Below are 55,703 nucleotides of genomic sequence, written 5' to 3' on the forward strand. Positions count from 1 at the left end.
TGCTGCGGAAGCTGAAGAAAGCCAATCGCAAGCTAAGCCGTGACGAACTCATTCAGCTTGTCGAAAACAACGATAAGAAGCGCTTCACTCAGTCCGAGGACGGCTTGTGGATCAGGGCAGCTCAAGGTCACTCAGTCAATGTGGACTTGGGCCTAGAACCGCGACGTCCACCTGACGAGCTATACCACGGCACAGCCAGCGCAAATCTGGATGCAATATTCTCAGACGGACTAAACCCTGGGCGTCGTCATCAAGTTCACCTCTCTTTGGATCCTGACACGGCTAAACGCGTCGGCCAAAGACACGGAAAACCTGTTGTTCTAATAGTCGAGGCGCAACGAATGTTTGAGGACGGGTTTCTGTTCTACTGCGCCGACAACGGCGTTTGGCTCACTGACAAAGTGCCAGCAGTCTACTTGGGATTCGGGAAAACTGCATAGAAACCAGAGCAGCTTGCAAATGGGCAGCTATGAACACTGTTTTTGTCTGAATTCTATCGAGAGTGCCTAAATCTGCGGTGCTCACAAAATTCGCGATGTGCAAAATCCACTGATCTGCGCTAAAAAGCGACAGACTCCTGTCGAAAGAGACAAACTTCGTGTCATCTTTCATTAAGATGAAAGTGGTGAGCCGTGAAGGATTCGAACCTTCGACCCACTGATTAAAAGTCTCTGGGCTCACTGTTTTCTTGGAATTTCACCGGGTTGCTTCAAGTATCACATAACCTTGTTATAAATGGATAAAGTGCATATCTTACTTGCATGGGTTTGCATGGGGTTTCAGTTTCCGTGGTAGCCTGGTGGTAGCCAAGATAGGGGAATGCCATGACTGACAAGGTGAAGCTAACCAAGCGGTCGGTGGACGCGCTCAAGCCCAGCGAAAAGCGCTTCGTGGCGTGGGATGCCGAGATTTCCGGCTTTGGTGTCCGTGTGGCTCCCTCTGGGCGGAAAACCTACGTTCTGAAATATCGTGTTGGCGGGGGCCGATCGGGCCGGGTGCGCTGGGCGGTGATCGGCGCTCATGGAACGCTAACACCGGATCAGGCACGGGAAACCGCGCGGCGCTGGGCATCAGACGTAGCAGCCGGGGGCGATCCGGCGGGTGCAAAGGCAGAATGGCGCAGCGCGCCCACCGTGAGCGATTTGCTTGACCTGTATCTGACTGACCATGTGGGAAAGAAGAACAAGGGCAGCACCGCCAAGAATGCTGCCTTGCTGGTGGACAATGTTATCCGCCCAGCGCTGGGGCGGTTTAAGGTCGCTGACGTGACTGTTGGTGATGTGGCACGGTTTCACAACGCGAACGCAAAGACACCGTATCAGGCCAATCGGGCGCTTGCCGCCTTATCCAAAGCCTTTGGGCTTGCTGAGGTCTGGGGAATGCGTCCGGATGGGTCGAACCCGTGTAAAAAGGTTGAACGCTTCAAGGAACAGTCACGCGAACGCTTTTTGTCTGGTGCTGAGTTTCAGCGGCTGGGTGAAGTCCTGGCACAGGCTGAGCGGGAACCGCTGCGCATTGCCGTTGCCGATGGCAAGGAACGCCTAACAAAGGTGAACCCTCAGGCAATCCGGGCTATCCGCCTGTTGATTTTCACGGGGGCACGAGTGGGTGAAATCCTTGGTCTTCGGTGGGAACACATCGACTCGGGCAATGGCCGCGCCAACCTGCCGGATTCCAAGACCGGCAAGAAGGCAATCCAACTTCCAGCCCCAGCGCTTGAGGTGTTGGCGGCGGCTGACCGCCCAGAAGATGGCAAAGGCTACGTAATCCGGGGTGGGGATGGATCTGACCCAGAGGTGCCGCTTGTGAACATCAAGGGGCCGTGGGGTGCAATCCGTCAGACTGCAGGGCTAGATGATGTGCGCCCGCATGATCTTCGTCACGCTTTTGCATCGATCGCGGTAGCAGGTGGTTTGTCCTTGCCCATGATTGGGGCGCTGCTGGGCCACCGCGAGACCCGCACAACGCAACGCTACGCGCATTTGTCGGATGATCCACAACGCGCGGCTGCTGACTTGATTGCTGGCCGGATTTCCGACGCGATGCGCGGGCCGGAAAGCGGCGCTGAGGTGGTTCCACTGCGAAAAGGTCGTTAGACGTGTTCTTGTGTGTGAGAACATCAAGAGGGCAGCATGAGAAAGCCAAATCCAAGGGAGCAAAAAGTGCTCCGAGGGTTTGCCGGAACCCCTGAGCCATGGGGGCTCTTTGTCGGTGCGGGCAAGGTTACTTTGGATAGCTTGCTTGCTGAAGGCTGGGTCAGGCCCAACACTGATCCGAATTATCCGGCTGATTACTATGAAATCACGCCAGAGGGCGAACAGGCAGCTTACCTTTAAGGTTGGATTCGCGATACAAAAGCCCACCATATCTTGTGCTTGGCGGGTGTCGCATCTGGCTTTTTGATACTCCTGTATACACCCAAAATTCCTGTAACTTTGTAACTTTGTTACGAATGCCCGTAACCGCCAGAAATTACTTGATAAATCAGGTAACAAAAACGGACGCTACAAGTAACAGCTTTTTGGTTTTGTTACGTTTTCCGATGCCTTTGTGTTTATCACGGCAACTGGGTGCAATCTGGCGTGGTTTAGGCTCTTTGTCGGTGCGCCACAAAAAACCACTAAAATCGCCCGTTGACGGCGGTATCGTCCAGAGTTGGCGGCACAAGATGTTGTGTTTCGTTGATTTTCGCCCAGCGCTGGGCGTATGTTACATCTGGGCGGCTAGGTTTAGCGGCTGAACAGTCGGATATCGCACCCGGCCCGCCGCCCGTTTTGCAATGTGCGAGCGCCTGGCGAGGGCAGCAAGATGCTGAAGTCTATAGACCGTGACCAATCGTTCCTATTAGGCGCAAATGCGCTATATTTGAATCGCTTCAATTTCTTGATCCAGTACGGTGCCACGCCTCCGGGTTGTCGCGGGCACCTGCGAGGCCTAGACTCAGATGATTTCCATAGTTTTGATAAATTGCGCTCATTCATTTGTTGGCCGGGTCTTATCGATGATCGGATAGAAGACCCATTTGAGCCATTCGCCAAATTCCCGCAGCACAATGAAGAACTCAAAGCCTTGATCAAGTCGGATGCAGACGTGGCGCGGGTGGCGCTTAAAGATCTGGCGTTCGATCGAAGTGAGTTGGAGCGCATAGAGCAAGCCAATAAAGATGGCATGGATCGTCTTGACTGGATGCGACCAATTTGCCGTTGGTCTCCATGTGAGGTAATTTGGACTGCTCGTCATATCGTGGTCGATTACCTCTCTGAGGGAGCAGGTGCTGACGCGGTTGATATCACCAACCTCAATGGCATATCCGAAGCGCCTGCCAAAGTGGATTGGATGCTGGCGGCAGAGTCTCTTAGCGAATGGAAACGGACACCTGCCAGAAATGGCCCAGCTATCAAGGAAGCTGTTCGCCGTGTCGTGGATGGCGATGAGGCAAACGCCCATGCCTCTGCGTTACGTCTTGTGCGAGAGTTGGGCTGGGGGCCTAGAGGATCTGCAAAAAAGGGGCAGATAGTTGCGGCATCCGAAAATGCGGCGAAAGATGCAATATACTTGCCTGCGAGCAAGATATTGAAATCTTTGGAAGACAACGGACTTTTTCAAAAGTAACCACATTTTTACTTACTAGTTTCCAAACCTTCCCAAATGACGCCCAGCGCTGGGCAAGCGCAGATTGCACTCACATTGAAACGAAATGGAGTGCAAGAATATGCAAGAAAATGATGCTGATAAGCTGCTGACGCGGGCCGAGGTCGAAGCTCGCTTTGGTTTGTCGCGGCGCTTTCTTGAGGTTGCTGCGGTTAAAGGGGACGGCCCAACAATGGTCCGCTTGGGGCGTGCTGTCCGCTATCGAGTGCAAGATGTGCGGGAATGGATCGAGGCGCGTCGTGTGGCCTCCACCTCTCAGGAGGTCGGCCAATGAAGCGCGAAGTTGAAGGCTGGGACGGGGTTCCGCTGCGCAAGCACGTCGAAAACGCCCAACAAACTGCGACTGATGCACAACAGGTGGCCAGTGATGCGCGAGACCTAGCGGAGGTATGCTGCGATGAGCAAGCCACCCTTTCGGCCCGGTTGGGAGAGATCGAGCGTCGCCTTGCCGCCTTTGAAGGGGGGAGCGAGGCATGAATGCGAACCGTAAACCTGCAGAGATTCTGAAGGCTCCAAACGGTTGCCTGACGTTTTCGCGGGCTGACCAAGCCCAGCACGCCCGTCTCGACCTGTCACGACATGACCTCGCCACTCTGGAAAAGGTGGGTTTTGCCGTTGATGCTTTGAACCGCTGGCATGCGTTCGTGCAATCTGTCGAGCAAGTTGAAAGCCTTATCAGCAGATATGAGCAAGCCACCCTTCCGGTTCTCGGGGGTGCGCAAGATGACTGAGGCAAGAAATGTGGTGCAGGCGCTGGGCGGCGAGTGGAAAGGCAACACCGGACTCGCACCCTGCCCGATATGCCAGTCAGAAGGGCGGCGGGATCAGCGTGGCTTGAGCGTGAAGGATTCGGGCGGGCGGACGCTGTTGACGTGTCATAAGTCAGGTTGCCCAGCGCCTGATATCTTCACGGAATTGCGCGGGCGCGGGATTGTGCAGGGCAATGGGCATAGCATCCAGCGTTCACCCGCTGATATCCAACGCGAAAAAGCGGAGCGCCGCAAAAAGCGAGAAAGGACGTGGGCCTATTGCTATGACTTGTTCTCACATGCAGTGCCCATAACGGGAACCCTGGCTGAGGTGTACCTAGAAGGGCGCGGAATTAAAGCGCAATGGCACAAGATGCGCCATACACTGCGCTATCACCCAGCACTGCCGCATACTGGAACAAAGCAAAAGCTGCCCGCCATGATCGCGCGTCTGCGCGGGCCAGATGGCCGCGCTACTGGTCTGCACCGCACGTATCTGAAGCCCGATGGATCGGGCAAAGCTGATCTGCCGGGCGGCGCTAAGCTTATGCTTGGAAGCTGCGGGGGTAGTGCAGTGCGCTTCGGGCCAGATCGCCCGGTGATCGCGCTTGCTGAGGGAATAGAGACCGCTCTGAGCATTGGTGTTGCGTCGCGGCTGACTGTTTGGGCCACATTAAGCACAAGCGGGATGAAAGGTTTGATCCTGCCCCCACCACCAGTTGCTGAGGTTGTGGTTATCGCGGCTGACCATGACTCGGCGGGGTTACTGGCGGCTGAAGAAACGGCCTTGAGGTTGGAAGCCGAGGGCCGTGCGGTCTCAATCATCACACCCCAAGCAGAAGGTATGGACTTCAATGATGTGCTCCGAGGTGGTGCACATGGGTAAGGAAGAAATCAAAAACGCGATCGATGGCGCAGTAGAGGACGCCAAGTCGAAGGCCAATTCGGGCGCTGGGCGGAACGGAAAGGCCCAGCGCAAAAAGACCAAACGGCCCTTTCCGTTCAAGGTGGACGAAAATGGCGTTTGGCGACGGGTTGAACGTGAAACCGATGATGGCAGCAAGCGCACAACTTGGCAGCGCTGGGGCAGTGAATTGCGCGTCATGGCACTCACCCGGAATGATGAGGGCGAAGACTGGGGGCGGCTACTTGAAGTCGTGGACCGTGACGGGGTACGCCACCTCTGGGCAATGCCAGCGGCGCTTCTGGCTGGATCTGGTGATCCCCTGAGAGGGGAATTGTTTCGCTTGGGTTTTGAGCTTGAGCCGCGCAGGGATGCCAAGGCATGGCTGTTGGAATATCTGATATCAGCAGACCCTGAAAAGCGCGCACGGTGTGTTTCCCGCGTTGGATGGCACGGCGAAACATTTGTGCTGCCAGATGGTCCTATAGGCGCAGCCGAGGGCGGTGAAGAGGTCATTCTGCAATCGGCAGAAAAGCCTGATCATGCCTTTAATGTCGCGGGCACCCTCGAAGAATGGAAAACACAGGTCGCAGCCCCGGCGCTGGGCAATTCGCGCTTGGTGCTGGCCATATCTGCGGCATTCGCCGCGCCGTTGTTGGCGCTACTGGGCGATGAGGGCGGCGGGTTTCATTTTCGGGGTGCATCATCCTCCGGCAAGTCAACGGCTCTGACGGTTGCTGGATCGGTCTGGGGCGGTGGCGGGACGCGCGGATTTGTCCGACAATGGCGGGCCACGGATAACGCGCTGGAAAGCGTAGCTGCGCTGTCATGTGACGCCCTTCTGTGCCTCGATGAGCTGTCACAGGTTGATGCCAAAGCCGCAGGGTCTGCTGCCTACATGCTTGCCAATGGCAAAGGTAAGGCCCGCGCTGGGCGCGAGGGTCAAGCTCGCAAAGTGCTGGAATGGCGTGTCCTGTTTCTGTCCAATGGCGAAATCGCCCTTGAGGACAAGATCAAAGAAGGTGGCGGGCGCATTGCGGCTGGAATGGAGGTAAGGGTTGTCGATCTACGGGCAGATGCAGGCGCAGGTATGGGGATCTTCGAAGACACCCATGAGGCCGCTGACCCAGCCAGTTTCGCCCAGCGCCTAAAGAAGGGTGCAAATAGCTTCTACGGGACGCCGGGGCGCGCTTTTTTGGCTGGGTTGGTCAATGACTTGGCGGGACACCGTGAAGGGCTGGCAGCGCTTCGTAAGTCCTTCATGGATACCTCTTTGCCACAGGGATCTGATGGGCAAGTGCGCCGCGTGGCGGATCGCTTCGCTCTGGTGGCTGCGGCGGGTGAGTTGGCAACAAATATCGGTTTGACGGGGTGGCCCGCTGGTGCTGCGCTCAGCGCCACCCAGCGCTGCTTTCAAGACTGGTTGTCCGAGCGTGGCGGGGTTGGGTCTAGCGAGGTGGCAGAAGCCAAGCGACGCATAGCTGAGGTGCTGCAGCTACATGGTGCCAGTCGGTTCCAGAAATGGGCGAAAAGCAGCTCTGATCGGATGGTGATCACCAATCGAATGGGGTTCGTGAAAATCGAAGGCGATCCAGATATTGAGGAAACAGAAAGCACCTACTTTTTCATGGTGCAGCCCCTCAAACAGGAATTGGCGGGCCTCGATTTTCGGACAGTGGTTTCGGAGCTAGTCGCCTCTGGCGTTATTGTCGATCAGGATGGCAAGCCAAACAAGGTGTTCCATGTGTCCAGTGGTGGTGGAAAGCACCGCCTATATCAGATCGATCGCGACAAGCTGAACGCAGAACTTGGAACGGACGATGCCTCGTAAGCCTGACTGGGACGCGCTGGGCAAGCTTTTCGCTCCGTCCCTTGATAGCCAGCCCGGCGCCTCAGAGGGTGACACTGTGAGGTATCTTGGTGAACCCATGCCGAAATGGCTTGCCCTAGATCTTATGCGAGAGCGGGCTGCTATCTATGAGTATGAGGCTGGCATGTCACGTGATGAGGCAGAGGCTAAAGCGCGGAAGGCGCTAGAAAAATAAAGCCCCGCAGGACTTGGTATCGTCTTAGCGGGGCTACCACTGGTGTGGTTTTGAGGCTCAACGCTGGGCGCGAGCTGACAAGGAACATATAGGGTAGAAAACCTATAACGTCAACTTAACGCAGCGCTATAGTGCGGAATATCAGGCGATCATGCAGTTCGATCCCACATGGTTGTGGGCCCGATCCTACTAAGGCAGGGCGTACAACCATTTCGCAGTAAGCGGTGCAAAACACCCTACTCACAAGGTCTTCCAGCTTCAAAATACCAAGCGTATATTGGCGGTACGCCAATTTGGAAGCGAATCTGGGCAGAATCGGCCCATTGCGGACGTTCGCACAGTTTTGGTCAGCTTCCCGAAAGCTGCCATTGCGATCACATGTGTCAAATACAACGTGAGGCGGGCTCTGTGGACAAACACTGATGGATCCTCCTAACAACTGGAGAGAAGTTGGGTTTTAGGTCATGAACTTTCCATTCAGTTCTCACTCACGCGTGGTAGACTGGAAGCCGACGTGGTTGACGGCAATATCTAATGTTATGATCGTTTGAGAGATATGAGCGAAACACCTGAAACATCTGAGAAATACGCTGAAGAAGTTGCGGACGGACGTAAGCTCGAAATCTCGATCCAAATGGACACACGGTCCGGTCGTTTTTTCGGGCGCCATGATGCAGTGGAGGATAATGAGCTTTCTCGAGACATCGCCGCGAATGTCTTCAAGTCCATCGGCTCCATTGGCCAAAACGAGGCACGGCTCGCCGAGGAGCTCCAAGCGAAATGCGACGCATACGATCACGAGGAAGCTGCCAGGCTTGCTTTATCGGACGAGGCGCATGTTGCCCTTATGTTTGCAGAAGGACGCAATCTATTCCACGCAGCTTTGAACGTCGACCACACCCGCGTTAGTGAAGAGCACCGAGAGGAGTTTCTGAAGTTCATCGTCGGTTTAGCATCCAAGGTTGGCATTTTTGCACCTGTATATCAGCAGACCAAAGAGTTGCTTGCATCGCTCGAAGATCACGACAACGACTTTAAGCATTCCCTAACCAACATGCTCGGGCTAGCTGAAGCAGAGCGTGGCGCACCAGAAGCTGCGCTTAGAATTTGGCAGAATTTGCTTTCGGAGCATGATGGTATCCGCCCGGGCGAGCGCGGCTGGATCTACCGTAACATGGGATTTGTCTACCTTCAGATCGATCATCCACGATCTCAAAAACGCGCAGTTGAATGCTTTCAGCAAGCGATAGATGCCTTTCTTGAAGCTGGCGATAAGAATGGCGCCATTGATACTTCAGAAAAGCTTGCCAAGCTTCTAGCGAAATCTAGCGCAGGCGAGGCTTTTGATCAGTTTGATCGAATGCTCGAGCTGTGCAGCAATCACGGGGCTCTAGACGAAGAAATTACAGCCACCGTTCATTATGCAAAAGCTAAACGATTGCTGGACGCCGGTCGGCACCACGAATGCCAATCCTCTGCGCTTGAAGCTGCGAGAATACGGCGCGGGCTGCATGGCGCAGAAGAGGGCTTGATTTCGAGTCTTCACCTTGCGGCTATCGCTGCAAACTTTTGCGGAGATGACGAAACGAAAGAAAAATGTGTCGATGAGGCGGCTGAACTGGAACGCATGACAGGCTCTCGACATTTCGCGTTTGGCAGACGGATAACGAGCTTGATGGAGAGTTTTGATAGATCAGAAGCCGACGCGCTGATTGGGGAAGCAAGAGAAAGCGGGGACACAGAACTGATAGCCGCCTCTGAGACCGCTGCGGTTCTTGGAGACTCCAAACTCAGCAATGTCGATAAACTTGCGCGTTTTGAAGCGCTTCATACTGAGTTGGAGAAGCTGAGAACAAAAACCGAGACACTCAAGCCAATAAGAATGGGTGTCGCCGTATGCTTCAAGGAATTGGACGATTTTGAGAATGCAGCGCGATGGTTTCGCAAAATATTAGATGACAATCCCTTAGATGTTCAAGCAGCAACATCACTTGTCGACGCTCTCTGGAAAGCCGATCAATGGGGTGACGCTGCAACCGAGTTAGCAGAGCAGATCGCTAGATTTGGGGAGCAACCAGGTTATGTGTTCGCTTATGGGCGTTCGCTGTTTGAAGCGGGTGATTTGAGCGGGGCGGTTCAGGCTCTGACCAAATCCATGAAACTTGCCTCGACAGAATCCGATATTCATCAAACAGCTACGGAGCTCCGTGAACGAGCGCTGCAACTCGGCGGCGTTATGCCGTCAAAGCCCATTGATTTGTCGCCACCCTCCCATGTCACTCTGGAACAGGTTGATGCCGCCTTGCGCGAGTTTGGCAATTTCGTTTCCTCTGCCAAACGTATGGAGTTTTGGCGACGAAAGAAAAAAGAAAAGGGTCACAACTGGGTTCAGAATCCTGAGCGCTTTGGTCAGACTTTGCTGCACACCTTCCTTAAAGCTCGCTTTCTCCACAGCGTGCAAATTTTCGAGGAGTTGAATGTTGGGGCAGGCAGACTGGATGTTCTAGCACAGTTCGCTGGTGGCTTGCGGGTGATAATTGAGCTCAAGATATGCGGTGGCGGATACTCCACGACATATGCGCAAAGTGGTGATCAGCAAATACAGCACTACATGGAGAACGAAGGCGTCCACATCGGGTTTCTGATGACGTTTGATGGTCGTATTCGAAAAAAAGGAGAGCTGCTAGTAGCAAACACCGGCTCTCACCACACGATTAGAGAAGTGCTGATCGATATGCGTTCAACGGTTAAATCGTGAACTGCTAGATCAATTGGTATCGGGGATCAGTAACTGTCCGTCATCAAGGTCTATGGGCCTTCGTGCTGCGTGATCTAGCGGGGCGATAGGCTCATCTATTTCATGAGCTAACGCAACGTGTAGTCGCGCCGGATGACCGCAATCCGCCCCGTTGAAAAACAACGTATTGCCACTAAAAGAACACCGCTCTGGTCTGAAGTGCTGCGATGTGTGAGGTCTCAGCACTCCCGGCCAAAGCTAAGTTGCACTGTTTGATGATTCGAACACTTGTCGCTCAGTCTTAGTAGGGCTGGACGGCAATGCTACTAAGAATACGGTGGCAATCATGCGCTATAGGCCCAGCGCTACTTTAATGCAGTCAAGAATTTTGGCAAACTCCACTTCGGAAATGCGGGGTGTCAAATACTTCCGCTTTCCGGTCTGGTCGCGATCGGTCCTGAATAAATCGAGGCGATCAAACCCAACGGTTGCAAGCATATCTGCCTTAACCCAGCAATTGGTTTCTGGGAAATGCGGCAATTCATATGGCAGTTCAATCTGACAGTGGTGTGGGGCAATCCGATCTGGTGGCGTCGTACTGAGAGGAACAACGGTTATCAACCCACTGCGATGGCGCAGCCGAGGCGATATTGCTATGACTGGTCGCCGCTTGACCATTTCAGGCGGTTTGAAGCCGCCCTTGCTATAGTCACACAACAAAACGGTGCGCTGATTTACGTCATACTTTATCGGCAAGTTAGGTGTCCGTCTGTTTGAGCGCTACACCCAGTCCGTTGGCAGTGTCACCGCTTTCGAGGAACTGAATTCCGTTTGCAACCAAAGCGCCGCGAATAGCCTCAATGGTGCCGTGTCTGCCGGAAAGCTTGCCTTGGGTGGAGTCCAAGCGCTGTACAGTCGGGTAACTGATTCCGCTTTCTGCCGCCAAATCATTTGCAGTCCAACCAAGCAATGAACGTGCCGCCCGTATCTGTTCACCTGTCATCCGCGGCCTCAATAGGTAATCTTGCTTTAATGATAGATTATCTATTGAAAGATAGCCCATCCTTTGTTATAGATATTCTATCAAAGAAGAAAGGGCAACCCGATGACACTGAACCGTTCCGAAATTATGAAAGCCGCTTGGAAGGCCACGCAGGAAAGAATGGACACCTTTGGATACGCGCGCCGCCAGCTGCGCAGCGTGTTTGCGTATTGCCTACGCCGCGCATGGGCAGAAGCAAAAGCCGCCGCAGCGCTATTGGCTCGATCTGCCGCAAGCCTTTGGGCTGAGTTGTTGGAATTGGAAAACCGGGACCGCCTTGGTTTTCGGGGTATCGAACGCTTGAGCCAGCTTCGCCGCGCCTATGAAGGTGCAAAGGCTCGAGAAGCTGAGGCCCAGGCTCAAGTTGACCACGATGAGAAGCGCGAGCTGATCCAATCAGCGGGTGGCCGCTTTGCCTCTGTGACGTTCATCAAGAAAGATGGCAGTACCTGCGTGATGCTTAATCAGCCTGCTAAGCTGAAATACCATGTCAAAGGCGATGAGGCTACGCCCAGCGCTCGCAAAGCGATTGAAACACGCAAGGCCCGCCATCCTCACTTGCTGTCTGTGTGGGATGCGGACAAAGCTGCGCCTCGCTCGGTCAATCTTTCGACGGTCACAGAAATCCGTCTGGATGGTTTGGCACACGTGTTTGAGGTGGCGGCATGACGAATACCATTGAGACGCCACAGATCGCGAACAAAGAGAGCTGCATGATTGAACGGACGCAAATTGATCAGTTGAGCGTAGCGGACGCTCGCCGCTTTTGCGAAGTTATCATTGAAGCACTCGATGCTGGTGTGTGCGATCAAGTGTCGGATTTACTTCTGCCGCTCATCTGGATGATTGAACAATCCTTGATGGAGCGCCCGGTGCAGGATCTTCAAACTCTTGCAACAAAGGTTTGGGTTGTCTGTCGCACTGTCTCAGAATCCGAACCGGATATGGTTGCGCTGTGGTCTGACGTTGAAGGAATACTCAGCGCCTCAGCCTGACCCTTCCATGATTCATGGACCATGTAAGCCCCGCGCACTCATGTGTGACGGGGCTTGCTCACACCCCGCGCCCCAGCATGGGTAGCACTTATGTCGCGCGGCGGTGTTGATCCCTAAAATGCGCGCGCAATGGCCACCAGAGACGCCATGAAAGGGCTGAGGCCCCGCAAATCTATGCTGGTAGGCTAAGTGGTGCGCAGTTTCTTTGGGCGCTTATACCTTAGCGCAGAGGCTTTGGCAGGCCGCAGGTCAAGCAAGGGGGGGGCGGTCAAAAGTTCATAACCACCCGATCCCTAGACCCGCATCCCCCTCAGTCGGAGATTTTTTTCCTGCAAGAGAAGAATTTCAAAATGGGCCAGTTTTTAGGTCTTGTGAGAGGCTATTTGTTGGCCTCTGAGCGACGGCTCAAAACTGGGTCTGACCTCGATGTTTTTGGGCAGATCAACGCAGTGTCGCCCAACTGCGGGCTTGCACAGATCGAGGCAGATAGAAGGGGAATAAGTGCCATTTGACGTGGTATTTTTTCCTGTTTGTGACCTTGGTCCAAAACGGTGCAAAACTACACAGAAAACAGCCTTTTCCAGATCCTCGAAGAACAGGCGTTCTCAATAAAATCAGTATCGTAGGCGTAACAGATCAAAATTTCTGTTACTTTCTTTGTTACCAAATAAAGAGGTAATAAGTAAGTAAAATCAATTAGTTATATATATAAGTAACAAAGTTACAAAGTTACAGGGGGTTTTGCAGCCTTGCGCCCAGCGCATGGCAACTTCGAAGGTTTTGCCCCAATCGCCTTCAGCATTCATGGAAAAGTGCGAAATCGCAAATTTTGCGCGACGGGTTCCCCGTCTGCACCCAATGGCGCGCCGAGGGTTGATTCTATAGCCCTATGCGCCCAGCGCCCGTCTGAACGTAAAGCGGCGTGAAATTCCAATTGGTGGTAGCCCGGTGGTAGCCACGCAAAAGGTGGCAATGGTTCAAAATCAGCTAAGTCATTGATTTCAGTGGTGAGCCGTGAAGGATTCGAACCTTCGACCCACTGATTAAAAGTCAGTTGCTCTACCAACTGAGCTAACGGCCCACTCTGTGAGCGCGGTGACTAAAGGGACTGGTGGGCGGGGTCAACCCCATTTTCGAATGAATCTGCACGATCTCTGGCAAAAGTTTTGCCAAGGGCTTATATCGCGCCTCATGGCAGATGCGCAGACACATATGGATGGCCTTGAGTTCATGAAATGGCATGGGGCGGGCAATGACTTCGTGATGATTGATTCACGGGCGCGCGATGCTGTGGTTCATCGCGAACTTGCCGCTGGGCTGGGCGATCGCAATCGCGGCGTTGGCTTTGATCAGCTGGCCGAGATTCGTAGCTCGGACGCGGCCGATATTGATCTGGATTTCTGGAACGCGGATGGCAGCCGGGCTGGGGCGTGTGGAAACGCAACCCGTTGCGTGGCGCAGTACATGATGGATCAGACGGGCCGGGATGCCCTGACAATCCGCACCTCGCGCGGAGTGCTTGAGGCGCGGGCCGATGGCGATCTGGTCGCGGTGAATATGGGTCAGCCTCAACTGACATGGGACACGGTTCCCCTGTCGCATGACGTTGATCTGCAACACCTGCCGCTGGACGGCGATCCGGTTGCGGTCGGCATGGGCAATCCCCATTGCGTGTTCTTTGTGGACGATGCTGACGCTGTGGATGTTGCCGGGATCGGACCGGGGTTCGAGACTAACCCGCTATTCCCCGAAGCCACTAATGTTGAATTTGCCGAAATCCGGTCGCGTGACGAGATCCGTATGCGCGTCTGGGAACGCGGCACCGGGATTACGCTGGCCTGCGGCTCGGGCGCTTGTGCCACTGCTGTCGCCGCCCATCAGCGCGGTCTGACCGATAAGAAGGTGCGGATGGAGCTGGATGGCGGCTGGCTGATGTTGGATTGGCGCGAAGATGGCGTCTGGATGACCGGCCCCACCGCCTTTGTATATAGTGGCCAGCTGACCCAAGCCTTCCTGAAAGGTCTGTAAGATGGGCGCGAACCCCCCAGTATTTGCGACGCTTGGCTGTCGCCTGAACGCCTATGAGACCGAGGCGATGAAACGCCTTGCCGATGGGGCCGGCGTCGAGGGCGCGGTGGTGGTGAATACCTGCGCCGTGACCGCCGAGGCTGTGCGCAAAGCGCGTCAGGAAATTCGAAAGCTGCGGCGCGAGAACCCGGACGCCAAGGTGATTGTCACCGGCTGCGCGGCGCAGACAGAACCCGAGACCTTCGCCAACATGGACGAGGTCGACGCTGTTATTGGCAATCATGAGAAGATGTCGCCCGAGACTTGGGCGGGTCTTGCCCCCGACTTGATCGGCCAGACCGAGCGCGTGCGGGTCAACGACATCATGTCCGTGACCGAAACCGCCAGCCACCTGATCGATGGGTTTGGCACGCGGTCCCGCGCCTATGTGCAGGTTCAGAACGGTTGCGATCACCGCTGCACGTTTTGCATTATCCCTTATGGCCGCGGGAACTCGCGTTCTGTCCCGGCTGGTGTCGTCGTCGATCAAATCAAGCGCCTTGTGGATCGTGGGTTTAACGAGGTCGTTTTGACCGGAGTGGACCTGACCAGCTGGGGCGCTGACCTGCCCGGAGAGCCGCGTTTGGGCGATCTGGTCATGCGGATCCTGCGTCTGGTGCCCGATCTGCCGCGTCTGCGCATCAGCTCGATCGATTCCATCGAGGCGGATGAGAATCTGATGCTGGCCATCGCGTCTGAACCGCGTTTGATGCCGCATCTTCACCTCAGCCTTCAGCACGGGGATGACCTGATTCTGAAGCGGATGAAGCGTCGCCATCTGCGCGACGATGCGATTGCCTTCTGCGATGAAGCTCGAAAACTGCGCCCCGGCATCACCTTCGGTGCCGACATCATTGCAGGCTTCCCGACCGAGACTGATGCGCATTTCGAGAACAGCCTGAAGCTGGTCGAGGACTGTGACCTGACATGGCTGCACGTCTTCCCGTATTCGAAGCGCGAAGGCACGCCTGCTGCGAAAATCCCCAGCAAGGTGGATGGCAATGTGATCAAGGCACGCGCGGCGCGTCTGCGGGCGGCAGGGGATGCGCAGGTGCTGCGGCATTTGCAGGCACAGGTGGGGCAGGAACATCAGATTCTGATGGAGAACCCCACGATGGGCCGCACCGCCCATTTCGCCGAGGTTCTGTTCGATACCCCTCAGGAAGAAGGGGCGCTGATCACCGCCACGCCCACGCGGATTGTGGACAAACAGCTGGTTGTCTGATCCTCTGCCCTCAGCACGTCCGAGGATCAGCCATGCACCCCAATCCAGTCTTTCGCGGCAGCCAGCGCGACCAGAACATCGCTTTCGCCCAGACGCGTGCCTTTGGCACGCTTTGCGTTGCAGGGGAAACGCCGCTTCTGTCTCATGTTCCGTTTCTGTTGTCCGATGACGGAGCGCAGGCCGAGCTTCATCTGGTGCGTTCGAACCCTATTGCGCGGGTTGGCGCTACGAATGCTGTGATCTCAGTCACCGGGCCCGACGGCTATGTTTCGCCCGATTGGTATGGTGCGGCGGATCAGGTGCCCACATGGAACTATGTGGCTGTGCATCTGCGTGGGCGGCTGGTGCCGCTGGAGCAGGATGCGCTGCACGACATTCTGGTCCGTCAGGCGGCTGCATACGAGGCACGGATTGCCGGTAAGGCCCCGTGGACATTCGACAAGATGACGCCCGATGTCATCACCAAGATGGAACGTATGATCGTTCCGATGCGGTTCGAGGTCGAGACGATCGACGGCACATGGAAGCTGGGTCAGAACAAGGACAATCCGGTGCGCGAAGCTGCGGCGGCGCAAATGCACACGGGTTTTGGGCAAGAGCTTGCTGAAATCGCGAAATTGATGGCTGATCCGCCCGCGTAAGTGGACATAAGCGTGCGGCCTTCCTACATTTATACGTAAGGAGGATCTTATGGCTTTACCGCTTGCCCCAATTGCTGTTGTTGCGCTGCGCTATGGCGCTGTCGCCCTGACCACCTATGCTATCGCGCGTTCGGTTGAACGTGGACGGCGGGATCAGCGCGTGGAAGACGCGTTTGATGAAATGCCCGAGGGGCTGACCGCCCATCGCGAAAAAGCTCAGGAACATGAACAGGTGAACGCCACAGCGCGGATGCGTCGCGTGATCCGTCTGGGTGAAAACGGTCCGGGGATCGAGGTTGACGCCGTCGGCCTGACCCGCATTCGATTTAAGAAAGTTTAGAATATGCAGCTGATTTCGTCCGTGACCTCGCCTTTCGTGCGCAAAGTGCGCGTGGTGTTGAAAGAGACTGATCAGGAAGGCGATGTGGAAGAGATCACAGTCGCCACGCTTCCCACCGCGCCCGATCCAAAGGTCAGCGCAGCCAATCCCCTGTCTAAAATCCCAGCGCTGATCCGGCCTGACGGCCCGGCGCTGTATGACAGCCGTGTCATAACTCGCTTTCTGGACGCCCGCAGTGGCGGGACGCTTTATCCCGACAATCAGATCTGGGATGTCCTGACACTGGAAGCGACAGCGGATGCGATGATGGATGCGGCCGTTCTGATGGCCTATGAACTCCGCCTGCGGCCCGAAGGAATGCGGTTCGAGGATTGGATCGAAGGCCAGTGGGGCAAGGTTGATGGTGCGCTGGACGCGCTGAACACCCGCTGGATGAGCCACCTGTCCGGCCCGTTGGACATGGGGCAAATCGCCGTCGGCTGCGCGCTGGGCTATCTGGATTTCCGCCACGATGATCGCGGCTGGCGCAAAGGCCGTGACGCGCTGGACGATTGGTTTGCTGTGTTTTGCGAGCGGGACAGCATGAGGGCGACGAAGCCAGTTTAGGCGTCGCGGTCCTTCCCGTCATCAGACCTGTCGATCGCAATCCATCGTTTACGCAGTAGTGCGCAGAATGCATCATCATATCCGCGCGGGAAAATATGCGTCTCGATGAACTCTTGATCGCGATGCATCAGGGCGGCTTGATTGTCCAATTCTCGGTCAACATCTGCCATGTCCAGAAAGTGGTTCTGCGCGGCAATCCACATATTGTATGGCACGTTCAGCTTGATGAAATAGATGCACATCTTCTTCACTTCGAAACTGCTAAGCCCTTCGAACAGATGGTTACCTGCTTCGATGGTCTGAAGATCCTGATCCCCTAGAACCGCAAGATTGTAGTCGCGCCAGTCATTTTGAATACCGCGTGTGATTTCGTTCTTCTCGGCCTTTTGTGTCCAGTGAAAGATTACATAGGTCAAAACGACTGTCGCCATCGCGCTGACCAAGCCGACAAGCAGAGTAAGCCAATCAATCAAAGGTGCGCCCAGTATGGTCATCAGATAAGCTCCGTCTTGGTTCGATGGGGGTATGATGGCCCAACGACTCAGCTTTTCAAAACACCGAATTCACGGCGGCGCAGCGACGTAGAAGTCATCGCTTTCAACATGTTCGCGCCAACATGTCAGAAATATGTGTTGATTCAGGGTATGACATTCTTGAAAACCGCACCCTGCGTCCCAATGACTTCTGGACTGGGCGCGTTTCCTTAGCTAAACAGCCGCGAAACGGACCGCTTTCGCAAGCGGTCTTCAGTCGTGTCGGTTGCCATATTGCAACCTAGCTAGGGAGATGCGCTCGTGTCACACGCCGACGACCACGAAGGGACCCGCCGGGATTTCCTTTATTATGCGACCGGTGGCGCCGCAGCCGTAACGGCTGGTGCTGCTGTATGGCCGCTCGTCAACCAAATGAACCCCTCTGCCGACGTTCGGGCGCTTAGCTCGATCCGCGTTGATATTGCTGACGTCGCCGTCGGCAGCCAGATCACCGTGAAATGGCTGGGTAAGCCGGTGTTCATTCGCCGCCGTACCGCAGAAGAAATTGAACAGGCCCGCGCGGACAACACCGCCGACAACCTGATCGATGGTTTCGCACGTAACGACAACCGCGCAGCGGATCTGTCGGCTGACGACCAAAACCGCGCCATGGACGAAACCGGCGAATGGCTGGTGATGATGGGTGTGTGTACCCACCTTGGCTGTGTGCCCTTGGGTGACGGCGCTGGCGAATTCGGCGGCTGGTATTGCCCTTGCCACGGTTCGCACTACGACACCTCGGGCCGTATCCGCAAAGGTCCAGCACCTGAAAACCTGCCCGTTCCCGTCGCCGAGTTCGTCGACGAAACGACGATCAAACTGGGATAAGGGAGGCTTACATGTCTGGAATTCCTCACGACCATTACGAGCCCAAGTCGGGCTTTGAAAAGTGGCTGGACGAACGTCTGCCCATCGTTGGCCTTGCCTATGGCACGCTGATGATCCCCACACCGAAAAACCTGAACTGGTGGTGGATCTGGGGCATCGTTCTGGCCTTCTGCCTGGTCATGCAGATCGTGACCGGTATCATTCTGGTGATGCACTATACTCCGCATGTTGATCTGGCCTTTGCTTCGATCGAACACATCATGCGTGACGTAAATGGCGGTCACATGATCCGCTACATCCATATGAACGGCGCGTCGCTGTTCTTCCTAGCTGTTTACATCCACATCTTCCGTGGCCTGTTCTATGGCTCGTACAAGGCCCCCCGCGAGATCACATGGATCGTCGGCATGATCATCTATCTTCTGATGATGGCCACCGGCTTTATGGGTTACGTTCTGCCTTGGGGCCAGATGTCCTTCTGGGGCGCAACCGTTATTACCGGCCTGTTCGGTGCGATCCCATTCATCGGCGAGCCGCTGCAGACCTTCCTTCTGGGCGGACCTGCTGTGGACAACGCCACGCTGAACCGCTTCTTCTCGCTTCACTATCTGCTGCCCTTCGTGATCGCCGCGCTTGTCGCCGTTCACATCTGGGCCTTCCACACCACGGGCAACAACAACCCGACCGGTGTTGAAGTGCGCCGCGGGTCGAAAGAAGAAGCCAAGAAAGACACCCTGCCGTTCTGGCCCTATTTCGTGATCAAAGACTTGTTCGCGCTGGGCCTGATCCTGATCGGTTTCTTCGCGATTGTCGGCTTCATGCCCAACTACTTGGGTCACCCCGACAACTATATCGAGGCAAACGCCCTGGCGACGCCCGCACACATCGTGCCCGAATGGTACTTCCTGCCGTTCTACGCGATCCTGCGTGCCTTCACTGCGGACGTTTGGGTTGTGCAGCTGGTCAGCTTCGTGACCGGTGGCATCATCGACGCCAAGTTCTTTGGTGTTCTGGCGATGTTCGGTGCGATCCTTGTGATGGCTCTGGCGCCGTGGCTGGACACCTCGTCGGTACGTTCGGGTCAGTATCGCCCCGCGTTCAAGTGGTGGTATCGCCTGCTGCTGATCGACTTCATCGTTCTGATGTGGGTTGGTGCGCGTCCGACGGATCCGCCCTATGACTGGATCTCGCTGATCGCGTCTGCCTATTGGTTCGCCTACTTCCTGGTTATCCTGCCGCTTCTGGGTCTGTTCGAAAAACCGACCACACCCCCGGCAACGATCGAGGAAGATTTCAACGCCCACTATCCCGGCGCAGCCGAGTGAGAGGATCGAAAACAATGATCAAACAACTCACAGCAACCGCTATCATCGCTCTGGGTCTCGCCACTGGCGCGGCTCAGGCCGCAGGCGCCGGCGGTGAAGTCCATGACACGGCCTTCTCGTTCGAGGGTCCGTTCGGCAAGTACGACAAAGAACAGCTGCGTCGTGGCCTGAAAGTGTACACCGAGGTCTGCTCGGCGTGTCACGGTCTGCGCTACGTGCCGCTGCGCACCCTGTCGGACAAAGGTGGCCCCGAGTACACCGAGGACGAAGTACGCGCTTATGCGGCCGAAAACTTCACCATCTACGATCCGGAACTGGATGATGATCGCGCCCGCGTGCCGGCTGACTTCTTCCCGACCGTATCTGGTGAAGGCATGGGTCCTGACCTGTCGCTGATGGCCAAAGCCCGCGCTGGCTTCCACGGTCCTGCTGGTACCGGCATCAACCAGCTGGTCAAAGGCATGGGTGGCGCTGAATACATCGCTTCGTTCCTGACGGCCTTTAACGGCAAAGAGCAGGAAGTCGCTGGCCAGTACCTGAACGGAAACGACGTGTTCCCGGGCGGCTGGACATCCATGCCTCCGCAGCTGGAAGACGGCACCGTCGAGTATGATGACGGCCACAACAACTCGGCCCATCACTTGGCCGAAGATGTGTCTGCCTTCCTGATGTGGACTGCTGAACCCAAGATGATGGCCCGCAAACAGACCGGCTTTATCTCGGTCATCATGCTGGTCCTGCTGACCTCGCTTCTGTACCTGACGAACAAGAAGCTATGGGCGCCGCACAAGGGCAAAAAATTCGACGCATAAGCGTTGGGTTTCGATAGAATAGAGAAGGGCGCCGCAAGGCGCCCTTTTTTTGTGTTGGTGACTGAAGGGCTTCTTACTTTAAGATAAGAACTAGAAACGCCTTGAAGAAGCAGGGAAATTCATCAATTCTACTTAAGGTATTTTAATCAACGCTTAGGAAGAAGGTATGAGAATTAGAGTTAATCAGTTTGTTGAATTTGCATATGGAGACAAACGACGCGACAAGGCTAAAGTAAAAAGTATTATTACCGAACTTGAAGATCAATATGACATTGCCAAGGATCGTTATAGAAAATTTCGAGATGCTATGAGGGCATTTGAAAGCAAAAAACTGTCGGAAAAGAGTTTTTTAGATCTGTACAAATCGGTGTCCGCCAATAAGTCTGCGGGCTACGAAGTTCTTTCTCGTAACTACTTGGCCCTGAAAGAAGATCATGGGCTGATATGGGAAGGCCACAAGCGCGTAGAGGCAGAAATTTCGGACCTAAAGATATCCACAGCTTGGTATCTTCGGACAGAAGCAAGTAACCAGAGAAGAATTATTTGTCTCCATTTCGGTAAAGAACAATTACCCAGAAAGAAAGAGCGAGGATTGCTAACAGTTTTGCAGATGGCGGAACCGGAATCTGCGGGTGTTGGCATTCTCTCTATCCAACCGGGAACCCTTACAGCAGTTACACGGCTGGATCACACAGAAGCGGAATACCTTCGCAAGCGTGCCGCCAAGTTCATGGCGATTGCCAATGATCTTAATACGGGGTCATAGTCACCTGCTAGTCAGTTCCGTCACCCACCCAAATACTCGCGCATCACCTCTGGCGGGTTCGCAAACATCTCTTCCGTCGCGACGGGGGCAAGAGCCTGCCCGTCCGCCACCAGTACGACCTGATCGCAGAGCACGCGGGCATCCTGTGGGTCGTGGCTGACCATCAGAAGGGTCGCGCCAGTCTCGTCCAGCAGCGTGCGGACCAGCTCCAGCATTTCAGATTTCAGCGCAGGGCCAAGTGCGCCGAAGGGTTCGTCCAGCAGAAGCACCGGGCGGTCGCGCAGAAGCACGCGGGCCAGCGCCACACGGGCGATCTGACCTCCGGACAACTGCGCGGGTTTGCGGTCTCCCATCCCCTCCAGCCCCACGCGGGTCAGGGCTTGGGCAACGTAGGCGTGATCGTCAGTGGACAGCCGCAGGTTCGGGCGCAGTCCAAGGCCAACATTCTGCGCGACGGTGAGGTGGGGAAACAGGTTGTTGTCCTGAAACACCATGCTGATCGGCCGCGCGGCGGGGTCATTGGGCATCGCTGTGTCGTTCCAGAGGATCCGCCCCGCGTTCAGCGGTTGGAACCCAGCAATGGCCGCCAGCAGCGTCGATTTACCCGCGCCAGACGGGCCAAGCACGGCTACGCGCGCTCCGGGCGCAATCTTGAGGTCTCCGGTAAGGCTGAAATCGCCCATCTCGATGCGCAATTGGTCAACGGTCAGCATTCACGCGACCTCCTTTATCGAAGATCCAGAACAGCAGCAGCGACAGGGATAAAAGCAGCAGCGCAGCGGCGGCGGCGTCCTCCATCCGATAGGCCGCCATCAGGCGAAACAGCTGCAAGGGCAGCGTGGCGTTGTCCCCGTCGGCAAACAGAGTAATGACGCCAAGGTCTCCCATCGACAGCGCGGCAGCCAGTCCCAGCGCAAACCCCATGGGGCGACGCAGGCGGGGCAGCCACAGGTGGCGCAGGCGCGTCCAGCCGGTCATGCCAAGACCATCCGCCAGCTTGCCGTAATCTCGCTCTACTGCAGCCAAGGCCGGCACCAGCGCGCGCAGGGTAAAGGGCAGGCTGAGGGCCGCGTTCACCACGGCGGTGATGGGCAACGCAAGGTCGGATGGCTTCACGAAGGGGAAGGTGATGATGAACAGCCCTGTGCCGATGACAAGCGGAGAGGCGGCGATGGTTAGATAGCCCAATGCCTCGACCACGCGCGAGTTGTGGCGCACGGCGAGGGCGGCGATGGGCAGGGACAGGGCAAGGGTCAGCAAGGCCGAGATCAACGCGACGATGACGGACCGAAGAGCTGCGCCAAAGACGACCTGAGGCAGGTGCAGAAGGCGGGGGAGGCCGTCCAGCACCACCATTCCCAGTGGGAGCAACAGGAACAGCGTCGCCAGTGTGATCGCGACAATGTCCTGCACCAACAGGGCAGGGCGGTCGTCCCAGCGGGTGACGGCGCGATCCAGCCCCGCGCCCATGTCGGACGGCATGGCGACGCGTAGGGCGATCAGGGCTAGCGCCGCGCCCAGTCCGAACTGCACCAGCGCCAGCAGAGACGCGCGGATAAGGTCAAAGTCGAAACGGAACGCTTCGTAGATGGCGAGTTCCACGGTGGTGGCTTTTGGTCCGCCGCCAAGGGCAAGCGCGACGGCAAACGACGTCAGGCAGATCAGGAAGATGACTAGGAACGCGCCGGGAACGACCTCGCGCAGCATGGGGCGTTCCAGCGTGCGTGCGATGTCGGAGGGGGCCATGCCCAGTGATGCCGCCAGACGGAACCGTTCTGACGGGATCGCCAGCCAGCCTTGCAGGATGAGGCGGGTGGCGAGTGGTAGGTTAAAGAACACATGGGCGAGGATGACGCCGTGATAGCCGTAGACCGAGATCGGCTCGATCCCGAACAGGCCCAAGACTTGGCTGATCAGCCCAGTGCGGCCAAAGACGGCGATCAGGCCCAGAATAGCGACGATGACTGGCAGGATAAACGGTGCACCCAGAAGGGTGATCAGCACAGAACGACCCGGAAAGCTGCGGCGTGCCAAGGCGCGTGCCACGGGGATCGCAAATAGAATACTCAGGCCCGCTGACAAAGCCGCCTGCCACAGCGTGAAGCGAATGGCGGCCCAGTCACGCGGAAGTAGGCCCTGACCCGGTTCGGCACGCAACGCCACAGCGGCCAGCGTGCCAAGGGTCAAGGCAAGCACCACCCCCAAAGCCAAAAGGCCGGGGACGGTGCATTTGTTTATTTCCAGTCGACGGACAGCCATTCGTCCAACGCCGGTTTACGCAGGGCTTCCGCTTCGGTTTCCGAATAGAAGATGGCTTTGCCCGGCACGCCCAGCAGGCTGAACTTTTCGGGCAGCTTGCTGTCGTCCAGCTTGGCCGGGTACGACCAGTTGCTGGTGGGGATCATCGACTGGAACTCTTCGCTCAGGATATAATCCATGAACTGGTCTGCCAGTTCCGGCTGGTCGGTTCCTGCGATTTTACCCGCAAGTTCGACCATGAAATAATGGCCCTCGTCGAAAATCGCGGCGGACTTGGTCATGTCCTCTTCAGCGATGATGTGATAGGCGGGCGATGTCGTATAGGACAAAACCATGTCGGCTTCGCCGTCGGTAAACATGCCATAGCTTTCCGACCACCCTTTGGTGACGGTCAGAATTTTTGGCGCAAGTTTTGCCCAAGCATCAAGCGCCTTGTCGCCATAGATCGACTTGACCCACAACATCAACGCAAGGCCAGAGATTGAACTGCGCGGGTCCTGCACAACGATTTTTATGTCGTCGGGCATATCCAGCAGTTCGTCGAATGTCTTTGGCGGATTGTCCATCTTTGTGTTGTCATAGATGAACGCCGTGTAACCATAGTTGAACGGCAGAAAGACCTCGTCCGTCCATTCAATGGGCATGGTTAGATCATCGGTCTTCTGGCCGTGAGGCGCAAAAAGACCCGAAGCACGGGCGCGGGCGGTCACGTCGGTATTCAGTCCGATTACCAGATCTGCTTCAGTACGCTCGCCTTCCAGCAAAAGACGCGGCAGTACGTCGCCAGTGATGAACTGCAAATCGCAGTTGCACTGTGCTTCGAACCCCTTTTCGATTCCGGGACCAGGGCCCCATTCGGATCCGAAATAGTCAGGGGCATAGACTTGCAGCACGGGTTTATCCGCAGCCAGGGCGGCGGTCGTGGTCAAAGCAAGTCCTGCGACAAATGAAAGGGCTGTCTTCATTGGGTCCTCCATATGCGCCGAACGGATGGGGGCATTTGGGGCATCCAAATCACCTTCCCTCCGCCGGTGTTAGCCGGTTCAGGTTCTACGGGTCCGCGCATTGCGCATCTCAGCTGTGGGAACACAGCACCCCGAGGTAGGGCCGTAAGACCATATTTCGGTTAACGTTGGCAAGGGAATTCGGGGGTCTTGATAAGTCCAGTCGCGGCGCTTAGTCTGTCCACAACCAAGGAGTAGGTCCAGTGATCAACTGACACGGCACAGCCGAGAACATGTTCACCCGTCGCGTACGGGATGACGTCATTTGACACAACAACACCTATTTCAAGGATATCCCATGAAACGAATGGACAAGAAGACATGCGTCGTGACCGGCGCAGGGCGCGGTATTGGTGCCGCAATCGCAACGGCTTTTGCTCGTGAAGGGGCGGATGTGATCGTTACCGATAAGGATCTGGACAGTGCACAGGATGTGGCGGGCCAGATCGGTGGTCAGGCGCGGCTTTTGGACGTGGAAGTCGAAGCCCATTGGGCCTCGCTTGCAGACGAATTCCCGCAGATCGACGTGATGGTGAACAATGCAGGCGTCACTGGATTTGAAGACGGGATAGCCCCGCACGACCCAGAAAACGCGACGTTAGAGACTTGGCGTGCCGTGCATCGTGTCAATCTGGACGGTACCTTTCTGGGCTGCCGCTATGCCATCGCGGCGATGCGGGCGAAAAGGGCCGGGTCGATCATCAACATCTCGTCCCGATCGGGGCTGGTGGGTATCCCGGCGGCGGCGGCCTATGCGTCCAGTAAGGCCGCGATCCGCAATCACACCAAAACTGTGGCGCTTTATTGCGCCGAGCAAGGGCTGAACATCCGCTGTAACTCGGTCCATCCCGCCGCGATCCTGACCCCAATGTGGGAGCCTTTGCTGGGCACCGGCCCCGACCGCGCGGCGCGCATGAAGGCGTTTGTGGCGGATACGCCCATGCAGCGGTTCGGAGAGGCCGATGAAGTCGCCGCCATCTGCCTTCTGCTTGGTTCGGACGAGGCTGCCTATATGACAGGTGCTGAAATCAACGTGGATGGCGGGCTTCTGGCAGGAAGCGCGGCACCACCGGCACCCGCTGATGCGTGAATTACGGGGGGCGGGCCATCCCGCCCCTTGACGTCGCGTCTTGAATCCGCAATGTCAGCGATAACACCCGACATGATTTAGGATGGAGTTGGCTATGACCGACACCCCACGCACTTCTGTTGCTGGACTTGGCTATGCCTTTGCAGGTTTTGCGATTTTTGCCACCCATGATGCGGTGATCAAAGCTCTGGGCGTGAACTATTCGGTGTTTCAGATCATCTTCTTTGCGATGCTTTTTGCTTTCGTGCCGATGTCGGTGATGATGCTTGCGGATCGGCAGGTCGACAATTTCCGCCCACACCATCCGTGGTTGATCCTTATGCGATCCGTTGCCACTGTGGTGGCAATGTCGTCTGCCTTCTATGCGTTCACGGTTTTGCCGCTGGCCGAGGTCTATGCGCTGTTGTTTGCAACGCCTTTGTTGATCACAGCCCTGTCCGCATGGCTGTTGGGGGAAAAGGTTCGCGCACAACGTTGGGCTGCCGTTCTTGTGGGGCTTGTGGGTGTGATCGTGGTGTTGCGTCCCGGTGTAACCCAAATCAGCTTTGGACATATCGCAGCACTGACGGCGGCGGTGATGTCATCGCTTGGCTCGGTCATCATGCGTAAGATCGGCGGGGAGGAGCGGACAGCGGTGATGATCCTGTATCCCATGCTATCGTCGATCCTGTTCATGGGGGCGGCTTTGCCCTTTGTCTATGTCCCGATGCAGATCAATGATCTGGGTCTTGCGGCATCCGTTGGGCTGATGTCCGTCTTGGCGCAGATCGCGATCATTATTGCCTATCGTTCGGCACCCGCCGCAGTGGTGGCCCCGACGCAATACAGTCAGATCCTGTGGGCGACGGCCTTCGGTGCGCTGTTCTTTGGTGAATTTCCGGACATGTGGGTCGGTGTTGGCGCTGCGATTATCATCGCATCGGGCGTCTTCATCGTCTGGCGCGAAAGCCGCCCCCAAGTGTCCGAGCGCAATCCGATCCTGCGCAACCCGAATATGCGCTATGACGCTGGTGTCAGCCCGAAACCAAAACATCGCAGGCCTCAACAAAGCGGATCGTGACGCGCCGGGGCGCTTCCCTTTCGTTCCCCCCTTCGCTATCACGCGTGGGAATGAAGGAGCGTCCCCATGTCGATGAACAGCTTTGGTCACATCTTCCGCGTCACCACTTGGGGTGAAAGCCACGGTCCTGCTTTGGGCGCAACCGTGGATGGGTGTCCCCCCGGTGTGCCGCTGGAACCCGAGATGCTTCAGGTCTGGCTGGACAAGCGCCGTCCGGGTCAGAACAAGAATACCACGGCCCGCAACGAGCCCGATCAGGTGCGTATTCTGTCGGGTGTTTATGAGGGCAAAACGACCGGCACGCCGATCCAGCTGATGATTGAAAACACCGATCAGCGCTCGAAGGATTATGGCGAGATTGAAAAGACCTTCCGCCCTGGTCACGCTGACATCACCTATTGGCAGAAATACGGGATCCGTGATCCGCGCGGCGGAGGGCGGTCCTCGGCCCGTGAAACGGCGGCGCGTGTGGCTGCAGGTGGCGTCGCCCGCGAAGCGTTGAAGGCACTGGTGCCGGGGCTTGAGATCAAGGGATATATGACCCAGATGGGCGAAAAGCATCTGGATCGGTCGAAGTTCGATTGGGATGCCATTGATGACAATCCCTTCTGGCTGCCAGATGCCAGCGCCGTTCAGGACTGGGAAGATTACCTTCAATATCTGCGCGTCAAGGAAAATGACAGCGTCGGTGCCGCGATCGAGGTCTGCGTGCGCGGCGCGCCTGTTGGCCTTGGGGCACCTGTTTATGCCAAGTTAGACACTGATTTGGCGGCTGCGATGATGTCGATCAATGCCGTGAAAGGCGTCGAGATTGGCGAAGGTATGGCCGCAGCTGGCCTGCGCGGAACCGAAAACGCTGACGAGATATTCCTTGGGAACGATGGAAAGCCTGTCTTTTCGTCGAACCATGCCGGGGGCATTTTGGGCGGCATCTCGTCGGGTCAGGACATCGTTGTGCGGTTCGCTGTGAAGCCCACAAGCTCGATCCTGACGCCGCGCCAGTCGATCACCAAGACAGGCGAGCCGATTGAGGTGATCACCAAGGGGCGCCACGATCCCTGTGTCGGCATTCGCGCCGTTCCCGTAGGCGAGGCGATGGCCGCCTGCGTGATCCTTGATCACCTGATGCTGCATCGCGCGCAGATCGGCGAAGGTCCACGCGGCCAGATTGGCTAGGGCGCGGTCCCCAGCCAATCCAAGCGCTTTCAATTACGCGGTTGCAGCGGTTAGCGCGGTATCCATCAGGGCTTTAATATCGCTTTTTGACGTGCCGGCCACGATGCGACCCAGTTCTTGGTCCCCTTTCAGTACGACAAGGGTCGAACGGCGCGGAATGCGCAGGGATTGGGTCAATTTCGACTTTCCATGCTGGTCCCAGTCGACATCAATAAAGGTGATCGCGTCGTCATAAGCAGGGTTTTCGGCTTTCAGCGCGTTGATCACACGTTCCTGAGCGGCACAGGTGCCACACCAGCTGGCTTTGAAGTCCAGAAACACGGTTTCCCCGTTTTCCAGCGCTTTGGTAACAAGCCCGGGGGCATAGTCCATAGCGCCCGCTCGGGCCAAGGCAGGCACAAGCGATACGGCCGCGGTGAGGGACAGGAAATCTCGACGGTTCATGGTTGTCTCCTTTCAGAGGGATACAGAGAAGTCATTCAGCCAGGCGGGCAGTGTTTGCACGGCCCAGGCTTCTAAAACGTGGTGAAAACGGAACAGGATCATCAGGCCGACTGCGACAAAGATCACCCCCATGATGGGGCGGGATTTCTGCGCAATCCGCCGCATTAGAGCCTGTCTGCGCATGATCGCCGCCCGTGCGCCATAGCCCAATGCGATGATGATTGTGGACACACCCAATGCGAAGGCGATCATGATGGCAGCAGCCCACGGGATCGACTTGCCTTGCGACGCCAGCGATATCGCGCCACCCAATGTTGGGCCGATACAGGGGCTCCAAACTGCGCCAAGCAACATGCCGCCAAGGAACTGCCCTGACAGGCCGCCCCGATCTATGTCGTCCAGCGACGTGTCCGCGTGCGACGAAACCCCCGCCGTGGCGGTGGCAAAGCGTTCAGACAGGACCGGGGTCATCAGGATCAGCCCGAAGCCCACCATCAAGATGGCCCCCGCCCGCGCGACCATGTCTTCGGTCAACCCGATGGTATATCCAAGCACGGTGACCAGCAGACCCAACGTGACGAAAGACACGCTCATCCCGGCGGCGACGGCCAAGGGGCCAAAGCGACTGGCCTGAAGCGCGGTGGCCAGCACGATGTGAAGCACCGGCAAAACGCAGGGGTTGATCAGGGTCAGAAGCCCGGCAAGATATCCAAACACAAGTTCCATGCTTGGAATGTCCCGGATATCGCTGCGAATGTCATCTCACGAAGCGGGCAAGCGGCTTCACGTCTCTGTGGGAATTTGTTTCGAAAGCTGCACGGCAAGGATACCAACGGTGATGATGGCAACACCGATGAAGTCGACCACACTAAGCGCTTCGCCAAGCAGCAACCACGCAATCGCCACGCCGAAAAACGGGTTCAGGAAGTGGAACGTCGCGGCTTTGACCGCGCCAATGCGCCCGACAAGGGAAAACCAAACCCACGTCGCCAACAAGCCGGGGACAAGAACGGTATAGGTAAACGCCATCCCCAGTCGCAGGCTTGGCGTGAAGGACGGGTTTTCAAGGAACAGGGCGGCGATAAAGAGCGCTCCGGCCCCGACAAACATCTGCAAGCCGACGATCATCATTAGGTTGCCGCCCGAAGATGCCGTGCGCACCGATAGGGTGGCAGCCGTCAGCGCGGCGGCCGCGATGAAGCACAGGATGACCCCGGTGATATCCACGCCACCAGATAGGCGCGATCCCATGATCAGCGTCACGCCAACGACACCGGCAAACAGGCCAGCGACCGCCATTGGGCGCAAGCGATCCCCCAAAAGGATCCAGCCAGCGAAGGCGACCATCAGCGGCATGGTCGATGCGATGATCGACGCCAGCCCGGCTTCGACCCACTGCATGGCAACGAAGTTTAGACCCAAATACAGCGCGTTTTGACAAAAACCGAAGATGATGACGGCCCGCCACTGGTTCCGGGTCAGCCGCCAGCTTTGCCCCAACGCGCGCGCGATGAGAACGCCAAGGATGCCTGAGATCAGAAATCTTAGAGAAAGAGAATACAAAGGAGGGGCGTCAGAAACGATGATCCGGGCCGATGTGAAGGCCGAGCTCCACATCAGGGCGAAAGCTAGCCCCATGAAAATTGCGCGCAGATCCATGTCGTCTCCAAAAGAAAAGGGCCGCCAACTTGGCGACCCTTTCCGAATTCTGGCAGCGGGGCAAGACCCCTTGTGACCAGATCAGCCGTTTACGCTGTCTTTCAGCGCTTTGGCGATGGTCATCTTGACGACCTTGTCGGCTTCTTTCTGGATCTGCTCGCCGGTGGCGGGGTTGCGCACCATGCGTGCCGGACGCTCGCGGCAATAGATTTTGCCAACGCCGGGCAGGGTCACAGCGCCACCGCCCGAAACTTCGCGGGTGATGATGTTGATGATACCTTCCAGAGCACCGGTTGCAGACTTCTTGTCCGAGCCCATTTCTTCAGCCAAAGCGGCTACCAGCTGGGTCTTCGTCATCGGTTTCGACATGTATAACACTCCTCACAATTGCCCATTGGTTGGGCTTCATTGCGGGCATTTAACTGTATGTAGAGGTGCGACACAATCGTTTGTTGCTCATATTTCCCTAGGAAATAGCGCTTTTTCGCTAAAAAATGGCGCGTCTTCCCTAGGGTCAGGTTTGAAATGGCCGCCAAAAGGCCATTTGGGCCCGATTTACAAGAATGCCGTTTCCTCGAAGCTGCGCAGTTTCCGGCTGTGAATTCGCTCGATCGGCATGTCGCGCAGGGTTTCCATCGCATGGATCCCAATCTGCAAGTGGCGTGCCACCTGCGTCTTGTAGAAATCAGACGCCATGCCGGGCAGCTTCAGCTCTCCGTGCAGAGGTTTGTCTGAGACACATAGAAGCGTGCCATAAGGCACACGGAAGCGGAAACCGTTTGCGGCAATGGTGGCGCTTTCCATGTCCAGCGCGATGGCGCGGGATTGCGACAGGCGCTGCACAGGGCCGGACTGGTCGCGCAGCTCCCAGTTGCGGTTGTCCAGCGTGGCGACGGTCCCTGTCCGCATGATGCGCTTCAGTTCGAACCCTTCGTATTCGGTCACTTTCGCCACAGCCTGTTCCAGCGCGATCTGGATTTCAGCCAGCGGGGGGATCGGCACCCAAATCGGCAGATCGTCATCCAGCACCTTGTCTTCACGCAGATAGGCATGCGCCAGAACGAAGTCACCCAGGCGCTGACTGTTGCGCAGTCCGGCGCAGTGACCCACCATCAGCCAAGCATGCGGGCGCAGCACGGCGATATGGTCGGTTGCGGTCTTTGCATTGGACGGCCCGACGCCGATATTCACCAAGGTAATTCCCGATCCATCCGGACGGGTCAGGTGATAGCTGGGCATCTGCGGCAGTTTCGCCGGGATCGGCATGTCCGCGTCTGCCGAGGTGATCCGGTGGTAACCCGGCCCCACAAACCCATCATAGCCGCTGTCAGGATCTGCCAGCATCTGGCGGGCATAGGCCTCGAACTCCTCGACATAGAACTGATAGTTGGTGAACAGAACGTGGTTCTGGAAATCCTCGGGCAGGGTCGCGGTGTAATGCGACAGGCGCGCCAGCGAATAATCGACACGCTGCGCGGTGAAAGGCGCCAAGGGCGAGGCGCCGCTGTCATCGGGCTCGGCCACGCCATTTACAATGTCATCATTGGTTGTCGACAGGTCCGGCACGTCGAATACATCGCGCAAGGGATAGGTCATCGCCCCTTCCTGCGGCACGGTGATGTCTGGATTACGCGACACAGCGAAATGCACCGGGATCGGCGTGGTGGAATATCCGACCTGCACGGGCACCCCGTGATTGCGCATCAATAGCGCGATCTGCTGTTCCAGATAGTTTTCAAACAAATCCGGGCGGGTGATTGTGCTGGCATAGGTACCGGGGGATGAAACGTGACCGAAGCTTAGCCGGCTGTCGCGCTGCGCGTGGCTGGTCGTGGTAAGGCGGATCTCGGGGTAAAACGCACGGAACCGGTTGGGCGGCTGCGCACCGCTGGCGTTTTGTTCAAACGTGTCACACAGAAAGACACAGGCCTTTTCATAAAGTGATTTCAGCTCGTCCACCGCGGCTTTGGGGTCGGTAAAAACCTGATAGTCGCCGCCATCGGGGCTGACCACGGGGATAGAGGGTGCGCTGGGGGTCATTAATTTTCCTTCAACAAATCGGTCAGTTCGAATTTGGTCACATCCACCAATCCCAGATCAGAGATCCGTAACTCGGGTATGACGACCAAGGCCAAGAAACTGTGTTGGATCGAGGCATTATTCAAGGTGCAGCCGCAGGTCTCCATCGCGTCAATGATGTTTTTGGCTTTTTCGGCGACCTCGGTGGCAGGGGCGTCGGACATTAGGCCTGCAACGGGAAGCTCGACCAAAGCCAGCTCTTTTCCGCCTTGATAGACACACATTCCGCCGCCAACCTCGGCCAGACGATTGGCTGCCAGCGCCATGTCGTCATGCGAGGTTCCGACCACGATCATGTGGTGACTGTCATGCGCGACCGTGGACGCCATGGCCATCTGACCCGTGTATCCAAATCCGTTCACGAACCCGTTGACCACGCCGCCGGTGCCTTTGTGACGCTCGACCAACGCAACCTGCGCAACGTCCTGTGTTTCGTCCGTCTGGACGATGCCGTCAGACACCGAAAGATCCCGCGTCAGCGCTTTGGTCGGTGCTTGGTTTTCTACAATGCCAATGACCTTGGCGGTGACCGAATTCGCCCCCTCGGGTGCTTCCACGATGAAGTCATCCGGCACGATCTCTTTACCCATATGCATCGTAGCCTTTGCGTGGGCAGGCCAGTCCAGATGCGGGCAGTCCACGGTGATCTTTCCAGCCTCGGCAACGCTGACACCACGGGCGAAAACGCGGTTGATCGGCAGGGTGGTCAGATCGCCGGTCAGGATCACATCCGCGCGTCTTCCCGGTGTAATAGAGCCTAATTCCCGCTCTAACCCGAAATGGGTCGCGGTGTTGATCGTCGCCATTTGCAGCGCAATCAAAGGGTCACAGCCATAGCTGATCGCATAGCGCAGGGCGCGATTTACGTGGCCTTCCTCGACCAATGTTCCGGAATGGCAATCATCGGTGCAGATGATGAAGTTGCGCGGGTCCAGGCCCTTTTCGGTCACGGCAGTGATCTGCTTTTCGACGTCAAACCACGCGGATCCCAACCGCATCATCGACCGCATCCCCTGACGGACACGGGCAATCGCGTCGGTTTCGCAGGTGCCTTCGTGGTCATCCGCAGGTCCGCCTGCCGCATAAGCATGGAAATTCGGGCCAAGATCAGGGCTGGCATAGTGCCCGCCGATGGTTTTTCCGGCGTTTTGTGTCGCGGCCATCTCGGCCAGCATCTTGGGATCGCTATGAATCACGCCGGGGAAATTCATCATCTCGCCCAGCCCAATGATGCCGGGCCATGTCATCGCCTCGGCCACGTCCTCGGGGGTGATTTCAAAGCCCGTGGTCTCAAGCCCCGGCGCAGAGGGCGCGCAGGACGGCATCTGCGTAAAGATGTTAACTGGCTGGATCAGAGCCTCGTCATGCATCAAGCGGACACCTTCCAGCCCCAGCACGTTGGCGATCTCGTGCGGGTCGGTGAACATGGTGGTGGTGCCGTGGGGGATAACGGCGCGGGTAAATTCAGCAGGGGTCAGCATCCCGCTTTCGATGTGCATATGCCCATCGCACAGACCGGGGATTAGGTATTGCCCACCCGCGTCGATGACTTCGGTGTCCGACCCTATGCAATGGCGCGCGTCCGGTCCGACATAGGCGAAACGGCCATTGGACATGGCAATATGCCAGTTCAAAACCTCGCGCGTGTGAACATTCACAACGCGTCCATTTTGAATGACGGTATCGGCGGGCTTGCGGCCAGCTGCCACGGCGATCAACCGCGCGGCGCTTTCAGGCCATGATGTAAGCTTGTGACTTTCCATGTACCAATTGTTCTGAAATACGATGTTAGCGCAAGCCCTAAACGAGAGCGCCGGGTTTGCGCTTTTCATTCGCCCTGTCAGATGGATACTGCGCCCATGAAAAAGACACTGTTTGTATTTGGATTTGGCTATTCCGCCCGCGCGTTGGCGCGTGAGTTGCCAGACGATTTCACCGTCATCGGTACCTCGCGCAATGGCGGGCCGGACGTGATCGAGTGGCCGGGATCTGACATTAAGGATGCGCTGTCGCGGGCGACGCATCTGCTGATTTCAGCCGGGCCAGATGCGGATGGAGATCCCGTTTTGCGCCGGGTTAGAGACGATATTGTCGTGATTGCGCCGCAGTTGGAGTGGGTGGGCTATTTGTCTACAACTGGCGTCTATGGCGATCACCAAGGCGGTTGGGTGGACGAGGATACTGCGCTGACACCCTCGACCAAGCGTGGGCAGTTGCGTGTTCAGGCCGAGGCTGCGTGGCAGGCGCTGGCCGAAGACGCCGGTTTCCCCCTCCACATCTTCCGGTTGGCGGGCATCTATGGCCCCGGTCGCGGACCGTTTTCCAAAGTCCGCAAGGGCACCGCGCGCCGGATCATCAAGAAGGATCAGGTGTTCTCGCGTATCCATGTCGAGGATATCGCGCAGGTGCTTGCAGCTTCGATCGCGCAACCTAATCCGGGGCGGATCTATAATGTCTGCGACGACAACGCCGCACCGCCCGAGGATGTGCTGGCCCATGCCGCCGAATTACTTGGCCTTCCCATCCCACCGTCCGAGGATTTTGAGACAGCCGAGATGACCCCGATGGCACGCAGTTTCTATGCAGAAAGCAAACGCGTGAAAAATGACCGCATCAAGGGTGAATTGGGGGTGAAATTGCACTTCCCCGACTATAAGTCCGGTCTGACCGCATTGATGAAGCAGGAGACTCCATGACCCATATTTCGGTTCAGCCCGACGGACTGCGCGCGCGCGTTCAAGAGATTGTCGAGCGCCCGATCGTTCAAAATGTGATCATCGGCGTTATTCTGTTTAATGCGATTACGCTTGGATTAGAGACATCTAAAAGCGTGATGGCCTCGTCCTTCGGGCCGCTGGTCACGATACTGGATACGCTTTGCTTGATGATCTTCGTGGTCGAGCTTCTGGCCAAACTTTTCGCCTATCGCCTGCGGTTCTTCACCAATGGTTGGAACTTGTTTGATTTCATCATTGTGGGCATCTCGTTGGCGCCGGGGGCCGCGGCCTTCAGCGTATTGCGCGCCCTTCGAATCTTGCGTGTGCTACGCGTCATCTCGGTCGCGCCACGCTTGCGCCGGGTGGTCGAGGGCTTCGTCACCGCGCTTCCCGGCATGGGCAGCGTGTTTTTGCTGATGGCGGTGATCTTCTATATCGGTTCGGTCATGGCCACGAAGCTGTTCGGCGACAGTTTCCCCGATTGGTTCGGATCCCTAGGGCTGTCCGCCTATACGCTGTTTCAGATCATGACGCTGGAAAGCTGGTCTATGGGGATCGTGCGCCCTGTGATGGCGGCTTATTCCTATGCGTGGCTGTTTTTTGTTCCGTTCATTCTGCTGACAACATTTGCCGTCGTGAACCTGCTGGTGGGTTTGATCGTGAACTCGATGCAGGACGCCCATCACGAGGAGGACGTCGCCAAAACGGATAGCTATCGCGATGATGTGCTGGCGCGGCTGGACGAGATTGAGCGATTGATCCGTGAGCGGAAATAGGGGCCTCGCCCACGGCTCGGGTGTTTGGTAGCTCACTTCGTGAGCCACGCCCAAGCGTGATGACCAAAGCGAAGAGTGCGCGGGAGCGTGTTTGAGTGAGATTACCGAGGTTTCTCAAAGACGAACAAATACCCAGTTGATAGGGTCCAAAGGCCCAATGTGAGCATCAGAAGCAAAAGGCGGAGAACATAGATAATCAGGTTTGGCTGATCCGGAATATACTCGACAAAATTCCAGCCTTCTGCATTTTCATCCATGATTGCTTTCTGGATTTTCCCCTTCGAGCTTCCTGCAATCAGTCCGATTAGTCCGCCTGCGAAATTGACGCGTGTTACTTTGTTTATGCGATTCATAGAAATACCTATCACTTATTGATAGATGCATTTCCTATACAGCAACCTTTGGTTGTCAAGCCCGCTTTTCGCCGATCTGCGCGACGCCCAGCACGTCCAGCACTTTGGCCTCGATGTCTTTGGCGGACAGCTTGGCATCTTCGTACATTCGCGCAGGCGATGCATGGTCAATGAACGTGTCAGGCAGCACCATCGAGCGATACTTCAGGCCCGTGTCGAACACGCCCTCTTCGGCCAAAAGCTGCGCGACATGGCTGCCAAAGCCGCCGATTGCGCCCTCTTCGATGGTGATCAGGGCTTCGTGGTTTTCAGCCAGTGACAGGATCATGTCCCGATCCAGCGGTTTGGCGAAGCGGGCATCGGCAACGGTTGGGCTGATGCCACGCGCTGTCAGTGCCTCGGCCGCCGCTTCGGCTTCGGACAGGCGGGTGCCAAAGGACAGGATCGCCACGCGCGCACCTTCACGGATCATGCGGCCTTTGCCAATTTGCAGCACCTCGCCCTGTTCGGGCAGCTCAACGCCCACGCCTTCACCGCGTGGATAGCGGAAGGCCGAGGGGCGGTCGTTGATCGAGTGCGCCGTGGCGACCATGTGCATTAGCTCGGCCTCGTCCGCCGCCGCCATCAAGACGATGTCTGGCAGATTGGCCAGATATGCAATGTCGAATGATCCTGCATGCGTTGCCCCATCCGCGCCGACAAGTCCGGCGCGGTCAATGGCGAAGCGCACGGGCAGGCGTTGCACGGCCACGTCATGCACAACTTGGTCATACCCGCGCTGCAAGAAGGTTGAATACATGGCGCAGAAGGGCTTCATTCCGCCTGCAGCCAGCGCTGCGGCGAAGGTTACGCCATGCTGTTCGGCGATTCCCACGTCGAAACAGCGCGACGGATAGCGTTCTGCCATCAGGTTCAGCCCGGTTCCGTCCGGCATCGCAGCCGTCACGGCGCAGACCTTGTCGTCTTCAGCGGCTAGTCGGGTCAGTTCCTTCCCGAAGATCGATGTGTAGCTGGGCGCATTCGATGGCGCTTTGTGTTGCTTGCCTGTGGGCACGTCGAATTTTGCCGTAGCATGGCCGCGATCACGGGCAGCTTCGGCGGGCGCGTATCCTTTGCCCTTCTTCGTGATCACGTGGATCAGCATTGGGCCGGTGGCGCGTTCGTGCACCGTGCGCAGGACGGACAGAAGGCTGTCCATATCGTGCCCGTCGATGGGGCCGACATAGGAAAAGCCAAGCTCTTCGAACAGGGTGCCGCCGACGGTCATGGATTTCACCATTTCCTTCGCCCGACGTGCGCCTTCCTGGAAGGGCGCGGGCAGCAGGCTGACCGCGCCTTTGGCAGCGGCCTTTAGCTCTTGAAACGGTTCTTCGGCGTAAAGGCGGCTGAGATAGCTGGACAGCGCCCCGACCGGAGGCGCAATCGACATGTCATTGTCGTTCAGGATCACGAACAGCCGGCGGTTCAAATGGCCCGCATTGTTCATCGCTTCGAATGCCATGCCAGCCGACATGGATCCGTCACCGATGACAGCCACTGCGTCGCCGATCCCGTGTTCAGGTGCACCGCCCAGATCGCGGGCGACCGAAAAGCCAAGTGCTGCCGAGATCGAGGTTGAACTATGCCCCGCGCCGAACGGGTCAAACGGGCTTTCCGAACGTTTGGTGAAACCGGACAGCCCGCCCTCGCAGCGAAGGGTGCGGATGCGATCCCGGCGTCCGGTCAGAATCTTATGCGGATAGCATTGATGGCCGACATCCCAGACGATCCGGTCTTTTGGGGCGTCAAAGACAGCGTGCAGCGCCACGGTCAGCTCGACAACGCCAAGACCTGCGCCCAAATGGCCACCGGTTTCGGACACGGCCGAGATCGTCTCGGCCCGGACCTCTTGGGCCAGCTGCTCAAGCTCGCGATCCGACAATGGTTTCATGTCGGCGGGGACTGCAATGCGGTCCAGAATGGGTGTGTCGGGTCGGTCGGCCATAATTACCCCGGTTTTCCTATCTATCCCGCTGGATAACGAAGCGCGCGGCCTCTCGCAAGGTTTCGGCGTCGTTACCATAGGGGGAAAGTGCGTCACAGGCTTGATTTACAAGTTCTTTTGCGCGGGATTTTGCTGCTTCTAGTCCAAGAAGCGATACGAAGGTGGCTTTCCCGGCGTCCTGGTCTTTCCCGACAGCTTTTCCAACGGCGGTTGCATCCCCTTCGACATCCAGAATGTCGTCGGCAATTTGGAAGGCCAGACCCAATGCGGTGGAGTAATCTTGCAAAGGGGTAATATCCGCACCTGCCAGAACGGCACCCGCTTCGCCAGACCACCGGATCAATGCGCCAGTTTTGCCAGCTTGAAGTTCAGTGATTTCTTCAAGCGTCAAGGGGGAAGCGGCAGATTCTGCTGCGATGTCCAAAGCTTGCCCATGCACCATTCCCAATTGCCCAGCAGCACGGGCCATCGAAGCAACAAGCGGCACACGAGCGTCTGCGACGTCATCATGGGTCAACAGCTCGAACGCAAGGGTTTGCAGTGCATCGCCTACCAAAACGGCTGTGGCGTCATCCCATTTCTTATGCACGGTTGGCAGGCCACGCCGCAGGTCGTCATCATCCATGCAGGGAAGGTCATCATGAACCAGAGAGTAGGACTGGATGGCTTCAATTGCGGCGGCTGGCCAAAGCGCGCGGGTTTCGGGAACGCCATGAATGCGGGCGCCCTCGATGACCAGGAAGGCGCGCAATCCTTTGCCGCCTGCGGTGGCATAGCGCATGGGCTCCGCCAAAGCGCCCTTATCGGAAATCGCTGCGTGCAGATGCGCCCGCGCAGCCCGCGCAGTGTCGTCCAATCGGGTCTTGAACATTACAGCCCTTCGACTGGAGTGGTGCCGGTGGGGGTGCCGTTCTGATCCAACGTGATCGCGGCAACTTTTTCTTCGGCTTCTTTCAGCTTCGTTTCGCAACGCGCCTTCAGCTCGGCCCCGCGCTCGTACAGCTTGATCGAATCCTCAAGCGCCACGTCACCGCGTTCAAGCTGTCCTACGACGGCCTCAAGTTCGCGCATCGCCTCTTCAAAGGACATTTCGGTTACCGGTTTGTCGCTCATGCGCCCCGCTCCATCATCACGTTGACATAGGCCCCGACGCTGTCGCCAAGGGCTTCCAGATCATAACCGCCCTCAAGCGACGATACCACCCGTCCATCGCAGCATTTATCCGCCAGATCGCAAATGCGATGCGCAAGCCACGCGAAATCCTCGGTCTCCCATTGAAGGCCAGCCAATGGATCGCGGCGGTGGGCGTCAAAACCGGCAGAGACCAGCACAAGCTGCGGTTCATAAGGCTCTATTTCAGCTGAAATGACCCTTTCCCACGCCTCTTGCATCACCTCGCCACCGGTTGCTTCTTCAAGCGGGATGTTGATCACCTGACCAAAAGCGCCTTTCTGGTGAATGCCACCCGATCCCGGATAAAGCGGCATTTGATGCGATGACACAAAGCGCACCCGACTTTCATGCCACAGCACATCCTGCGTGCCGTTGCCGTGATGGACGTCGAAATCCAGCACGGCGATGCGATCAAGCCCATGGGCGTTGGCCGCGTGAATGGCGGCGATAGCCACGGTCGAGAACAGGCAAAAACCCATCGGTGTTGCCTTTTCCGCGTGATGTCCCGGAGGGCGGCAGGCGACAAACGCGTTTCGCGCTTCGCCTGCTATGACGCGGTCAACGGCATCGACGTTTCCACCGATGGCACGTAATGCGGCCTCGAAAGATCCGGGGGCCATGAACGTGTCGCCATCCAACTGTGCCCAACCGTCGGTCGGTTGCGCGTTTTCGATCCGCTCGAAATAGGTGCGGGAATGGCCAAGGCGCACGTGATCCAGCGTTGCAATTGGCGGTTCGGGCCGGATTAGAGACTGAAACGGAGGGGCGGAAAGGGCGGTTTCGATCGCTTCCAACCTTGCCACCTGCTCGGGGTGGCCGGGCGGGGTGATGTGGTCGAAGCTGACCGGGTGTGTGTATAGCAGCGTTGTCATGGCGCGACGCTAGGGCAATACTGACCCGACAACAAGAGAGGTTCCGATGCGCTGGATTGTCCCATTTCTTTTGGCCGCACCCCCTGCCATAGCCGAGGGGTTTACGACACAAGTTACCGCCGATTTCGATGCAAATGGTATCGCCGATCACGTCGCGCTGGTCGAGTTTGGGGACCATGGCCAAGCCGATCTGCTTCTAAAGATGGGTGGTAAATTGCAGACCATTTGGTTGCACAACCTTATTTGGGTCGGTGGGATCGGGCAGCAGCCATCGCTTACTGTTACTCCCAATGGTTCACTTCAGATGATGTCCCACAACAGCTCCATCGGTCGGAACCGGTGGGAGCAGATCCATACACTTGCCTGGCGGGACGGCGCGATGCGGGTCGTTGGATACACGTATCGCTGGTATGACACGCTGAACTTGGAAGACAGCGGAAGTTGTGATCTGAATTTGCTTACTGGGAAAGGCGAAATCTCGGAAGGGCAGGACGGCGCATCCCGTTCGATATCCGTCTCGTCTCCGGCTTTTGCCGTTCAGGATTGGCTGTTTGAGATGCCGCCGGAATGCCAGGCGCTTTTCGACTAACTGCCCGTTAATCCGGCGCCAGCATATATCCCGCACCACGTACCGTTTGCAGGTATCGCGGTTGTTTAGGGTCTATTTCAAGCTTTCGACGCAACCGCGTGATCTGTACATCCACAGCACGTTCCTGCGCCTGCCCCTGATCCCGACCCAGTTGTTCCACCAGTGACGTCCGGCTGACGGGCTCGGACAATGTGGCCGAGAAAATCTGCATCAGCTTCGCTTCGGTCGCGGTTAAGCGTATCAGAGTTTCGCCCTGCCACAGCTCGCCCCGCTCGACGTCATAAGTCTTGTCACCAAGGGTCAGGGATCTTGGGCTCTCGTCTTCGGTGGTGGTGGGCATCCGTCGCAGAATGGCATTGATCCGCAACAACAGCTCTTTGGGTTCAAAGGGTTTCGCCAGATAATCATCCGCGCCAGCCTCAAGCCCTTTGATGCGATCTTCGGTTTCACCTTTTGCCGTCAAAAGCAGAATTGGTGTGGTCAGGGTTTCGCGCAGCGATCGGGTCAGGCTGATCCCGTCTTCGCCGGGCATCATTACGTCGGTCACGATCAGGTCGAAATCCAACCCGGCCAACAAGCGGCGGGCGTGGGCCGCGTCACGCGCGGCACTGACCCAAAAGCCGTTGCGCACCAAGAATTTCTGCAACAGCCCACGAATGCGTTCGTCATCGTCGATGATCAGAAGATGTGCTTCAGGAACATCAGTCATTTGCACTTTCCTTCATCCGGGTGAAATGGCGCTGCAGATCCGGGTCCATCATTGCCTCAAGCACAGTGCGGAACCCTTGCACCGCTTCGGGTCCTGCCTCGCGATAGGCCTGCCGCATGCGTTCGCGTTGGGCGTTCGACAGTTCCTGTTCCAACACTGCCCCTTTATCGGTCAGAAACAAGTGCCGTTCGCGCTTGTCACGGGTGCCGACGCGACTTTCGACCAGCTCGTCCTTGATCAACGTCCGCAACACGCGATTCAGCGACTGTTTGGTGACGCCAAGGATGGACAGCAGGTTGTTCACAGTTGTGCCTGGGGCGCGGCTGATGAAATGCAGCGCACGGTGATGGGCGCGGCCATAGCCATATTTGTTCAAAATACGATCCGGGTCAGCAGTAAAGCCGCGATAAGCAAAGAACATCGCTTCGATGCCTTTGCGCAGCTGTTCATCCGTTAGAAACAGAAGGCCTTGCCCGCTGGGGGGCTGCCGATCACTCATGACATCCTCATCACAAATCATGTTACAGTTTTCAGTTTTATGTCAGTGTTGTTGACTTTCCAAGAATCAATTGTTAGCGATTTGCGGATTTTGCGAAATATTATGTCCGAACCGGACTGATATTGCGCAATAATTGCAAAAATCTACGGGATGATCCTGTGGCTCAGAACTGGAAAGGACGGAAACATGAGCGGATATGATGATCGCGACGGCAAGATCTGGATGGACGGCCAATTGGTCGAATGGCGCGATGCAAACGTCCATATTCTCAGCCACGCGCTGCACTATGCATCGTCGGTTTTTGAAGGCGAGCGCCTGTATGACGGGAAGATTTTCCTTAGCCGTAAACACTCGGAACGCCTGCTAAAGTCGGGCGAGTTGATGGACATGCCGATCCCCTACACCGTGGATGAAATTGAAGCCGCCAAGCGTGCGGTTGTCGAGGCAAACGGTCTGACCAACGCCTATGTTCGCGTTGTTGCGTGGCGCGGTGCGGGCGAAGATATGGGTGTTAGTTCCGCCAAGAACCCGGCCCGTATGGCCGTGGCCGCGTGGGCCTGGGGTGATTACTATGGTGACGCCAAGATGAAAGGCGCCAAGCTGGATATCGCCAAGTGGAAGCGTCCGTCGCCCGAAACCATCCCGACGGCAGCCAAAGCCGCTGGTCTTTACATGATCTGCACCATGTCCAAGCACGCGGCCGAGGCCAAGGGCTGCTCGGATGCGCTGTTCATGGACTATCGCGGTTATGTTGCCGAGGCGACCGGTGCCAACGTCTTTTTTGTGAAAGACGGAGAGGTCCACACCCCGATTCCTGACGCGATCTTGAACGGACTGACGCGCCAGACCGTGATCGGCATGTTGAAAGAAAAGGGAATCACCGTACGCGAGCGTCATATCATGCCCGAAGAACTGGCCGATTTTGAACAGTGCTGGCTGACGGGATCAGCAGCCGAGGTCACGCCGGTCGGTCAAATCGGAGACTATACCTTCGAAGTAGGCGCGCTGACCCGTGATATCGCGCAAAGTTACGAAAAACTTGTCAGAAGCTAAGACATCTTAACGCCTTGTGAACACCCGCCCCCTAGCGTTCAGCTATCTTTAAAGGGGGCGGGTGTTTTGCTGTCCAAGAACGTTAAGATACTGATAGCCATTATCGTAATCGTTGTGCTGCCCACTGCGGGCGCATTGACGTGGTATTTTGTGACCAAAGATCCAACAATCCGGCCCTTGGGTATCACCAAGCGTGCGCTGATGGCGCGTACGACAGATGAAAGCGGAATGCTGATCATCTGGATCGAATACGACCCCAGCGAAGATCAGCAGGCCAGCAAGGCGCTGGGCAACACAATCATGTTTTCGCTTGAAGCAAAGGGTGTTGTCGGAGTCGTCAAACGGCATCCCATGCCGGGGCAGGACATGTCCGTGGCCTTCGTGTTTGGGGCGTCAACCATCGGGCCCTTTCCCGCATCGAAAGCGTCATTGGGAATTAGCGCAGCCGTTGGCGCATATCGCATGGTCATCCCGCCGGAAGGCCTTGGCGGCTAGGGCATCAGAAGCCGTTCTTTGGCCCAACGTGCGGCGTCGGCGACGATGGGGTGTGGATCACGCAAATGAGGCTCTAACTTGGCCAAAAACGCGCTATCGCCCGAGTTTCCCACCGCATAAAGCACATTGCGCAAGAACCGGTCGCGGCCAATCCGCTTGATCGGGCTGCCGGAAAACTTGGCGCGAAACGCGGTGTCGTCCAGATCCAGCAGCTCGCCCAGTTTTGGCGCGACCAAGTCATCGCGTGCGGCATAGCGGATTTCCTGTGCCTCGACCGCGAACTTGTTCCACGGGCAGGCGGCCAGACAATCGTCACAGCCATAAATCCGGTTGCCCATCTTGGCGCGCAACTCTTCGGGCACGGGACCATTATGTTCAATGGTCAGATAGGAAATGCAGCGCCGCGCATCCAATTGAAACGGGGCGGGGAACGCATCGGTTGGGCAAGCATCCAGACACGAGGTGCAGGACCCGCAATTTTCCCGCCCCGGTTCATCTTCCGGCAACTCCAGCGTGGTGAAAATCGCCCCCAGAAAGAACCAGTTCCCCAGCTCGCGCGACAGAAGATTGGTGTGCTTCCCTTGCCAGCCAAGCCCGGCAGCCGCTCCCAAGGGTTTTTCCATCACGGGGGCGGTGTCGACGAAGACTTTGATTTCGCCGCCGAAGCGCTCGATCATCCATCGTCCAACGCGCTTCAGCCGCTTCTTAACGATGTCATGATAGTCTCTATTTTGGGCATAAACGCTGATTGCGGCCCGATCTGGCTGCTCAACTACCTCCATCGGATCGTGACTTGGGGTATAGGGCTCGGCCAGCATGATCACCGATTTTGCCTCGGACCACAGGGCGGCGGGGTTGCCGCGCCAATGCATCCGATCCTTCATCCAGCCCATGTCGCCATGCCGACCCTCGGCCACGAACTGCTCAAGCCGAGCGGCGATATCGGGCACCGAATCTGGCCTGCAAATGCGCGCCATGGCAAAGCCCTCGGCCTGAGCCTGCGCTATGATCTCGGCCTTGCGCGATGCGCTGTCTTCAGAAGGGGGGACGCGGCGCGGTTTGCCGCCGCGCCGGTTCAAAAGTCCAGATCCGCGTAATGCGCGGGCTGGGGGAAGCCTGGGATTTGATCCGCTAGAATCGACCGGAAGGCCGGGCGGGATTTGATCTTGGCGTACCAGTCCCGCACATTCGCGTTCCGGTTCCAATCCACGTCGCAGATATAGTCCAGTGATGACAAATGCGCCGCCGCAGCAAAGTCGGCCAGCGTCATTGTGTTTCCAGCCAGCCAGCGTCGCTGATCCAGAAGCCAACCCAAATAATCCAGATGGTATTTGATCGCCTTTGCACCAGCTTTCACGTTTTTGCTTTCGGGATATCCGGCGCCCATGACTTTCTTATTCACACGCTCGTAAAGCAGGTTTGCGGTGACTTCGTTATGAAACTTATCGTCAAACCAACTGACCAAACGGCGCACTTCGTAACGCCCTTCAGGGTCGCGCGGCAGCAGGGCAGGTTCAGGGAATTTTTCTTCCAGATATTCGCAAATTGCGGCGCTTTCGGTCAGAAGCTGCCCGTCAATTTTCAAGATCGGCACTTTGCCCGCTGGATTTCGGCGCAGAAACTCGGCACTGCGTTCCCAATATCGTTCCTCGACAAGCTCGACCTCGACCTTTTTTTCGGCAAGAGACAACCGCACTTTGCGGCAGAACGGAGAGAGCGGAACGTGGAAAAGTCGGTTCATGGGGTGCTTCTGGCTTGGGATATGTTCCGTATTGCCCTGAACGGGCTTCGGGATCAATCCTCGAAGCAATCGGCACGCCCATCCGCGCGGATCGTGGCCGCCCCATCTCGGATTGACTGAGCGCGTTTTCGCACGAAAGGAGAGGGCCGCGACGCAGAGCGTTCTTTCGGGTTTGGCAAAAGTGCTGCCAGTCTGGCGGCTTGTGTTGCGCTCAGGTCTTCCGGTCCAACGCCGAAATAGTGGCGTGCCGCGGCTTCGACGCCAAACACACCTTCGTCAAACTCGGCAATGTTCAGATAGACCTCGACGATTCGCCGCTTGGTCCAGATCAGTTCGACCGCTGGCGTCAGTCCGGCCTCAAGCAGTTTGCGAAACCATGATCGACCGTGCCACAGAAAGGTGTTCTTCACGACTTGTTGGGTTAACGTGGACGCCCCGCGATTTCCGCCATCTTCGATTGCGGCGCGGATTGCCCCCATATCAAAGCCCCAATGCCGACAGAAATTCGCGTCTTCGGCAGCCACGACCGAACGCGCCATGACTGGCGCGATTTCATCAAAGTCGACCCATTGCCGATCCGCATACCCCAAGCGCATCTTTTCCGAGATAATGTAGGGTGTGGTGGGTGGTGCCACAAAGGCATACAGCGTCACCCACAGCGCCATCAGACCGATCACACAGAACAAGACGCGTCTGATCCACCAGCGCAATCCCCGCCGCGGCTTTACCGCTTTGCTGGTCTTGCGTTTGGTTCCGGTCTTTCTGCTCGTTTTTTTCTTCGTTTTCCGGGTCACGCTTGGGTTGTCCCATACCCTGCGGGGGTGGTCAACGTTCGGCAAACAGAGACAGCCACATGTCGGCGTGCGGCGATCCAATAAAAAACGCCCGCAAGATCTGCGGGCGCTTTTGGTTTCATCTGGCGTTTACTCTGCCGGGATTGCGTCAGCTTCCAGCGTCAAAGGCGCGGGCAGCTTATTCAGCATCTCTTTCGGGCAGACCTGCAAGAAGTTGCCTTTCTCGCTGTCCCAGTGGCGCAGGATCTCGGTCGCCTTCTGGCTGCCGGTCTCGGCCACATGGCGTTCGACAAGGCCTTTGAGTTCGGCTTCCCAGTGATCAACACCAACCGGGCAGGTCACAAGGCTTTCCATATTCATATGGTCCTGTGCCTCGCCTTCCGGGTCGTACAAATAGGCCATCCCGCCCGTCATACCGGCCCCGAAGTTCGAACCGATCGAGCCCAAGATCACGGCGATACCACCGGTCATGTACTCGCACCCGTTCGAGCCACAGCCCTCGATCACGACTTTCGCGCCCGAGTTACGCACCGCGAAACGCTCGCCCGCGCGGCCAGCCGCGAACAGGTAGCCGTCGGTCGCACCATACAGAACCGTGTTGCCGATGATCGTGTTGTCCGAAGCAACCAGCGGGCTGACCAGCGGCGGACGCACAACCACGGTGCCGCCGGAAATACCCTTGGCCACATAGTCGTTTGCGTCGCCAGACACTTCGATCTTCAGGCCCGGCGCTGCAAAGGCACCCAGTGACTGACCGGCCGAGCCTTGCAGCTTTACCGTCAGGTGATCTGGCTGCAAAGAGTTCCGCATGCCGAAACGCTTCACGATATGCGACGAAATCCGCGTGCCGACCGTCCGGTGCGTGTTCTGCACCGTATAGGAAAGCTGCATTTTCTCGCCATCTTCCAGGAAACGCTGCGCGTCGCGTACAATCTCGGCGTCCAGAGTATCGGGCACGGCATTCCGGTCACGATCACGGTTGTAGACGATCTTGTCCGCACCATCGACCACCAGCAGAAGCGGGTTCAGGTCGAGGTCGTCCAAGTGCGCCGACCCACGCGACACCTGCGACAGCAGATCTGCACGGCCAATCACCTCGTCCAGCGAACGCGCGCCCAGCTCGGCCAGGATCTCGCGCACTTCTTGGGCGTAGAAGGTGATCAGGTTCACAACCTTGTCGGCATTGCCGGTGAACTTGCCACGCAGCTCTTCGTCTTGGGTGCAGACGCCAACGGGGCAGGTGTTCGACTGACACTGACGCACCATGATACAGCCCATCGCGATCAGCGCGGCGGTGCCGATGCCGTATTCCTCGGCGCCCATCATCGCGGCCATAACGATGTCACGACCGGTGCGCAGACCACCATCGGTCCGCAGCGTGACGCGCGAACGCAGGTTGTTCATGGCCAGCACTTGGTGTGCCTCGGTCAGACCCATTTCCCACGGCAGACCCGCGAACTTGATCGAGGTCGCGGGCGATGCGCCCGTGCCGCCATTGTGGCCCGAGATCAGGATCACGTCGGCCTTCGCCTTCGCAACACCGGCCGCAATCGTGCCGACGCCGGACGATGCCACCAGTTTCACCGTGACCTTACAGCGCGGGTTGATCTGCTTCAGGTCATAGATCAGCTGGGCCAGATCCTCGATCGAATAGATGTCGTGGTGTGGCGGCGGCGAGATCAGCGTCACACCTTTGGTCGAGTGGCGCAGGCGGGCAATCAGGTCGGTGACCTTCATGCCGGGCAGCTGACCACCTTCGCCGGGTTTCGCACCTTGGGCGACTTTGATCTCAAGCTCTTCACACTGGTTCAGGTATTCGGCGGTCACACCGAAACGGCCCGATGCCACCTGTTTGATCTTGGCCGAAGGGTTGTCGCCATTGGGTTCCGGGTGGAAATGTGCGGGATCTTCACCGCCCTCACCCGAATCCGACTTGGCGCCAATGCGGTTCATCGCGACGTTCAGGGTCTTGTGGGCCTCGGGCGACAACGCCCCCAGCGACATGCCCGGCGTCACGAAACGCTTGCGGATTGCGTTGATGCTTTCCACTTCTTCGATTGGAACAGGCTTGCCCATCGGTTTGATGTCCAGCAGATCACGCAGATGGATTGGCGGGTTCGACCGCATCTTGGCCGAATACTGTTTCCACATCTCGAACGAGGCACGGTCACAGGCCGATTGCATCAGGTGCATGGACTGGGCTTCCCAGGCGTGCGTCTCGCCCGAGCGGCGCGCCTTATAGAAACCACCAACCGGCAGCACCTTATCGCCGCCGCCAAAGCCTGCGGCGTGGATGCTTTCCAGTTTCTTCTGAATGCCGCCGACACCGATGCCCGAAATGCGCGAGGTCATGCCGGGGAAGTATTCCGCGACCATGGCACGCGACAGGCCGACGGCCTCGAAGTTCAGGCCGCCGCGGTAGGACGAGATGACTGAGATACCCATCTTCGCCATGATCTTCAGCAGACCTTGGTCGATGGCTTCACGATAGCGGCTGACGGCTTCGGTCAGCGAGCAGTCCAGCAGGCCACGTTCGATACGATCGGCCAAGCTGTCCTCGGCCAGATAGGCGTTCACCGTGGTCGCACCACAGCCCACCAGAACCGCGAAGTAATGCGGGTCGATACATTCTGCCGACCGCACATTCAGCGATGTGAAAGTCCGCAGACCTTTCTTGACCAGCCAGCTGTGCACGGCCGATGTCGCAAGGATCATCGGCATCGCCACACGGGCGTCGCCCTGTGCTTGATCGGTCAGGACAAGGTGACCAGCACCCGAGCGCACGGCCTCTTCCGCTTGGGCGCGGATGTCTTCCAGTGCGACGTGCAGTTCAGCCTCGCTACCGCCGGCTGGGAAGGTACAGTCGATCTCGGTCACGGATGTTTCGAAGGATTCGATCAGCTTCACAAACTGCTCGTTGCCAACAAACGGGCTTTCCAGCACGACGATTTCCGTCTGCGCGCCGCTTTCGTCCAGCACGTTTTTCAGGTTACCGAAGCGTGTCTTCAGCGACATCACGCGGTATTCGCGCAGACTGTCGATCGGCGGGTTCGTCACCTGGCTGAAGTTCTGGCGGAAGAAGTGGCTTAGCGGGCGGTACTTGTTCGACAGAACCGCTGACGGGGTGTCGTCGCCCATCGAGGCCAGCGTTTCCTTGCCGTCTTCGGCCATCGGGGCCAAGATCTGCTCAAGCTCTTCCAGCGTATAGCCAGCAGCCACCTGACGGCGACGCAGCTCATCGCCCGTGAACAGCGGCTTTTCTTCGATCTGCGACAGGTTTTCTTCCATGTCGTTGATCTTGCCGACCCAGTCGCCAAATGGCTGGGCCGCGGCCAGTTTGTTCTTGATTTCAACGTCGTGGTACAGCTTGCCTTCTTTGGTATCCACGGCCAGTAGCTGACCCGGACCAAGCGCACCTTTTTCCACAACCGTGGCTTCGTCAGTCGGGACCATGCCCGCTTCTGAACCCGCAATAACCAGACCGTCACCCGTTACGACATAGCGCATCGGGCGCAGGCCGTTCCGATCCAGACCGGCACAGACCCAGCGACCATCGGTCATGGCAAGGGCGGCGGGGCCGTCCCATGGCTCCATCACTGAGTTGCAATAGGAATACATGTCCTTCCACGCTTGCGGCAGGTCGATGGCTTGCTTGGACCAGCTTTCCGGCACCAGCATGGTTTTCGCCATCGGGGCCGAACGACCCGCGCGCACCATAACCTCGAACACCGCATCAAGCGCGGCCGAGTCAGACGAGCCGTTGGGCACGATCGGCTTGATGTCTTCGGCAAGGTCACCAAAGAAGGACGAGGCCATGCGGATCTCGTGCGACTTCATCCAGTTCAGGTTGCCCTTCAGCGTGTTGATTTCGCCGTTATGGGCCAGCATGCGGAAGGGTTGCGCCAGCCACCACTGCGGGAAGGTGTTGGTCGAATAACGCTGGTGATAGATCGCGAAGGTGGATTTGAAGCGTTCGTCCATCAGGTCGGGATAAAAAACCGCAACCTGCTCGGCCAGCATCATACCTTTATAGATGATCGAGCGGCAGGACAGCGACGCGATATACAGGTCGTTGATCTGCGACGCAGCGGCGGCTTTTTCGATCCGGCGACGGATGGCATAAAGCTCGCGTTCGAACTGCTCTTCATCGACACCTTTCGAGTTCGAGATCAGGATTTGCTCGATCTCAGGGCGCGTGGCGTTGGCCTTGTCGCCCAGACAATCGATGTCGACGGGAACGTGGCGCCAGCCATAGATGTAATAGCCCATTTTCAGGACTTCGGTTTCCACGATCGTCCGGCAGGTTTCCTGTGCGCCAAAATCCGTGCGGGGCAGGAAGACCTGACCAACCGCGATCAGCTGATCTTCGTTCGGTTCATGACCCGTGCGACGGATCTGATCATAGAAGAACGGCACCGGGATCTGCACATGGATGCCAGCACCGTCACCGGTCTTGCCGTCCGCGTCCACAGCCCCACGGTGCCAAATGGCTTTCAGCGCATCAATGCCCGCTTCGACCACTTTGCGTGTCGGTTTGCCATCGACGGCAACCACAAGGCCCACACCGCACGAGCTGTGCTCGTCTTCTTCGCGATACAGGCTGTGTTCGTTCATGAAGGTGCGCTTGGCTTCCTCGCGGCGGACCCAGTTTTCATCGTATTTCGTCATTTCGGCTCTCCTTGCGGATGGGCGTGGGCGACACGATGGTTTGGGGTGCCCGGCATGCCCAGAGGTGTGATTATTCGGCGGCGACAGCGGTGCGTGCGTTCAGGCTGTCCAGAATGCTGGCACCTGCTTCGCGACCGTCACGGATGGCCCAAACGACCAGCGAAGCACCGCGTACGATGTCACCGACGGCCCAGACGCCATCCAGATCAGTCTTATGCGTGCCAAAGGCGGCTTTCACGGTGCCCCAGCGGGTCACGGGAAGATCCTTTTCGCCCCACAGGGTCGGCAGGTCTTCGGGCTCGAAACCCAGCGCCTTGATCACCAGATCGGCCTCTTCCGTGTAATCCGAGCTTTCGATCACTTCCGGGCTGCGACGGCCCGAGGCATCCGGTGCGCCAAGACGCATCTTCTGCACAATCACCCCATTCACCGGATTGCCCGAGAAGCCCTTCGGAGCCGACAGCCAGACGAATTCCACGCCTTCTTCTTCGGCATTCTGCGTTTCGCGTTGCGAGCCGGGCATGTTGGCGCGGTCGCGGCGATACAGACATTTCACCGACTTGGCGCCCTGACGAATCGCTGTGCGCACACAGTCCATTGCGGTGTCACCGCCGCCGATGACGACAATGTTCTTGCCTTCGGCATTCAGCGCGCCGCTTTCGAATTCCGGCACGGTGTCGCCAAAGCTCAGCTTGTTCGAGCAGGTCAGATAGTCCAACGCGGGCACGATACCCTGCGCGCCTGCACCCGGTCCCGACAGGTCACGGCCTTTATAAACGCCGGTGGCCAGCAGAACCGCGTCGTTCTGGGCGCGAATGTCTTGGAAGGTGATGTCGCCGCCGACATTGCAGTTCAGAACGAACTCAACACCCGCATCTTCCAGCAACTTCACACGGCGCATAACCACGTCTTTTTCCAGCTTGAAACCGGGGATGCCATAGGTCAGCAGCCCGCCCGCGCGGTCGTGGCGGTCATAGACGGTGACTTTCACGCCAGCGCGTACCAGAACGTCAGCCGCAGCAAGACCACCGGGGCCTGCGCCAATGATGGCAACCTTTTCGGACCGGTCCGCAACCGGTGTAATGTCTTCGACCCAGCCGTTTTCCCAAGCCGTGTCGGTGATGTATTTCTCGACCGCGCCGATGGTGACGGTGCCGTGGCCGGACTGTTCAATCACGCAATTGCCTTCGCACAGACGGTCCTGCGGGCAGATGCGGCCGCAGATCTCGGGGAAGGTGTTGGTGGATTGGCTGAGGGCATATGCCTCTTTCAACCGGCCTGTCGCGGTCATGCGCAGCCAATCGGGGATGTTGTTGTGCAGCGGGCAATGCGACTGGCAATAAGGTACACCACATTGGCTGCAGCGGCTGGCCTGCTCTTCAGCCTTCTGGGCGGCAAATTCGGCGTAGATTTCGTTGAAATCTTCTTTGCGGGTTTCAGCGGTGCGTTTCGAGGGCATATCCCGATCGACCGACACGAATTTCAACATTGGCTGCTTTGCCATCCTGGCTCTCCCTCGGCTGGCCCTTTGCGGGCAGGTCGTTGGCTTGGAGTTTGGCTTGTAAGGGGACTCGGAAAAAAAGAAAAGTCAATAATGCTGACATAAATGCAGAAATATTTGCTAATTTCCAGAAAATTCCGGTCAGTCATACAAATAATAGGTCATAATATCTTACCTACAATAGCTCTTTCCTTTCCGACCCGCTGCGTTAGCTTGCCGCCAATCACCATTTCCAAGGATCCGAGCATGTCGCTTGCCCACATTCTTTTGGTCGCCATCATTCAGGGAATCACCGAGTTTTTGCCGGTCTCGTCATCGGGCCATCTGGTGTTGGTCCCGCATTTGACGGGTCTTCCGGATCAGGGGTTGGCGATTGATGTGGCCGTCCATATCGGCACGTTGGTTGCGGTTGTGGTGTATTTCTGGCGCGATGTGCGGATCGGGTTGGCTGGTATTCCCCGAATGCTGATAGGCAAAATCGATACGCCGGGGGCAAAGCTTGCGTTCTTGTTGGTCGTCGCCACCATTCCAGCGATCGTGCTTGGGCTGATCTTTAAGGTGTCCGGGCTGAGTGATCAAATGCGGTCGATTAAGGTGATTGCGTGGACGATGATCATTTTCGGACTCGTGCTGTATTGGGTCGATCAGAAGGGTGCCGAGCAGAAACAGGCAGGTGATTGGAGCTTGCGTGACGCGGTCATCATGGGGCTTTGGCAGGCGCTTGCGCTGATCCCCGGCACGTCACGATCTGGGGCGACAATCTCGGGTGCGCGGGCGCTGGGGTATACGCGTGCAGATGGGGCGAAGCTTGCAATGCTGATGTCGATCCCGACGATTATTGCGTCGGGCGTTCTGTTGGGGGCCGAGGTTGCAGCCAATGCCGACGCACAGATTGCCCGTGATGGCGCGATTGCGGCGGTGTTTTCATGTGTTGCTGCGCTCTTGGCGCTCAGCCTGATGATGCGGCTGCTGCAATCCGTCAGCTTCACGCCTTACGTGATTTACCGGATCGCGCTGGGCGTGCTGCTGCTGGGCATTGCCTATCTCTAGCAAAAAAGGCGCGGAAGACCGCGCCCTTTTGTATCTGATGCTCCGTCGGCTTAACCGTCGGTGCGCAGGTTCTTTGCCGAGCTTTGGATTTCGGCGTACTGCCCGCCAGCGCGGAAACGCCACAAATAGTCCGGTAGGATCGCAGCCATGGCACGTGGGGTGATGCCCAGATCGGCAAAGCCCTTGGCGTCCTCCGCAACCACATTGTCATAGCCCAAGCTGGTCACCTGATCACGGGTCAGTGGCGATGCAATCAGCCCGCCCGAGATCCACTGGATCATGTCAAAGATACCGGCCTGAAGCCGCGCGATGCCGAAAGGCAGGTTCAGAACCAGACGACGGCGCTGCGTGATTTTCAGCATCCGGTCGATCGACTGGCGCAACGTCTCGACGTCCGGGCCGCCCAGTTCATAGATCCCAGCCTCGACCTGCCCCAGAACGGCAGCCTCGGCAGCTTTGGCCACGTCGTCGACGTGAACCGGCTGGAACTTGGTGTTGCCGCCGGTGATCGGAAGGATCGGCCCGAAGCGGGTCATGTTAGCGAAGCGGTTGAAGAACTGGTCTTCGCTTCCGAAGATGACCGACGGGCGCAAGATCACAGCCTTAGGGAAGGCGGCTTTCACATCGGCCTCGCCTTTCGCCTTGGTCTGCGCATATTCGCTTTTGCTGTTTTCATCGGCGCCAATGGCAGACAGCTGAACCAGCTGGCCCACGTTTTCTTCGATCGCGATGCGGGCCACACGGCCAGCGCCATCGTGATGCACCGCATCAAAGCTGTTCTTCCCGATCGAGTTCAGGACGCCCACGCAGTTCACAACCGCATCCGCGCCTTGCATCGCGGCGCGGACTGAATCGTCGTCGCGGATGTTGCACAGGATCGGCTCGACCTGACCCACGGCGCCATAGGGTTTCACAAACAGCGCTTCGTTTGGGCGGCGGACAGCGACGCGCACGCGCCAGCCCTGTTTGGCCATGCGGCGGGCGATATAGCGCCCGACAAAGCCCGAACCGCCATAAATCGTGACCAGCTTAGACATGGAAACTCTCCTTGAATTCCTTGGCTTTTGAATAGCTTTCCACGCGCGTTTGGGCAAGGTGCAAACGGAATCGAAGAAAAGCAGCGAAATGCGGTTGACACTCTTCACCCGCCACACTAAATCCCCCTTCACCAACCCGTGCCCAGATGGCGGAATTGGTAGACGCGCTAGCTTCAGGTGCTAGTGTCCGTATGGACGTGGAGGTTCGAGTCCTCTTCTGGGCACCACAAAACTTCGCAAGAGCTTAGTTTTGAACGGTTTTTCAAATCCCAAAATCAGCCCACCTTTTAGACCACCTGATAGCTTGCCCGCTTTCGCCACGGAAAAACTATTCTCACTCCAAGTCTGTTTGGCGTTTCGCGGGATCGCGACGACTTACACCCCCAGTACCTCCCCTAACTTTTGCGTCACAGGTCTCAATGGATCAACAAATCCCAAATCGTAGATCAAGGTCGTATCAAGATTTCCACGATGATCCACATAGTGCGACACATCTTCTCGTCGCACGCCTTGTCCGACCATCATCATGGATATCGCCATGCGTTTGAGATCGTAGAGCTGGAAATGGCTCGGCACGCCGTCTAGCTGTTTGAACCGCTTGATGGCCCGTTGGAAGTTGTCGCGTGGTTGCATTTGATCAGCGTGATTGGGAAAGAGGAGATCGCTCTCCGGCCATCGCGCACGTTGATGCCGTACCAGTTCGGCGACTTTTGGATGGATTGGCACGGATCTAAACGCATATTCATATGTCGAGCGGGAGAGTTTGATCCCCTTGGTGTTGTGCTTGTGCCAGATGAGTCTGTCTAAATCGAAATGTTCAAACCGGGCTGTTTTGACCTCTATTGGCCGCGCCATTGTGAGGAACAATATGCCCATGTAATTGCATAGCTCGACAAGCTGATCGTGATTTTGCGTTGCATGACCTGCTTTGAGCGCTGCGACTTGCTTCTCACGCCCCGACAGTCCCTCTAGGCTTACAACCTGCCGCATCGGTGGGTTGAACACATGCCTTGCAATCTCTTTCACTTGTTCTGGCGTATAGTCGCGCCGCTGCTTGATCATTTTTCGCATTTGAAATGGCGAGCATGGATTGCGCATATCCACGATTTGCATGCGGATCACCCAATTGAACAAAGCCCGCAACTGGCGCAGTGTGTTGTTTGCGATGCTGTCTGCTGAGATCCGCTGCAAGTATGGACCAATATGCTGGGGGGTTAGATCGGCCACTAACGTGTCCCGATACATCTCACCAAGGGTTAAGCGAGTTGAGCGCTTTGCCCCTCGGTTCCGGTTTTTGGGTGTTGCGCGGGTCCATGGAGCGATAAGCCTGCTGAACTCTGCATGATGTGACGGTGCTTTGGATGGGAGGTGTTGCTCAAAATAAGCGTCGATGACGTCGCCGAGCGTTTCGCCATATTTCTTCCGATAGTCGGTCTTCATGTTTTCATCCGGGTCGATCCCTGCCGCAATATCGTTGTTGCGCTGCAAAACCATAAACCGTGCAGATGTCACATTCATCGTGTCTGGGCAGCCAATCACGCTGCGCCGATGCTTGCCGTTGAATCTGAAGGAATGAACAAAAGACTTTGCGCCATGCGCAGTTACTCGCAGCCCCAGCCCGGAAACCGACCCGTTGCGGGTTTTCCGTCGATCCC

At 57.2% G+C, this 55,703-nt stretch carries 57 protein-coding genes, 2 tRNA genes and 1 riboswitch (1 of these 60 running past the window's edge); of the genes, 32 read left to right on the forward strand and 27 right to left on the reverse strand.

Going from position 1 to position 55,703, the window contains the following annotated elements:
- The 11 genes from FIL88_RS10500 to FIL88_RS10545 form a co-directional block, all read left to right on the forward strand.
- A partial coding sequence (locus FIL88_RS10500) for an RNA 2'-phosphotransferase (protein ID WP_142853829.1) occupies positions 1-440 on the forward strand: 440 nt, incomplete at its 5' end.
- A 384-nt stretch (positions 441-824) separates the two neighbouring features.
- On the forward strand, positions 825-2,096 hold the full coding sequence (locus FIL88_RS10505; RefSeq protein ID WP_142853830.1) for a site-specific integrase: 1,272 nt from the start codon (positions 825-827) through the stop codon (positions 2,094-2,096).
- A gap of 36 nt (positions 2,097-2,132) precedes the next feature.
- A complete protein-coding gene (locus tag FIL88_RS10510; protein WP_142853831.1) occupies positions 2,133-2,336 on the forward strand; it encodes a hypothetical protein in 204 nt (67 codons plus the stop codon).
- A gap of 472 nt (positions 2,337-2,808) precedes the next feature.
- Positions 2,809-3,612 (forward strand): hypothetical protein, encoded by an 804-nt coding sequence (locus tag FIL88_RS10515; protein ID WP_142853832.1) that lies wholly within the window; start codon positions 2,809-2,811, stop codon positions 3,610-3,612.
- Positions 3,613-3,712: 100 nt separating this feature from the next.
- Positions 3,713-3,925 carry a helix-turn-helix transcriptional regulator gene (locus FIL88_RS10520; RefSeq protein WP_142853833.1) on the forward strand — a complete coding sequence of 71 codons (213 nt, stop codon included), beginning with the start codon at positions 3,713-3,715 and terminating at the stop codon, positions 3,923-3,925.
- The gene (locus FIL88_RS10525; protein WP_142853834.1) at positions 3,922-4,128 is read left to right on the forward strand and encodes a hypothetical protein; all 207 of its coding nucleotides are present in this window, start codon (positions 3,922-3,924) and stop codon (positions 4,126-4,128) included. The genes FIL88_RS10520 and FIL88_RS10525 overlap by 4 nt, the downstream gene beginning before the upstream one ends.
- Complete coding sequence (locus FIL88_RS16695; protein ID WP_185960911.1) at positions 4,125-4,382, forward strand: hypothetical protein; 258 nt, start codon at positions 4,125-4,127, stop codon at positions 4,380-4,382. The genes FIL88_RS10525 and FIL88_RS16695 overlap by 4 nt, the downstream gene beginning before the upstream one ends.
- Positions 4,375-5,286: a DUF7146 domain-containing protein gene (locus tag FIL88_RS17170; RefSeq protein ID WP_456057505.1), complete on the forward strand. Its 912-nt coding sequence runs from the start codon at positions 4,375-4,377 to the stop codon at positions 5,284-5,286. Before FIL88_RS16695 ends, FIL88_RS17170 begins: the two co-directional genes overlap by 8 nt.
- Positions 5,279-7,135 carry a DUF927 domain-containing protein gene (locus FIL88_RS10535; RefSeq protein WP_185960913.1) on the forward strand — a complete coding sequence of 619 codons (1,857 nt, stop codon included), beginning with the start codon at positions 5,279-5,281 and terminating at the stop codon, positions 7,133-7,135. Before FIL88_RS17170 ends, FIL88_RS10535 begins: the two co-directional genes overlap by 8 nt.
- On the forward strand, positions 7,125-7,349 hold the full coding sequence (locus FIL88_RS10540; RefSeq protein WP_142853837.1) for a hypothetical protein: 225 nt from the start codon (positions 7,125-7,127) through the stop codon (positions 7,347-7,349). The genes FIL88_RS10535 and FIL88_RS10540 overlap by 11 nt, the downstream gene beginning before the upstream one ends.
- A gap of 556 nt (positions 7,350-7,905) precedes the next feature.
- The gene (locus FIL88_RS10545) at positions 7,906-10,107 is read left to right on the forward strand and encodes a tetratricopeptide repeat protein (protein WP_142853838.1); all 2,202 of its coding nucleotides are present in this window, start codon (positions 7,906-7,908) and stop codon (positions 10,105-10,107) included.
- 330 nt (positions 10,108-10,437) lie between these two features.
- Here the strand turns inward: FIL88_RS10545 and FIL88_RS17125 are convergent, their stop codons facing one another.
- Both FIL88_RS17125 and FIL88_RS10555 read right to left on the reverse strand, forming a co-directional pair.
- Positions 10,438-10,842, reverse strand: a complete 405-nt coding sequence (locus tag FIL88_RS17125) for a type II toxin-antitoxin system PemK/MazF family toxin (RefSeq protein ID WP_142853839.1) — start codon at positions 10,840-10,842, stop codon at positions 10,438-10,440.
- Position 10,843: 1 nt separating this feature from the next.
- The gene (locus FIL88_RS10555) at positions 10,844-11,149 is read right to left on the reverse strand and encodes a helix-turn-helix domain-containing protein (RefSeq protein ID WP_185960914.1); all 306 of its coding nucleotides are present in this window, start codon (positions 11,147-11,149) and stop codon (positions 10,844-10,846) included.
- 42 nt (positions 11,150-11,191) lie between these two features.
- Here FIL88_RS10555 and FIL88_RS10560 point away from each other — a divergent pair, with 42 nt between their 5' ends.
- Positions 11,192-11,797, forward strand: coding sequence for a hypothetical protein (locus FIL88_RS10560; RefSeq protein WP_142853841.1), 606 nt, complete (start codon positions 11,192-11,194; stop codon positions 11,795-11,797).
- On the forward strand, positions 11,794-12,123 hold the full coding sequence (locus FIL88_RS10565) for a hypothetical protein (protein WP_142853842.1): 330 nt from the start codon (positions 11,794-11,796) through the stop codon (positions 12,121-12,123). The genes FIL88_RS10560 and FIL88_RS10565 overlap by 4 nt, the downstream gene beginning before the upstream one ends.
- A 1,005-nt stretch (positions 12,124-13,128) precedes the next feature.
- Here the strand turns inward: FIL88_RS10565 and FIL88_RS10570 are convergent.
- Positions 13,129-13,204 (reverse strand) — tRNA-Lys (locus FIL88_RS10570).
- Positions 13,205-13,314: 110 nt separating this feature from the next.
- On the opposite strand from FIL88_RS10570, the gene dapF reads away from it, so the two are divergent.
- From dapF to FIL88_RS10595, 5 genes are read left to right on the forward strand one after another with little or no spacing between them, the layout of a single operon-like run.
- On the forward strand, positions 13,315-14,151 hold the full coding sequence (dapF, locus tag FIL88_RS10575; protein WP_142853843.1) for a diaminopimelate epimerase: 837 nt from the start codon (positions 13,315-13,317) through the stop codon (positions 14,149-14,151).
- Between the two features lies 1 nt (position 14,152).
- On the forward strand, positions 14,153-15,415 hold the full coding sequence (gene mtaB / locus FIL88_RS10580; RefSeq protein ID WP_142853844.1) for a tRNA (N(6)-L-threonylcarbamoyladenosine(37)-C(2))-methylthiotransferase MtaB: 1,263 nt from the start codon (positions 14,153-14,155) through the stop codon (positions 15,413-15,415).
- Positions 15,416-15,447: 32 nt separating this feature from the next.
- Positions 15,448-16,056, forward strand: a complete 609-nt coding sequence (locus FIL88_RS10585; RefSeq protein WP_142853845.1) for an FMN-binding negative transcriptional regulator — start codon at positions 15,448-15,450, stop codon at positions 16,054-16,056.
- Positions 16,057-16,105: 49 nt separating this feature from the next.
- Positions 16,106-16,396 carry a hypothetical protein gene (locus FIL88_RS10590; RefSeq protein ID WP_142853846.1) on the forward strand — a complete coding sequence of 97 codons (291 nt, stop codon included), beginning with the start codon at positions 16,106-16,108 and terminating at the stop codon, positions 16,394-16,396.
- A gap of 3 nt (positions 16,397-16,399) precedes the next feature.
- Positions 16,400-17,002 carry a glutathione S-transferase gene (locus tag FIL88_RS10595; protein WP_142853847.1) on the forward strand — a complete coding sequence of 201 codons (603 nt, stop codon included), beginning with the start codon at positions 16,400-16,402 and terminating at the stop codon, positions 17,000-17,002.
- Here FIL88_RS10595 and FIL88_RS10600 read toward each other — a convergent pair.
- The gene (locus FIL88_RS10600; RefSeq protein WP_142853848.1) at positions 16,999-17,496 is read right to left on the reverse strand and encodes a hypothetical protein; all 498 of its coding nucleotides are present in this window, start codon (positions 17,494-17,496) and stop codon (positions 16,999-17,001) included. The genes FIL88_RS10595 and FIL88_RS10600 overlap by 4 nt on opposite strands.
- 300 nt (positions 17,497-17,796) lie before the next feature.
- Here FIL88_RS10600 and petA point away from each other — a divergent pair, with 300 nt between their 5' ends.
- The 4 genes from petA (at position 17,797) to FIL88_RS10620 (ending at position 21,266) form a co-directional block, all read left to right on the forward strand.
- Positions 17,797-18,363, forward strand: a complete 567-nt coding sequence (petA, locus tag FIL88_RS10605; protein ID WP_142853849.1) for a ubiquinol-cytochrome c reductase iron-sulfur subunit — start codon at positions 17,797-17,799, stop codon at positions 18,361-18,363.
- 11 nt (positions 18,364-18,374) lie between these two features.
- The gene (gene petB / locus FIL88_RS10610; RefSeq protein ID WP_142853850.1) at positions 18,375-19,688 is read left to right on the forward strand and encodes a cytochrome b; all 1,314 of its coding nucleotides are present in this window, start codon (positions 18,375-18,377) and stop codon (positions 19,686-19,688) included.
- 14 nt (positions 19,689-19,702) lie between these two features.
- Positions 19,703-20,500: a cytochrome c1 gene (locus FIL88_RS10615; protein ID WP_142853851.1), complete on the forward strand. Its 798-nt coding sequence runs from the start codon at positions 19,703-19,705 to the stop codon at positions 20,498-20,500.
- Between the two features lie 166 nt (positions 20,501-20,666).
- Positions 20,667-21,266 carry a hypothetical protein gene (locus FIL88_RS10620; RefSeq protein ID WP_142853852.1) on the forward strand — a complete coding sequence of 200 codons (600 nt, stop codon included), beginning with the start codon at positions 20,667-20,669 and terminating at the stop codon, positions 21,264-21,266.
- 20 nt (positions 21,267-21,286) lie between these two features.
- Here FIL88_RS10620 and FIL88_RS10625 read toward each other — a convergent pair whose 3' ends face one another.
- From FIL88_RS10625 to thiB, 3 genes are read right to left on the reverse strand one after another with little or no spacing between them, the layout of a single operon-like run.
- Positions 21,287-21,979, reverse strand: coding sequence for a thiamine ABC transporter ATP-binding protein (locus tag FIL88_RS10625; protein ID WP_142853853.1), 693 nt, complete (start codon positions 21,977-21,979; stop codon positions 21,287-21,289).
- Positions 21,966-23,525: a thiamine/thiamine pyrophosphate ABC transporter permease ThiP gene (locus FIL88_RS10630; protein ID WP_142853854.1), complete on the reverse strand. Its 1,560-nt coding sequence runs from the start codon at positions 23,523-23,525 to the stop codon at positions 21,966-21,968. The genes FIL88_RS10625 and FIL88_RS10630 overlap by 14 nt, the downstream gene beginning before the upstream one ends.
- A complete protein-coding gene (gene thiB / locus FIL88_RS10635; protein ID WP_142853855.1) occupies positions 23,501-24,490 on the reverse strand; it encodes a thiamine ABC transporter substrate binding subunit in 990 nt (329 codons plus the stop codon). The genes FIL88_RS10630 and thiB overlap by 25 nt, the downstream gene beginning before the upstream one ends.
- 38 nt (positions 24,491-24,528) lie before the next feature.
- Positions 24,529-24,634: riboswitch (TPP riboswitch) on the reverse strand.
- 193 nt (positions 24,635-24,827) lie between these two features.
- Between thiB and FIL88_RS10640 the strand changes: the two genes are divergently transcribed.
- The 3 genes from FIL88_RS10640 to aroC all read left to right on the forward strand — a co-directional run bounded on the left by FIL88_RS10640 (position 24,828) and on the right by aroC (position 27,855).
- A complete protein-coding gene (locus FIL88_RS10640) occupies positions 24,828-25,619 on the forward strand; it encodes an SDR family oxidoreductase (RefSeq protein ID WP_142853856.1) in 792 nt (263 codons plus the stop codon).
- A 94-nt stretch (positions 25,620-25,713) separates the two neighbouring features.
- On the forward strand, positions 25,714-26,679 hold the full coding sequence (locus FIL88_RS10645; protein WP_142853857.1) for a DMT family transporter: 966 nt from the start codon (positions 25,714-25,716) through the stop codon (positions 26,677-26,679).
- Positions 26,680-26,745: 66 nt separating this feature from the next.
- Positions 26,746-27,855 (forward strand): chorismate synthase, encoded by a 1,110-nt coding sequence (aroC, locus tag FIL88_RS10650; RefSeq protein ID WP_142853858.1) that lies wholly within the window; start codon positions 26,746-26,748, stop codon positions 27,853-27,855.
- A gap of 33 nt (positions 27,856-27,888) precedes the next feature.
- Here the strand turns inward: aroC and FIL88_RS10655 are convergent, their stop codons facing one another.
- The 6 genes from FIL88_RS10655 to ade form a co-directional block, all read right to left on the reverse strand.
- The gene (locus FIL88_RS10655) at positions 27,889-28,299 is read right to left on the reverse strand and encodes a thioredoxin family protein (RefSeq protein ID WP_142853859.1); all 411 of its coding nucleotides are present in this window, start codon (positions 28,297-28,299) and stop codon (positions 27,889-27,891) included.
- Positions 28,300-28,311: 12 nt separating this feature from the next.
- Positions 28,312-29,025, reverse strand: coding sequence for a cytochrome c biogenesis CcdA family protein (locus FIL88_RS10660; RefSeq protein WP_142853860.1), 714 nt, complete (start codon positions 29,023-29,025; stop codon positions 28,312-28,314).
- A gap of 57 nt (positions 29,026-29,082) precedes the next feature.
- Positions 29,083-29,958: a DMT family transporter gene (locus tag FIL88_RS10665; RefSeq protein ID WP_142853861.1), complete on the reverse strand. Its 876-nt coding sequence runs from the start codon at positions 29,956-29,958 to the stop codon at positions 29,083-29,085.
- A gap of 81 nt (positions 29,959-30,039) precedes the next feature.
- Positions 30,040-30,327 carry an HU family DNA-binding protein gene (locus FIL88_RS10670; protein ID WP_142853862.1) on the reverse strand — a complete coding sequence of 96 codons (288 nt, stop codon included), beginning with the start codon at positions 30,325-30,327 and terminating at the stop codon, positions 30,040-30,042.
- A gap of 186 nt (positions 30,328-30,513) precedes the next feature.
- A complete protein-coding gene (locus tag FIL88_RS10675) occupies positions 30,514-31,998 on the reverse strand; it encodes an AMP nucleosidase (protein WP_142853863.1) in 1,485 nt (494 codons plus the stop codon).
- Positions 31,998-33,800, reverse strand: coding sequence for an adenine deaminase (ade, locus tag FIL88_RS10680; protein ID WP_142853864.1), 1,803 nt, complete (start codon positions 33,798-33,800; stop codon positions 31,998-32,000). Before ade ends, FIL88_RS10675 begins: the two co-directional genes overlap by 1 nt.
- Before the next feature lie 96 nt (positions 33,801-33,896).
- Here ade and FIL88_RS10685 point away from each other — a divergent pair, with 96 nt between their 5' ends.
- Both FIL88_RS10685 and FIL88_RS10690 read left to right on the forward strand, forming a co-directional pair.
- Positions 33,897-34,733 carry an SDR family oxidoreductase gene (locus FIL88_RS10685; RefSeq protein ID WP_142853865.1) on the forward strand — a complete coding sequence of 279 codons (837 nt, stop codon included), beginning with the start codon at positions 33,897-33,899 and terminating at the stop codon, positions 34,731-34,733.
- Entirely contained in the window at positions 34,730-35,530 is an 801-nt protein-coding gene (locus FIL88_RS10690) for an ion transporter (protein WP_142853866.1), read from the forward strand. Before FIL88_RS10685 ends, FIL88_RS10690 begins: the two co-directional genes overlap by 4 nt.
- A gap of 101 nt (positions 35,531-35,631) precedes the next feature.
- On the opposite strand, the gene FIL88_RS10695 is transcribed toward FIL88_RS10690, so the two are convergent.
- The 5 genes from FIL88_RS10695 to FIL88_RS10715 are packed head-to-tail and all read right to left on the reverse strand — an operon-like array spanning position 35,632 to position 39,912.
- Positions 35,632-35,883, reverse strand: coding sequence for a hypothetical protein (locus FIL88_RS10695; RefSeq protein ID WP_142853867.1), 252 nt, complete (start codon positions 35,881-35,883; stop codon positions 35,632-35,634).
- A 55-nt stretch (positions 35,884-35,938) separates the two neighbouring features.
- Positions 35,939-37,867, reverse strand: coding sequence for a 1-deoxy-D-xylulose-5-phosphate synthase (gene dxs / locus FIL88_RS10700; RefSeq protein WP_142853868.1), 1,929 nt, complete (start codon positions 37,865-37,867; stop codon positions 35,939-35,941).
- A 16-nt stretch (positions 37,868-37,883) separates the two neighbouring features.
- Positions 37,884-38,738, reverse strand: a complete 855-nt coding sequence (locus FIL88_RS10705) for a polyprenyl synthetase family protein (protein WP_142853869.1) — start codon at positions 38,736-38,738, stop codon at positions 37,884-37,886.
- Positions 38,738-38,980 carry an exodeoxyribonuclease VII small subunit gene (locus FIL88_RS10710; RefSeq protein ID WP_142853870.1) on the reverse strand — a complete coding sequence of 81 codons (243 nt, stop codon included), beginning with the start codon at positions 38,978-38,980 and terminating at the stop codon, positions 38,738-38,740. Before FIL88_RS10710 ends, FIL88_RS10705 begins: the two co-directional genes overlap by 1 nt.
- Positions 38,977-39,912, reverse strand: coding sequence for a histone deacetylase family protein (locus tag FIL88_RS10715; protein ID WP_142853871.1), 936 nt, complete (start codon positions 39,910-39,912; stop codon positions 38,977-38,979). The genes FIL88_RS10710 and FIL88_RS10715 overlap by 4 nt, the downstream gene beginning before the upstream one ends.
- A 46-nt stretch (positions 39,913-39,958) precedes the next feature.
- Here FIL88_RS10715 and FIL88_RS10720 point away from each other — a divergent pair, with 46 nt between their 5' ends.
- Positions 39,959-40,501: a hypothetical protein gene (locus FIL88_RS10720; RefSeq protein ID WP_142853872.1), complete on the forward strand. Its 543-nt coding sequence runs from the start codon at positions 39,959-39,961 to the stop codon at positions 40,499-40,501.
- Between the two features lie 7 nt (positions 40,502-40,508).
- Here FIL88_RS10720 and FIL88_RS10725 read toward each other — a convergent pair whose 3' ends face one another.
- Positions 40,509-41,210 carry a response regulator gene (locus FIL88_RS10725; RefSeq protein ID WP_142853873.1) on the reverse strand — a complete coding sequence of 234 codons (702 nt, stop codon included), beginning with the start codon at positions 41,208-41,210 and terminating at the stop codon, positions 40,509-40,511.
- On the reverse strand, positions 41,203-41,709 hold the full coding sequence (locus FIL88_RS10730) for a MarR family winged helix-turn-helix transcriptional regulator (protein WP_142853874.1): 507 nt from the start codon (positions 41,707-41,709) through the stop codon (positions 41,203-41,205). The genes FIL88_RS10725 and FIL88_RS10730 overlap by 8 nt, the downstream gene beginning before the upstream one ends.
- A 186-nt stretch (positions 41,710-41,895) precedes the next feature.
- Here FIL88_RS10730 and FIL88_RS10735 point away from each other — a divergent pair, with 186 nt between their 5' ends.
- Together FIL88_RS10735 and FIL88_RS10740 are read left to right on the forward strand one after the other, a co-directional pair.
- Positions 41,896-42,762, forward strand: a complete 867-nt coding sequence (locus FIL88_RS10735) for a branched-chain amino acid aminotransferase (protein WP_142853875.1) — start codon at positions 41,896-41,898, stop codon at positions 42,760-42,762.
- Positions 42,763-42,828: 66 nt separating this feature from the next.
- On the forward strand, positions 42,829-43,257 hold the full coding sequence (locus tag FIL88_RS10740; protein ID WP_142853876.1) for a hypothetical protein: 429 nt from the start codon (positions 42,829-42,831) through the stop codon (positions 43,255-43,257).
- Here the strand turns inward: FIL88_RS10740 and queG are convergent.
- The 5 genes from queG to FIL88_RS10765 form a co-directional block, all read right to left on the reverse strand.
- A complete protein-coding gene (gene queG, locus FIL88_RS10745) occupies positions 43,254-44,267 on the reverse strand; it encodes a tRNA epoxyqueuosine(34) reductase QueG (protein ID WP_281281307.1) in 1,014 nt (337 codons plus the stop codon). The genes FIL88_RS10740 and queG overlap by 4 nt on opposite strands.
- A gap of 65 nt (positions 44,268-44,332) precedes the next feature.
- Positions 44,333-44,998: an FtsZ-binding protein FzlA gene (fzlA, locus tag FIL88_RS10750; protein ID WP_142853877.1), complete on the reverse strand. Its 666-nt coding sequence runs from the start codon at positions 44,996-44,998 to the stop codon at positions 44,333-44,335.
- Between the two features lie 53 nt (positions 44,999-45,051).
- Positions 45,052-45,792, reverse strand: coding sequence for a monofunctional biosynthetic peptidoglycan transglycosylase (gene mtgA, locus FIL88_RS10755; RefSeq protein WP_142853878.1), 741 nt, complete (start codon positions 45,790-45,792; stop codon positions 45,052-45,054).
- Positions 45,793-45,921: 129 nt separating this feature from the next.
- Positions 45,922-50,460, reverse strand: a complete 4,539-nt coding sequence (gene gltB, locus FIL88_RS10760; RefSeq protein ID WP_142853879.1) for a glutamate synthase large subunit — start codon at positions 50,458-50,460, stop codon at positions 45,922-45,924.
- Positions 50,461-50,530: 70 nt separating this feature from the next.
- On the reverse strand, positions 50,531-51,964 hold the full coding sequence (locus FIL88_RS10765; protein ID WP_142853880.1) for an NAD(P)-dependent oxidoreductase: 1,434 nt from the start codon (positions 51,962-51,964) through the stop codon (positions 50,531-50,533).
- Between the two features lie 243 nt (positions 51,965-52,207).
- Here FIL88_RS10765 and FIL88_RS10770 point away from each other — a divergent pair, with 243 nt between their 5' ends.
- Positions 52,208-53,011: an undecaprenyl-diphosphate phosphatase gene (locus FIL88_RS10770; RefSeq protein ID WP_142853881.1), complete on the forward strand. Its 804-nt coding sequence runs from the start codon at positions 52,208-52,210 to the stop codon at positions 53,009-53,011.
- Between the two features lie 50 nt (positions 53,012-53,061).
- Here the strand turns inward: FIL88_RS10770 and FIL88_RS10775 are convergent, their stop codons facing one another.
- Positions 53,062-54,048: a complex I NDUFA9 subunit family protein gene (locus tag FIL88_RS10775; RefSeq protein WP_142853882.1), complete on the reverse strand. Its 987-nt coding sequence runs from the start codon at positions 54,046-54,048 to the stop codon at positions 53,062-53,064.
- 140 nt (positions 54,049-54,188) lie between these two features.
- On the opposite strand from FIL88_RS10775, the gene FIL88_RS10780 reads away from it, so the two are divergent.
- Positions 54,189-54,275, forward strand: a tRNA-Leu gene (locus FIL88_RS10780).
- A gap of 148 nt (positions 54,276-54,423) precedes the next feature.
- Here FIL88_RS10780 and FIL88_RS10785 read toward each other — a convergent pair.
- Positions 54,424-55,703, reverse strand: partial view of a tyrosine-type recombinase/integrase gene (locus FIL88_RS10785; protein ID WP_246066697.1) — the 3' portion only. The gene runs 13 nt beyond the window's last position; 1,280 of the gene's 1,293 nt are visible here — the last part of the coding sequence; its start codon lies beyond the right edge, outside the window — the gene reads right to left on this strand; the stop codon is at positions 54,424-54,426.

Origin of the sequence: Aliiroseovarius halocynthiae, from assembly GCF_007004645.1 — a bacterium.
Lineage (GTDB): Bacteria > Pseudomonadota > Alphaproteobacteria > Rhodobacterales > Rhodobacteraceae > Aliiroseovarius > Aliiroseovarius halocynthiae.

Excerpts from the sequence above, each read along its gene's own strand:
- FIL88_RS10505 (WP_142853830.1), top strand. The coding sequence starts at position 825 with ATGACTGACAAGGTGAAGCTAACCAAGCGGTCGGTGGACGCGCTCAAG.
- FIL88_RS10510 (WP_142853831.1), top strand. The coding sequence starts at position 2,133 with ATGAGAAAGCCAAATCCAAGGGAGCAAAAAGTGCTCCGAGGGTTTGCC.
- FIL88_RS10515 (WP_142853832.1), top strand. The coding sequence starts at position 2,809 with ATGCTGAAGTCTATAGACCGTGACCAATCGTTCCTATTAGGCGCAAAT.
- FIL88_RS10520 (WP_142853833.1), top strand. The coding sequence starts at position 3,713 with ATGCAAGAAAATGATGCTGATAAGCTGCTGACGCGGGCCGAGGTCGAA.
- FIL88_RS10525 (WP_142853834.1), top strand. The coding sequence starts at position 3,922 with ATGAAGCGCGAAGTTGAAGGCTGGGACGGGGTTCCGCTGCGCAAGCAC.
- FIL88_RS16695 (WP_185960911.1), top strand. The coding sequence starts at position 4,125 with ATGAATGCGAACCGTAAACCTGCAGAGATTCTGAAGGCTCCAAACGGT.
- FIL88_RS17170 (WP_456057505.1), top strand. The coding sequence starts at position 4,375 with ATGACTGAGGCAAGAAATGTGGTGCAGGCGCTGGGCGGCGAGTGGAAA.
- FIL88_RS10535 (WP_185960913.1), top strand. The coding sequence starts at position 5,279 with ATGGGTAAGGAAGAAATCAAAAACGCGATCGATGGCGCAGTAGAGGAC.
- FIL88_RS10540 (WP_142853837.1), top strand. The coding sequence starts at position 7,125 with ATGCCTCGTAAGCCTGACTGGGACGCGCTGGGCAAGCTTTTCGCTCCG.
- FIL88_RS10545 (WP_142853838.1), top strand. The coding sequence starts at position 7,906 with ATGAGCGAAACACCTGAAACATCTGAGAAATACGCTGAAGAAGTTGCG.
- FIL88_RS10555 (WP_185960914.1), bottom strand. The coding sequence starts at position 11,149 with ATGGGCTATCTTTCAATAGATAATCTATCATTAAAGCAAGATTACCTA.
- FIL88_RS10560 (WP_142853841.1), top strand. The coding sequence starts at position 11,192 with ATGACACTGAACCGTTCCGAAATTATGAAAGCCGCTTGGAAGGCCACG.
- FIL88_RS10565 (WP_142853842.1), top strand. The coding sequence starts at position 11,794 with ATGACGAATACCATTGAGACGCCACAGATCGCGAACAAAGAGAGCTGC.
- dapF (WP_142853843.1), top strand. The coding sequence starts at position 13,315 with ATGGCAGATGCGCAGACACATATGGATGGCCTTGAGTTCATGAAATGG.
- mtaB (WP_142853844.1), top strand. The coding sequence starts at position 14,153 with ATGGGCGCGAACCCCCCAGTATTTGCGACGCTTGGCTGTCGCCTGAAC.
- FIL88_RS10585 (WP_142853845.1), top strand. The coding sequence starts at position 15,448 with ATGCACCCCAATCCAGTCTTTCGCGGCAGCCAGCGCGACCAGAACATC.
- FIL88_RS10590 (WP_142853846.1), top strand. The coding sequence starts at position 16,106 with ATGGCTTTACCGCTTGCCCCAATTGCTGTTGTTGCGCTGCGCTATGGC.
- FIL88_RS10595 (WP_142853847.1), top strand. The coding sequence starts at position 16,400 with ATGCAGCTGATTTCGTCCGTGACCTCGCCTTTCGTGCGCAAAGTGCGC.
- FIL88_RS10600 (WP_142853848.1), bottom strand. The coding sequence starts at position 17,496 with ATGACCATACTGGGCGCACCTTTGATTGATTGGCTTACTCTGCTTGTC.
- petB (WP_142853850.1), top strand. The coding sequence starts at position 18,375 with ATGTCTGGAATTCCTCACGACCATTACGAGCCCAAGTCGGGCTTTGAA.
- FIL88_RS10615 (WP_142853851.1), top strand. The coding sequence starts at position 19,703 with ATGATCAAACAACTCACAGCAACCGCTATCATCGCTCTGGGTCTCGCC.
- FIL88_RS10620 (WP_142853852.1), top strand. The coding sequence starts at position 20,667 with ATGAGAATTAGAGTTAATCAGTTTGTTGAATTTGCATATGGAGACAAA.
- FIL88_RS10625 (WP_142853853.1), bottom strand. The coding sequence starts at position 21,979 with ATGCTGACCGTTGACCAATTGCGCATCGAGATGGGCGATTTCAGCCTT.
- FIL88_RS10630 (WP_142853854.1), bottom strand. The coding sequence starts at position 23,525 with ATGGCTGTCCGTCGACTGGAAATAAACAAATGCACCGTCCCCGGCCTT.
- thiB (WP_142853855.1), bottom strand. The coding sequence starts at position 24,490 with ATGAAGACAGCCCTTTCATTTGTCGCAGGACTTGCTTTGACCACGACC.
- FIL88_RS10640 (WP_142853856.1), top strand. The coding sequence starts at position 24,828 with ATGAAACGAATGGACAAGAAGACATGCGTCGTGACCGGCGCAGGGCGC.
- FIL88_RS10645 (WP_142853857.1), top strand. The coding sequence starts at position 25,714 with ATGACCGACACCCCACGCACTTCTGTTGCTGGACTTGGCTATGCCTTT.
- aroC (WP_142853858.1), top strand. The coding sequence starts at position 26,746 with ATGTCGATGAACAGCTTTGGTCACATCTTCCGCGTCACCACTTGGGGT.
- FIL88_RS10655 (WP_142853859.1), bottom strand. The coding sequence starts at position 28,299 with ATGAACCGTCGAGATTTCCTGTCCCTCACCGCGGCCGTATCGCTTGTG.
- FIL88_RS10660 (WP_142853860.1), bottom strand. The coding sequence starts at position 29,025 with ATGGAACTTGTGTTTGGATATCTTGCCGGGCTTCTGACCCTGATCAAC.
- FIL88_RS10665 (WP_142853861.1), bottom strand. The coding sequence starts at position 29,958 with ATGGATCTGCGCGCAATTTTCATGGGGCTAGCTTTCGCCCTGATGTGG.
- FIL88_RS10670 (WP_142853862.1), bottom strand. The coding sequence starts at position 30,327 with ATGTCGAAACCGATGACGAAGACCCAGCTGGTAGCCGCTTTGGCTGAA.
- FIL88_RS10675 (WP_142853863.1), bottom strand. The coding sequence starts at position 31,998 with ATGACCCCCAGCGCACCCTCTATCCCCGTGGTCAGCCCCGATGGCGGC.
- ade (WP_142853864.1), bottom strand. The coding sequence starts at position 33,800 with ATGGAAAGTCACAAGCTTACATCATGGCCTGAAAGCGCCGCGCGGTTG.
- FIL88_RS10685 (WP_142853865.1), top strand. The coding sequence starts at position 33,897 with ATGAAAAAGACACTGTTTGTATTTGGATTTGGCTATTCCGCCCGCGCG.
- FIL88_RS10690 (WP_142853866.1), top strand. The coding sequence starts at position 34,730 with ATGACCCATATTTCGGTTCAGCCCGACGGACTGCGCGCGCGCGTTCAA.
- FIL88_RS10695 (WP_142853867.1), bottom strand. The coding sequence starts at position 35,883 with ATGAATCGCATAAACAAAGTAACACGCGTCAATTTCGCAGGCGGACTA.
- dxs (WP_142853868.1), bottom strand. The coding sequence starts at position 37,867 with ATGGCCGACCGACCCGACACACCCATTCTGGACCGCATTGCAGTCCCC.
- FIL88_RS10705 (WP_142853869.1), bottom strand. The coding sequence starts at position 38,738 with ATGTTCAAGACCCGATTGGACGACACTGCGCGGGCTGCGCGGGCGCAT.
- FIL88_RS10710 (WP_142853870.1), bottom strand. The coding sequence starts at position 38,980 with ATGAGCGACAAACCGGTAACCGAAATGTCCTTTGAAGAGGCGATGCGC.
- FIL88_RS10715 (WP_142853871.1), bottom strand. The coding sequence starts at position 39,912 with ATGACAACGCTGCTATACACACACCCGGTCAGCTTCGACCACATCACC.
- FIL88_RS10720 (WP_142853872.1), top strand. The coding sequence starts at position 39,959 with ATGCGCTGGATTGTCCCATTTCTTTTGGCCGCACCCCCTGCCATAGCC.
- FIL88_RS10725 (WP_142853873.1), bottom strand. The coding sequence starts at position 41,210 with ATGACTGATGTTCCTGAAGCACATCTTCTGATCATCGACGATGACGAA.
- FIL88_RS10730 (WP_142853874.1), bottom strand. The coding sequence starts at position 41,709 with ATGAGTGATCGGCAGCCCCCCAGCGGGCAAGGCCTTCTGTTTCTAACG.
- FIL88_RS10735 (WP_142853875.1), top strand. The coding sequence starts at position 41,896 with ATGAGCGGATATGATGATCGCGACGGCAAGATCTGGATGGACGGCCAA.
- fzlA (WP_142853877.1), bottom strand. The coding sequence starts at position 44,998 with ATGAACCGACTTTTCCACGTTCCGCTCTCTCCGTTCTGCCGCAAAGTG.
- gltB (WP_142853879.1), bottom strand. The coding sequence starts at position 50,460 with ATGACGAAATACGATGAAAACTGGGTCCGCCGCGAGGAAGCCAAGCGC.
- FIL88_RS10765 (WP_142853880.1), bottom strand. The coding sequence starts at position 51,964 with ATGGCAAAGCAGCCAATGTTGAAATTCGTGTCGGTCGATCGGGATATG.
- FIL88_RS10770 (WP_142853881.1), top strand. The coding sequence starts at position 52,208 with ATGTCGCTTGCCCACATTCTTTTGGTCGCCATCATTCAGGGAATCACC.
- FIL88_RS10775 (WP_142853882.1), bottom strand. The coding sequence starts at position 54,048 with ATGTCTAAGCTGGTCACGATTTATGGCGGTTCGGGCTTTGTCGGGCGC.